Below are 57299 nucleotides of genomic sequence, written 5' to 3'. Positions count from 1 at the left end.
TACTGCTTGGACCTCCGGGTCCGCCAGCACAGCCTCATAGGAGTCACGGGCTTTGGCATCCGGATACGCCTTGGCGGCGCGCTGCAACACAGCAGGATCACGTTCACAGATCGTGTGCAGAGCCCCCAGGGCGGAGAAACTCCGGACGAGGTTCGTGCCCCAAGCGCCGGCCCCGATGCAAGCCACCCGGATCACCTCAATCCCCTCCCCGCCCAGGTCACATCGCGAAGCGGAGCTCCGCGACGCAAGGATCCGGCATTCCGGAAGATCCACTCCACCGCCTCGCCCAGGTTTCCCGCCACCGCATCCGGAGGCGTCCCGTCAGCCCGCAGGCTCACCAGCGCCTCCTCGCTGGTGGGGCCGGTGGTTACCAGCACCGTCCGCGCCCCAATGTTCCATCCCAACTCGATATCGCGGCGCTGGTCGCCCACGACATAGGCCGAAGACCGGTCCAGCCCCAGCTCGGCGATCGCCCGGTCCACCAGCCCCGTCCGTGGCTTCCTGCAGGGGCAGCCGTCGTCGGGATGGTGCGGGCAGACGTAGAGACCGTCGAGCGTCGTCCCGCCGGCCTCCAGGAGGCTCCGCAGCCGGGCGTGAATGGCCTCCAGCGCAGCGGGCGCAATCAATCCCCTGGCGACCCCGGACTGGTTCGTCACCAGCACGACGCGGGCGCCGGCCCGCTTGAGACACGCGACCGCCTCGACGACGCCGGGAAACAGCACCAACTCCTCCGGACCCTTCACATAGCCGGTGTCGTGATTCACCGTGCCGTCCCGGTCTAGAAAGACTGTCGTGCCGGCCAATGGGGCAGGCGGCAGGGGGCTAGGGGCTAGATGTTCAAACCTCGCCCCGAGCCTCTCGCCCCGAGCCTCTCGCCCACGTTGCAGGAGCTCGAAAGCTGCGTCGTAGACCTGACCGACCGTCACCCGGGTCATGCATCGGTGGTCGATCGGACATTCCCGGAGCAGGCAGGGGGCGCAGTCCACCGGCTGACGGACGACGCGATGGAGCCCGCCGAACGGAGACGTCGTCCGCCAATCCGTCGGACCGAACACGGCCACGACCGGAACGTCGAACGCCGCGGCGATGTGCATGGGGCCCGTATCGTTGGTCAGGAAGAGGGCGCACCGGTGCACGACCGCCATGAGCTCCCGGATCGAGGTCCGGCCGGAAAGGACCACGGGCTTCACGGACGGTCCGGTCTCCATGAGTCCGGCAATGGACTGGCCCAAAGCCTCCTCACCTCCGGCCCCCACGATCACGACGCGGATGGTCCGCCCTTTTCCCTCACTGTCCCGCACCAGCCGATCGGCGACCTCTGCGAACCGCTCTGGCAGCCACCGCTTGGCCCCTCCGTAGGTCGAGCCGGGGTTCAAGCCGATGACCAGATCGCCGTCGGCGATCCCCGCCTCAGCCAGGCGCCGAGCCATGGCCTCCTTCTCCTGATCCCCGAGAAACAACTGCGGTGTACCAGCTCGGCCAGTCGCTCCGAGGGGCTTCAGCAGATCCCAATAGTAATGGACCTGGTGGGCGACGGCCGTCCGATCCGGCACGGGAACGGGATCGGATAGGAGCAGACCTCTCCCGTCCGTCGCATAGCCGTAACGGCGGGGGATTCCAGCCAGAAACGAGAGCAGCGCCGCTTCAAACGCGTTTTGAAAGAGGATGGCCAGGTCGAACCCCTGGCGGCGCAACTGGCTCGACAGAGTCCACTTGCCGCCCAACCCCGCGTGGCGTTCCCGATCCTCATACACCAGGATCCGACTCACGGCCGGATGGTGCGCGAACAGCTCGGCCACGGGCGTCTTGACGAGCAACGTTACCTCTGCAGCCGGGAACAGGCGGCGCACCTCCGCCACCGCCGGCTCGCACATCACCGCATCCCCGATCCAGTTAGGTCCGCGGACCAGGATCCGCCGAACGGAATCGTGATGCGTGACGCGTGACGCGTGGCCGATACCTCCCAGTTGCTCAGTTCTGACTTCTCGCTCTTTACTTGTCACCTGTCACCCGTCACGGAGAAGAGCAGCCGCTCCAGCCGATCCTGTCCCCGCAGAATCTCGGCGCCCAATCTCACGGCCAGGAACCGGTCGTCCGGTTTGAGCAGAGGCGCTACCTTACCCGCATCCTTCTCGGTCGTGAGGACCAGCTCGGCCCCGCCACGGGCGGCCCGTTGCCTGATCTCCTCCAACTCGGCAGCCCGATACCAATGGTGGTCGGGAAAGACCAGGCTGTCCACCAACGTCACCCCCAAGCCGGCCAAGGTTTCGTGGAACGACCGGGGATTGGCAATCCCGCTGAACGCCAGCGCCTTGCGCCCCGCCACGACCTCCGCCTCTTGAGCGGATCCGCCCCCAACCGGCACGATCCCATCCGGCCTGAACCGGACGAAAATGGGCTGGCCCGAGACCCCGGCCGCCTCGATGGTCCGCGCCATGGTCTCGCAGGCCGCCCGGGACTCGGCGCGGGTGATCAGCACTGCGGTCGCACGTCGGGCCGCTGTCAGCGGCTCCCTCAACCGGCCAGCCGGGAGCAACCCGGCCAACCCGTCCGCATCCGTCGCATCCACGAGCAGGAGGTCTACGTCGCGACACAGGGCCAGATGCTGGAAGCCGTCGTCGAGGACGAAGCAATCAATGGTCCTCGGGCTCCGCTCCAGTAGCCACCGCCCCAGCCGATACCGATCCGCGCCGACCGCCACCACCGCGCCGGGACAGCGCTGGGCGATCAGATACGGCTCGTCTCCCGCATCGGCCGGTCCGGCCAGGACGGTGTCCCCGTCCGACACCAACAGGAACGATCCCCGAGTCCGACGGCGGTAGCCTCGGCTCAAAACCGCCACGGCCATCCCCTGGGCCGTCAACCGCTGGGCGATCCAGATGACGATCGGCGTCTTGCCGGTCCCTCCCACCGTCAGATTGCCTACACTCACCACCGGACGCGGGAGCCGCCGGCTCGGCAGCCATCCGACCCGGTACAGGAGCGCCCTCGCCCTCACCGCCAGCCCATAGGGCACGGCCAAGCCTGTCAGCAGAACCCGCATGCAGATCCGATCGGTCCCCCCGTCAACCAGAAGGTGAAACGGATCACCGGGGCAGTTTCCCGAGCGGAACCGGCTGCGGGGCCACTCCGCTCCGTTCCTGGCTGGCCTGACCGTGGGACCGTCCCCGCACGTATGCTCCGATGTATTCCAAGCTGCGCTGGACGGCGCCGCGGTTGTCGGCGATAACTTGTTGGGCCGCGGTTCCCGCGGTCCGCAGAGCGGAACGGTCCTTGAGCAGCCGCATCATCGCAACGCCCAGGCCCGCTCCGTCGCGAACTTGAATCCCCCCGCCAGCCTCCAGCAACAGCGCGGCCACCTCCGCACAGTGGTCCGTATGCGGACCGAAGAAGACGGGCTTACCCCAGACAGCCGGCTCCAGGAGATTGTGCCCGCCGACCGGGACGAGCGTGCCCCCGACGAACGAGAGCACGGCATACCGATAGACCTCGGCGAGTTCGCCCCTCGTGTCCAGAACGATCACGCGGGGGCCGCTCGGATTGTCTCCGGATCCGTCTGGGGCCAGCCTGCTTCGGCGCACGGCTTTGAAGCCGTTCTGCGTCACCATGGCCTCGACCGCACCGGACCGTTCGATGTGGCGTGGCGCCAGCATCAGCACCAGCCGAGGAAATTCTCTCAGCAACCGCTCGTAGCCGGCCAGGATCGCCTCCTCTTCCCCCTGATGCGTGCTGCCCGCCACGATCAATTCTTCGCCTTCCGCCAATCCGAGAGCCGCTCGATCCAGTCTCCTGGCCGGTTCCGGCTGGTCGAACTTGATGCTGCCGGTCCGGATGACGCGATCCGGGGGCGCTCCCAACGCGGCCAGACGCTCGGCATCCCGTCCCGATTGGGCCAGGCAGAGGGCCACATTCCCAAGGACCCTCGCCATGAAGGGCCGCACGAGCCGATACCGCTCGAACGAACGAGAGGACAGCCGGCCGTTGACCAGGATCGCCGGCACGCCGCGTTGCGCCAACATCCGGAGCAGGTTGGGCCACAGTTCGGTCTCGACGAACAGGAAGATGCGGGGCTTCAGCCGTGCCACGACCTTCGAGACCACCCAGGGAAAATCCAGCGGGGCGTAGCAATGAACCGCGATTCCCGCAAGCCGCTGCTCCACCGCTTCGCGCCCGGTCTCGGTCACCGTGGAGACGACGATTCGGTATTCGGGGTGACGGTGGTGCAACTCCCGAATCAACGGTGCGACCGCCACCGCCTCGCCGAGCGAGACGGCATGGACCCAGAGCACGGGCCGGTCCTGGCCAGGAAATCCCACCGGCAGAAACCCCAATCGCTGCGGCAAGCCCCGGCGGCAGCGTTTTTTCGCCAGGAGAACCAGCAGCATCAGGGGAGAAGCCAGGATGAGCAAAAGGTTGTACGCCAGGTACCACATCAGCAGGACCCGGGATGCGCCACACGCGACGCGTGACACGTAGGAACGGAGAACCGCCTTTGCTCACCTGCGTGACCTGTCACGCGTCACCCGTCACGCGTCACGGCCTCATCCGCTTCCGCCGTGATCCGGTTCAACGCTTCCTGCAACTCGATCCGCTTGGCTTCCAGATCCTCAGCCGTTGAGTCGGGCTTGACCCAGATCGGCTCGCCCCACAGGAACAGGCCTCGTCCGGACGGATAGGGAACCAGGAACCGGTCCCAGCTCGCGAAGAGTTTTTTTTTGAGCAGGCGAAGGTGAGCGGGACGATGGGCAGCCCCGTAGCCTTGGCCAGTTGGATCACCCCGATCTGCGCGACCTGTCTCGGGCCCTTGGGTCCGTCGGGGGTGACGACCAAGTCCGCACCGGACTGGCCGAGCCGGATGAGTTGCCGGAGCGCCGCCGCCCCGCCCCTGGTGGTGGACCCCCGGACCGCGGAAAAGCCGAAGCGTGCGACGATCCGCTGGATCAACTCGCCGTCCCGATGCTCGCTGATCAGGACGTGGGCCCCGGTCCCGCGATAGGCGAGCGGCATCATCAGTTGCCGACTGTGCCAGAAGGCAAAGATGCAGTTGGTTCCCTGCCGGTAGAGCCGGTCGACGACCTCGGTCCCCACGGTTTGGATCCGCAGGGTCTTCCCCAGCAGCCGGATCGCCAAGGCGCCGACCGGTGGAACCAGGTGCAGCTTGAGCCAACTCAGCGTACGCGAATACCCCACCGGATTACCCGTTCACGAAGGCGACGGCGTCATTTCCTCGGTCTGGAACTGGATCGCATAGAGCCGCTTGTAGGGCCCTCCCCGTGCAAGCAGTTCCTCGTGGGTGCCCATTTCCACAATGCGCCCCCCGTCCAGCACCACGATCCGATCCGCACGCTGGACGGTGGAGAGCCGGTGCGCGATGACGAGGGTCGTGCGGTTCTTCATCAGGTTCGACAGGGCGAGCTGCACGATGCGTTCGGACTCGGAATCCAGCGAGGAGGTCGCTTCATCCAGGATGAGCAGGGGCGGATCACGCAGGATCGCCCGGGCGATGGCCAACCGCTGCCGCTCACCACCCGAGAGCTTGACCCCGTTCTCCCCGATCAGCGTCCGATACCCGTCCGGGAGCCGCTCGATGAAATCGTGGGCGTAAGCCGCCTTGGCCGCCTGCACGATCTCCTCCTCGGTCGCCGCAACCCGCCCGTACGCGACGTTGTTCCTGACCGTATCGTCGAACAGGACCGTGTCCTGGGACACGATGCCGATTTGGGCGCGCAGGGAGCGGAGGGTGTACCCGCGGACGTCCTGCCCGTCGATCAGCACCGCCCCTTCCGTCGGCTCGTAAAACCTGGGCACCAGGCTGACCAGCGTGGTCTTTCCGCTCCCGCTGCTCCCGACCAGGGCGACGACCTCGCCGGCCCGAACCGTCAAATTGACGTGCTGGAGCGCAGGGCGGTCGCCTCCCTCGTACCTGAAGGTCACGTCCCGGAACTCCAGCGAAGAACGGATCGGCGCCAGGTCCTTGCGCCCCCGGTCCCGGCTCTGTTCGCCCGCGAGATCCAGCACGGCGAAGACCCGCTCGGCCGCCGACAGGGCCTGCTGGATCGTGTTGTTGGCCCCGGACAGGCGACGGATCGGCGTGTAGGCCATGAACATGGCCGCCAGGAACGAGAAGAACGACCCGGGCGTCATCGCTCCGTGAATCACCAGGTACCCGCCGTACCAGATGATGGCGGCGACGCCGACCACTCCGATGACTTCCATGTAGGAGGAGGCGAGCGCGGACACCTGGGTGGCCTTCATGCTCGTGCGCAGGTACGCCCTGTTGCTGTCACGGAAGCGCCCCCCTTCGGCTTCTTCCTGCCCGAACGCCTTGACGATCCTGATGCCGACCAGGGCCTCCTGCAGGACCGACGTCATGTCTCCGACCCGCTCCTGCCCGCTGGTGGCCAGCCGGCGCAGCCGCTGCCCCATGCGGAGCATCGTGTGCAGCGAGACCGGGATCACGACCGCGGACAGGGCGGCCAGCTTCCAGTTCTGGTAGAAGATGACGCCCACCATCGCGAGGAAGGTCAGCCCCTGCTGGAACAGGTCCTTCAGCACGTTGGCCACGGCGTTGGCCATGAGGCTGACGTCGTTGACGATGCGCGACATCAGGCGTCCGGTCGTGTTGGCGTCATGGTAGCCGACGGGAAGGCGCAGGATGTGGAGGAACAGCTCGTCGCGGATGTCGGCGACGGTCTGGTTGCCGACGTAGTTCATCAAGTAGCTCTGCCCGTAATTGGCCAGACCCTTCAGCACGGCCACGGCCAGGATCGCCACCGGCAGCACGATCAGGAGCCGCTCGTCCTTGTTGATGAAGATGCCGTCCAGCACCGGGCGCACGAGCCAGGCGTAGGCGCCAGAGAAGGCCGCGACCAGGCCGGAGCAGACGAACGCCACGACCAGCCGGAACCGGTAGTGCAGAAGATAGCGGGCGAGCCTGAGAAACACGGTCATGTCCGGCACTCCGACAAGACCGCCGCCGCCGCGCGCCGAGACGCCCCCGGCTCGCCGAGCTCCTCCCGCACGCGGCGCAGCGCCGCGCTCATCTCCCTGTTGGCCAGTTCGTCGTCGAGCAAACGGCTCGCCTCCTCGCAGAGCCGCTCGGGCGTCGCGTCCCGCTGAATGAGCTCGGGCACGAATTTGCGACCGGCCACCAGATTGACCAGCCCGATGCACTTGACCCGGACCAGGAGGCGGCCGAGCCAATAGGTCAGCCGGGAGACGCGGTAAAGAATGACCATGGGCGTCCCGACGAGCGCCGCCTGCAGGGTCGCGGTTCCCGACGCGACGAAGAGCAGGTCCGAGGCCGCCATGACCTCGTTCGGCTGGTCCCGCACGACCCGAACGCTCACGCCGGAGCCAGCCAGCAGATCCTCCAGCAGACGCGCCGAGAGCGACGCCGCCTGGGCCAGCACGAATTGCAGGCCCGGATGCGTCCGGGCCAGGGTCGCGGCGGCGCGCAGCATCACCGGCAGCAGATCGCGGACCTCCCGCTCCCGACTCCCCGGCAGGAACCCGATGACCCGCGAGGCCCCGTCCACCCCGAAGCGCTTGCGGAGCTCGGAGCGGTCGTAGGACGGCGCCACGACGTCCAGCAGCGGATGGCCGACGAAGTCGCAGCGCACCCCGGCCCGCTCGTAGATCTCGCGTTCGAACGGCAGGATGACGATCATGCGATCCACGACCCGCTTGATCACGTTGATCCGGCCGGCGTGCCAGGCCCAGATCTGGGGAGCGACGTAATAGGCGACCCGGTGCCCCGCGCGCTTCGCGACCCGGGCCAGGCGCAGGTTCAGCCCGGGATTGTCAACGAAGACCACGGCGCCGAGCGGCTGCCGACGCAGAAAGCGGGCCAGGGTCACGTAGGTCCGGACGCTCCGGCTGAGCACGGCCCACCCGATCATCCCGATCGCGGTCAGCCCCTCGATCCCGAGGATCAGCTTGACGCCCGCAGCCTGCATCTTCGGACCGCCGACGCCAAGAATCTCGGCCTCTGGACACAGCGCGCGGATGGCGGCGGCCAAGTTCGCCCCGTGCAGGTCTCCCGAGGCCTCACCGGTCACGATCAAAATACGTGGTGATGGGCGACAGGTGACAGGTGACAGGTGGCCAGCCACGGTATTCAGAGCCTCCTTACCGATCACTCATCACCGATCACCATTCGCACGCCTGTTCGTGGCGGCGCATGAACTGCCTGATGGCCTCGAGGACCTGGTGCGCCAGCTCCAGCGCGGCCGCTCCGTCCTCTCCGCTGACCACGGGCCGGGTTGCGCCAGCGACGGCCGTGACGAAGGACTCCATCTCCAGCTTGAGGGGCTCCTCGTCGCTCCCCTGGACCTGCTCGACCGTGATCTCCGGCCGCTTCCCCTCTTCGACCAGCCGGCGAAAAATGACCCCCTGGCGCGTCTGATAGTCCACCGAGACGTAGGCGTCCCGCTGGAAAAGCCGGAGCCGGCGCATGCGGGTCGTGGAGACGCGGCTGGCCGTCAGGTTGGCGACGCAGCCGCTGCCGAACGCGATCCGGGCGTTCGCGATGTCGATGTTCGGCGAGAGCACCGGCACGCCGGCCGCGCGCACTTCTTCGACCGGTCCCGGCTCGAAGGACAGGATCATGTCCAGGTCGTGAATCATCAGGTCCAGAACCACGTCCACGTCCGTCCCCCGTTCCCCGAACGGGCTGAGACGGTGGCACTCGATGAAGCCCGGCTTCCCGATGTGCGGGCGTACGGCCCGGATCACCGGGTTGAACCGTTCGATGTGGCCGACCTGCAACACCAGCCCGCGCCGCCCGGCCAGCTCGACGAGGTCTTGCGCCTCGGCGCTGGTCACCGCGATCGGCTTTTCGACGAGCACGTGCACCCCGGCTTCCAGGCAGACCTTCACGATCTCGTGGTGGGCCGAGGTCGGAACCGCTACGCTCACCGCCTGGACCTGCGGCAGCAAGTCGGCGAGTGTGGAGACCGGCGTGGCGCCGTACCGTTCCCCGATCATCTGCGCCCGCGCAGGGTCGGCGTCCATGACCCCGACCAGCTCGACCTCCGGCAGCGCGGCGTAGAGGCGGGCGTGGTGTTGACCCAGGTGGCCCACCCCGATGACGCCGGCCCGTACCTTCTTCACGTATCCCGTTGCTCGTGAAACGTTCCCCGTACAACGCAATGCGCAGCTCTACCGAAATAGAGATACGCTTCACGCTTCGCGCTTCACGCCCTCTTCAGCGAGGCCGACCACGGCGATGCCCGAGTGCTCCGCCCTGCGGATCGTCTCCTCCCGGTCGAGCAGCACGCTGCGCTCCGCCTCGACGACGAGGGCGGCGGCCTGCACCGACGCCATCGTCTGGATCGTCGTGGGACCGACGGCCGGCAGGTCGAAGCGGAGGTCCTGCTGGGGTTTGCACCGCTTGACCACGACGGCCCCTTCGCGGGCCAGCGCGCCCCCGCGACGGACGGCCTCATCGGTCCCCTCCACCGCCTCGACCGCGACCACGACCCGATCTTTGATCACCACGCACTGGCCGATGTCCAGCCGACCGATCTCCCGCGCGATCTCCCAGCCGTACCGGATGTCCTCCCACTCCCGATTGCTCGGCCGGCGCGTCGTGAGCACGCCTTCCTCGACCAGGACTCCGCTGAGCCCGAAGGTGGATTCCCGGACCGTGATGCCCTCGCCCTCCAGCTCCGCCGCGATCTCCCGCAAGATCGCGTCATCCTTCCACTGCTTGAGGCGGCTGGCGACCGCCAGGGCCCTGAGATCCGGCATGACGGTGGTGAACACGTGCGTCTTGCTGATCCCGCCGAGCATGACCGCCTGGCGGACTCCGTCGGCCTTGAGCGCCTGGATGAGCTTGTTGAACTGCCCGATCTTGACCCAGTGGATGTGGTCGACGTACTTCTCCAGCTCCGGCTCGGTCTCTCCGACGTGGGCGACCGCGGACACCGCATACCCCAGTCGCCGGACGTTCTCCGCGAAGATGATGGGGAACCGCCCGTTGCCGGCGATCAGGCCGATCCGCTCCCCTGGCGACGGCAGCTCCGGCTTCTGTCGCTCCGGTTGCCCCACTGATCTATTCCCCTCCCTCGTCCTCCCTTTCATCGAGGCCGGCGGACCGGACAATGCCCCGCTTGGTCGCCTCCATGAACGCCACCACGACCTGCACGTCCTGGTTGTCCCCGAACTCGTCCCGCGCCTGCTTCAAGGCGTCGGCCATGCGGAGTCCGGAACGGAACAGCAGTTCGTAGGCTCGCCTCAGTTCGGTCAGCCGGTCGTTGGAAAACCCGTGCCGCTTGAGGCCGACCGAGTTGGGCCCGTAGAGCCTGGCCCGATAGCCCCCGGCTGCCCGCATGAAGGGCGGGACGTCCTGTCCCAGGGCGGTGCACCCGCCGATCATCGCGTAGGCGCCGACGCGTACGAATTGGTGGATCCCCACGAGCCCCCCGATGATGGCGTGCTCGCCGATCGTGATGTGCCCTGCGAGGGACGCGGCGTTGGCCATGATCACATGATCGCCCAGGTCGCAGTCGTGGGCCACGTGGACGTAGGCCATCAGGAAATTGTGACTCCCGACCCTGGTCGTCCCGCCGCCCGCGACGGTGGCCCGGTTGACCGTCACGTATTCCCGCAGGATGGTGTCATGCCCGATGATCACGCGGGTCGGCTCGCCCCGGTACTGCAGGTGCTGAGGCGGAGCCCCGATCGATGCATAGGGGTAGAGCTGGCACCGTTCGCCGATCTCGGTCCAGCCCTCCACGTAGACGTGAGCGACCAACTTGGTACCCCGTCCGATCTTGACATGCTCGCCGACGATTGAATAGGGCCCGACCTCCACGTCCTGGCCCAGCTCGGCTTTCGGATGGACAATCGCTGTCGGGTGAATCTGCACTCGTACCTCCTCGGAAACGTCACCGTCATTCGTCGCTCGCCATGCGTGGAAGAATCTCCTGTCGCTTCCGTCGAATGACGGATGACCCATGCCGCATTACGTCTTTTCGCTCCGTTCTTCAGTGACCATCGCCGTCAACTCGGCCTCACACACCAGATCGGCCTCCACGTAGGCCTTGCCCTGCATCTTCCAGAACGGCGGACGCCGCCGGACGACCTCCAGTTCCATTCGCAGCTGATCGCCCGGCACGACAGGTTTGCGAAACTTGGCCTGATCCACTCCGGTCAAATAGACCACCGGCTGACCCGCCGCCGGGAAGGACTTGAACGCAAGCACCCCTCCGACCTGGGCCATCGCTTCCAGGATCAACACGCCGGGCATGATCGGGCGATCCGGAAAGTGCCCTTGAAAGAACGGCTCGTTGACCGTCACGTTTTTGATCCCGACGATGCGACGCTCCACCTCCAGCTCACGGATCCGATCTACGAGCAGAAAGGGATACCGATGGGGGAGCAGCGCCAGGATCTCCCCGATGTCGATGGTCATGCCCGCCTCCTCTCCTGCCGATTTCAAGTCCCGCTCACGGAAACCGCCGGTCAATCTCCTTGACCGCCTGGTCCGTGAGATCAATGGTGCTTCGGCTGTAGATGACGATCTTCATGGTGGCCTCACTCCCCCTGTCCAGCACAGCCACGTATCCTTCCTTCTTGGCCAGTTCCGTGACGACCGCGTTGATCTTCTTCATGTACTCGTCGCCCAGCTCTTTCTGTTTGCTCTGGATCTCGCGATTGAACTCCTGCACTCGGCGCTGGTAGCCTTCGAACTTGACGCGGAAGGCCTCCTGCTTGTCCCGCCGGGCCGCCTCGCTCATTCCGCCACCCTGCTCGCGAAGCTCCTTCTCAAGACCCTTCAACTCCTCGTCGTCAGCCGCCAGGATGCGCTGCCGGCTGGTCGCGAACTCCTTCATGGTCTCGACGATGCGCTTGCCGGACTTCGTCCGTTCCAGAATGGCCTGTTGATCGATCACCGCGACCTTGAAGGCCTCCGCCGCCAGGCCGGCAGCCTGGTCGAGCATCAACAGCACTACCGCACTGACTATGAGCAGGTCTCCTCGCCTCATACTCCCCTTCTCCTCGTGACGCCCGAGTCCGAATCCTGCCGCCGGGCTATGGATGCTCCTTGCTGAACTCTTCGATCACCTTGCCGGACACATCGACCGTTGGCTCGTTGTAGATGATCGGGCTGCCCCGGCCACGCCCCTTCTGGATCACCACCTGCAACTCCAATTGCTGGGCCACCTTGGCCGTGATCCGTTCGACCTTTTCCCGGAACCCGTCGAGCACCTCGCTCTGCTTCTCCTGGATTTCCCGGTTCAGCTCGCCCTCTTTCTGCTGAAACTCGGCCACGCGTCGGCGGAACTGGTCTTCCCGCTCCTTCCTCGCATTGGCGCTGAGCACGCTGGCCTGCTTGATCAGGTCCTCCTCCATCCGCTTCAACTCCTTGGCCTCCAGCTCGATCAGGGCCTGGCGGTTCCTGACAAAGGTGTTGAGCGACTCCTGGGCCCGCTTGCCGGCGGCCGTCTCGGCGAAGACCTTCTCGATTTCGAGCACGCCGACGCGCGCCCCCGGATTCGTCTGACTCGTCGTCTGCCCCGCTGCACAACCCCACACGGCGAGATGGACAATGGCGGCCGCCGCCAGCACTCCCCGACCAGCCACCTTTTTGATTCGAGCCACGACAGGGTGTCTCCTTCCTTGTTCGCTATTAGCTGCGGGCCTCTTCAGAACAGCGAGCCGACGGAAAATTCAAACACGGCCTCCCGCTCGATCGGCTCGCGCTTCAAGTTGAACCCGTAGGCCACACGGAGCGGTCCGAACGGCGAAATCCACCTGGCTTCCACACCGGCCGCCCGGCGCAGATTCAAGCTCAATCTCTCATTATCGTCGAATCCCTTGCCGTAGTCGAAGAAGATCACCCCGTTCAGCTTGGCTTCGGATGAAATCGGAAAAATGAAGTCATAGTTGAAGATGAGCTCGCGGGCGGCGCCCACGATAAATCCGTCCGACGTTTTCGGACCGGCCTGGCCGAAGACAAAGCCCCTCATGGTATTGATGCCGCCCACGTAATACCGCTCGGTGATCGGGATCGGTTTTCCTCCCACGCCCTCCACCGTACCGAACCTGGCCCGAAACGAATGGCGCAAGTCCCAAGGCAGGGGCCAATATTGGATCCCATCGAGGGCGAGCTTGACGAAATGGTTGGTCCCCCCCAGATAGGGCGTGCCGTAGTCGAAATTGATCGCATAACGCCCGCCGGTCCTGGGATCCAGATAGTAGTCCCTGCTGTCTCGTGCCAGCGAGCTGCGGAAGCCGGTCGTGGTCTGGGTCCCAAACTGCCGCCTGATGAACTCGGGAGCGACGCCAAACCCAAACCCGCCGGCCCCTCCCGACGTGCCGAACGGGTTAAAACTGTTAAAGTACTCTTCCGGGTCCTGATATTTGAGTTGTTCGGCCACCAAGCTGAAGCTCCCGGAGGCGTACTCTGAAAACCACCGCCCAAAGGTGGCGCTCACGCCAGCCTTGTCTTCAAAAAAGGCGCCGAAGAACGTCTGAGACCGGTACACGTCCACCTGCAGGGACGTCAACGAATCGTTGAGATAGGGGTCGCGGAACGTGACGAGCCCCACCGTGCGCAACTGGCCGAGCTGGCCGCGGATCCGACCCATCCAGCCACGCCCCCCCAGGTTGCCCTCCGTAATGTCCGCGACCGCCACAAACCGATCCAACGTGCTGAAGCCGCCGCCGATGCTGAACATGCCCGTGGGCTTTTCTTTCACCTTGACGTCCAAGTCCACCTTGTCGGGAGCCACCTGCCTGGGCAGGATCTCGACGGTCTCGAAGAAGTTGAGGTTGTTCAGCCGCTGGAAGCTCCGCTTGATGGCCACGGTGTCGATGACGTCCTGTTCGTCGAGCCGTAGTTCGCGCCGGATCACGTTGTCGCGGGTCTTGTCGTTGCCCGTGATCACGATCTCCCGCACCCGGATCAGCTCGCCCTCCTTGATGTGAAAGAGGATCTTGGCCGTCTTGGTCTGAGGATCGGGCGTCACCGCCGGGTTGACGTCCGTGAACGCATAGCCCTTGCCCCCGTAGAGCTCGGTCAGCCTGGTGATCTCGTCCCGAATCTTGGCCCGCTGGAACACGTCCCCCTGGATAACCTTGGCGCCGACTTTGAGCTCGGGCTCCTCGAAGACCGTGTTGCCCCGATAGCCCACTTCCCCGACGTTGTAAGGCTCCCCTTCGACGATGTTGAACGTGACGATGTACCACTTCTTGTCGTCGGTCAGCTCGACCGTCGGGAACCCGACCTGGATGTTGAGGTACCCCTTGTTCAGGTAGACTTCCTTGATCCGCTCGACGTCGTTGCCAAGCTCCTCCTTCTTGAGAATGCCGGCATCCGTGAAATTGGAAAGGAGCCAGACCCACTGGCGGGTGGCCATGACCTTGAACAGCTCCTTTTTCGTGACGTGCTTCATGCCGTCGAAGATGACGGTTTTGACCTTGGCTCGGTCTCCCTCCCGGATGAAAAACGTGAGCCGCTTACGGTCTTCGTCCAGGGTCTGGATGATGGGTACCACGCGGGCGTCCGCGTAACCGTCCTCCTGGTACGCCAGCCGGATCTTCTCGGCGCTCTCCTTGGCCTGCTGCTGATCGAGAAAGGATTGGCTGCGAATCGTGATTTTCTCCTGCAACTTGTCGTCGCTCAGGTTTTGGTTGCCGTCGAAGACGATCTCGGTAATGAAGGGCTTCTCGCGGACCACGAACGTGATCGCGACCCCGCCGATCACCCGCTCCGTCTCGATCTGGACGTCCTCGAAAAAACCCATCTCGTAGATGAGCCGGATCTGCGTCCGGACGGCCTCGCTCGTGTAGGGCTCCCCGACCTTGAGCGTGATCCGGCCACGGATGGCGGGCTCCTCGATACGCTTGTTCCCGCGTATCTCGATCGATTTGACCTTCTGCACGCTGTCCTGGGCATGAAGGCCACCCGACGGAGCGCCAAGAAGCGCGACCACCGCAACCGCCACGGCAACGAGTCCGATCAACCGACTCCTGCCACGACTGGTCACTGCGGCCTTTCCGGAAGGGATGGCCGACCAGGGCGTGCCGGAATCGTCTTTGCGGGCTGGACACTTGTGAGAGGACTTCGCCTGACAGCCTTCACGTCACCGAACAGTCCAAGCATGAAATGAATAGGGCAGGACCCCACCAATACTCTCACGAAAGTTTGTGAAAAACCTAGGAATTATAAGGGGATGACGGACGCAATGTAAAGCAAATTTCTCCTCGTCGAGCCCGCTTTAAGGTTGTCCCGCACCGGGCCGGGTTGCCTTGACATCGCGCCGAACGATCCCCTAGTATCCAAACTATCTATGGCGCCCATCGCGATCCGGAAAGCGGTCATCCCCGCGGCCGGTCTCGGCACCCGCTTCCTGCCGGCCACCAAAGCCTCCCCCAAGGAAATGCTGCCCCTGGTCGACAAGCCGCTGATCCAGTACGCCGTAGAGGAAGCGGTCGCCTCTGGCATCCAGGATATCATCGTCATCACGGGGCGGGGCAAGCGCGCCATCGAGGACCACTTCGACCGCTCTTTCGAACTGGAAGAAAACCTGAAAGGCAACGGCAAGGCCCAGTTGCTGCGCGACATCCGGCAGATCTCCGAGATCGCCAATTTTTGCTACGTCCGCCAGTCGGAGCCGCGTGGACTGGGCCACGCCATCCTGTGTGCGCGGCACCTGATCGGCGACGAGCCCTTCGCCGTTCTCCTGAGCGATGAGATCATCGCGCACCGGATCCCGGCCACGGCCCAGCTCATTCAGGTCTATGATCGGGGAAACGGCGCGGTGTTGGGCGTCCAGAAGGTCCCGCGAAGCCAGGTCCGGCACTACGGCATCGTGGAAGCCAGACGCGTGGCGGGAGGGCTCCATCGGGTGCTCGACTTGGTCGAGAAGCCGGCTCCGGCCGCTGCTCCGTCCCGTTACGCCGTCATCGGGCGCTACGTGCTCGCGCCGGAGATCTTCCCCTGCCTGGAAAAGACGGAGCCGGGCAAGAATCAGGAGATTCAGCTGACCGACGCCTTGCGGCTCCTGGCGCAAACCGCTCCGATCTACGCCCAGGAGATCCAGGGGCAACGGTACGACGCCGGGGACAAGCTGGGATTTCTCAAAGCCACCGTCGAGTTCGCGCTCAAGAATCCGACGCTGGGGCCGCCGTTCGCCAGGTACCTCAAGCAGTTGCGTTGACGCCGACCCTGCTTCCGTGAAATCGAGGAGACGTTCACAAAGGACCCAGTTCCATGCCCGCTGAGCCGGCCGAACGCGACATTCAAAACGTAGAGATCCCCGACCAGCTGCCGCTGCTCCCGGTCAGGGACATCGTGGTCTTCCCCTACATGGTGCTGCCCCTGTTCGTCGGGCGGGACATGTCGATCAAGGCCATCGAGGCCGCGCTCGCCGGCAACCGCATGATTTTCCTGGCCACCCAAAAGGCCCTGGACGTGGAAAATCCCAAACCCGAGGACATCCACACGGTCGGCACCATCGGGGTCATCATGCGGATGCTCAAGCTGCCGGACGAACGCATCAAGATCCTGGTGCAGGGCGTTTCGAAAGGGAAGGTCCTGGAGTACATCCAGACCGAGCCCTACTACTCGGTCCGGATCGCCAAGGTGGCTGACTCCCAGCCAGCGACCTCTCCGCTCGAGGCCGAGGCCGTGATGAGGACCGTCAAGGAGCAGCTCGAACGGATCGTAAGCCTCGGCAAGGTGCTCATGCCCGACGTGATGGTGGTCATCGAAAATCTCGAGGACCCGGGCCGACTGGCCGACATGGTCGTTTCCAACCTGGGGCTCAAGGTGGAAGCCACGCAGGATGTCCTGGAGATCGAGGATCCGGTGGCGCGCCTGCGGCGGGTCAGCGAGATCCTGGCCAAAGAGGTCGAGGTCCTGTCCATGCAGCAGAAGATCCAAGCCCAGGCCAAGGGCGAAATGGACAAGACCCAGCGGGAGTATTTCCTGCGCGAGCAGCTCAAGGCGATCCAGAAGGAACTCGGCGAGCTGGACGAACGAGCCGAGGAGATCGCCGAATTCCGCAAGCGTGTCAAAGACGCCAAGATGCCCGACAAGGTGCTGAAGGAGTGCGAGAAGCACCTCAAGCGCCTGGAGAAGATGCACCCGGACACGGCGGAATCAGCGACGGTCCGGACCTACCTGGAATGGATGGTCGAGCTGCCCTGGAGCAAGAAATCCAAAGACAACCTGGACATCAAAGCCGCCGCGAAGGTGCTGGACGACGACCACTACGACCTGGAAAAGGTCAAGGAGCGCATCCTCGAGTACCTGGCCGTCCGCAAGCTGAAGGACAGGATGAAAGGGCCGATCCTCTGCTTCGTCGGCCCCCCCGGCGTCGGGAAGACGTCCCTCGGCAAGTCGATCGCCCGGGCCCTCGGGCGGGAATTCGTCCGCATCAGCCTGGGCGGCGTCCGAGACGAGGCCGAGATTCGCGGCCACCGCCGGACCTACGTGGGCGCCCTCCCGGGCCGCATCATCCAGGGCATCAAGCAGGCCGGCACGGCCAACCCCGTCTTCATGCTGGACGAGGTGGACAAGGTCGGCATGGATTTCCGCGGGGACCCCTCGGCCGCCCTGTTGGAAGTGCTGGATCCGGAGCAGAACCACGCTTTCAGCGACCACTATCTGGGCGTGCCGTTCGACCTCTCCGAAGTGATGTTCATCACGACCGCCAATCTCATGGACCCCATCCTCTCCGCCCTGCGTGACCGGATGGAGATCATCGAGATCCCCGGGTACACCGAAGAGGAAAAGCTCGGGATCGCCCAGCGCTACCTGATCCCGCGGCAGCTCAAGGAGCACGGGATCACGGAGGAGCACATCCGGATCACCGATCCGGCCTTGCGGCAGATCGTGTCCCACTACACGAGGGAGGCCGGCGTCCGAAACCTCGAGCGCGAGATCGCGAACGTCATGCGGAAGGTGGCGAAGAAAGTCGCCGAGGGCAAGATCCAGTGCTATGCGATCGCGCCGGCCAACCTGCACAAGTATCTCGGCGTACCCAAGTTCCTGCCGGAGGCGGAGCAGGAAAAGGACGAGATCGGCGTGGGGACCGGTCTGGCCTGGACCGAGACCGGCGGCGACGTCCTCCACATCGAGGCGACGATGATGAAGGGCAAGGGGCAGCTGACGTTGACCGGTCACCTGGGGGACGTGATGAAGGAGTCGGCGCAGGCGGCTTTGAGTTACGTCCGCTCGCGCGAAAAGCTGCTCGGCATCAACCCCGACCTGTTCTCCAAAGTCGACATTCACATCCACGTTCCGGCCGGCGCCATCCCCAAGGACGGGCCCTCGGCCGGCATCACGATGGCGACGGCCCTGGCCTCCCTGCTCACGAATGTGCCGGTGCGCCACGACGTGGCCATGACCGGCGAGATCACGCTCCGAGGCCGGGTGCTTCCCATCGGCGGGCTCAAGGAAAAAATCCTCGCCGCCAAGCGGGCCAAGCTCTCCACGGTGATCCTGCCCAAACGCAACGAGAAGGACTTGGAGGAGATCCCCAAGCACCTGCTGCGCGGCATCCGCTTGGTGTTCGCCGAGACCATGGACGACGTCATCAAGGCCTCCCTGCGACGAAGGTCGGAGCCGAACGCCAAGGCCGGGAAGCCCCACAATCCGAACGGCCGACCCGCATCTCATCGCCCGAAGCCCCAACGACCCAAACTTGGCCGAGACGGCAAGGCGAGGATCGGACCCCGTCCACGACCGCTCGTCCCTGCCATGTGAGCATGGACCGACACGTCCCGCGTCGGTCTCGGCATCGCCTCCCCTCGCTCCGGCTCAGCGAGTTTCAACTCATCGCCGACCTGCACCGCCGATTCGGGCGAACCGGCCCCTCGGTCCTGCGGGGGATCGGCGACGACGCGGCGCTCATCAGGCTCCCGCCCGGCCGGCAGCTCCTCGTCACGACCGACCTGCTGGCCGAGGGCGTCCATTTCGTCCGTTCTACCGCCTCGATGGAGGAGATCGGCTACAAGGCGGCGATCGCCAACCTGAGCGACATCGCGGCGATGGGCGGCGTGCCGAGGTACCTGCTGGTCTCGCTCGCCATCCCGCCCTCCCACCGGACCTCGGAGGTCCGGGCTCTCTACAGCGGGCTCATGCGGGCTTGCCGGTCCCCGCGGGTGGAGCTGGTCGGAGGAGACACCTCCGAATCCCGTGGGGGGCTCTTCATCGGCGTCGCCTTGCTCGGTACGGTCAGGCCGAACCACGCGCTGAGGCGAGACGGGGCGAGGATCGGCGACCTGCTCTATGTCACCGGGACGTTGGGCGACGCGTTGGCCGGGCTGGAGCTCCTCGCCGCTCGCCGCAACAGGCGGAGCCGCGGCCTCGGGCCGGCACGGTTCCTGATCGGTCGGCACCTCCGTCCGGCAGCGCGGATCAGGGAGGGGCAACTGCTCGCCGAGCACCGTCTGGCTACGGCCGCGATCGACCTGTCTGACGGCCTGTCCGGCGACTTGGCTCACCTCTGCAGACAGAGCGGCGTCGGCGCGGAGATCGAGGCTGCGGCTCTGCCCCTGTCGCCCCAGTGCAGAGCCTATGCCAAGGCCCGAGGCCGCGATCCGGTCGCGCTCGCCCTGACCGGCGGGGAGGATTACGAGCTCCTGTTCACGGTGCCCCCTCGCCTGCGCGAGACAGTCGAGCGGCTGGTTCGCGCGGCAGGATGCCGATGCACACGCATCGGGGTGATCCGTCCCAAGGCCTTCGGGCTCCGCGTAAGGCAGCCAACAGGGAGTCTGGCAAGCTTATCCATCACCAGCTATCAGCATTTCCGCCCCGCACGCGCGGGCCGGCCGGAGCCGTGATGGTCTCGCTCCAGCAGATCCGATCGCACTTGAAGCAGCTCCTGCACCTCGACGAACCCCCGCGCAAGACCGCGCTGGCTTTTGCGATCGGCGTCTTCATCGCCTTTTCGCCCACCTACGGGCTGCACACGCTGAGCGCAGCCTTTTGCGCCTGGGCGTTCCGCCTGAACGCCATCGCCCTCTTCGCCGGAGCCTTCATCAACAACCCCTGGACGGCGGTCCCCATCCTGGCCGCCACCTTTTGGACCGGCTTCCAGCTCTTGGGCTTGCCGGAGACCGCCCCGTTCAACTGGTCGGACCTGAGCCCGGCGTCCCTGTATCAACAGGTCGCTCCCTACGCCCTTCCCTTCTTCATCGGCGGGCTGGCGCTCAGCCTTCTGGGCGCGCTGGTCTCCTATCCGGCCGCCTACCTGCTCATTACCCAATATCGCGCTCGGCTCCGGCAGGCCGCTCCACGGCCCGACCGATTGCCACCCCAGGGCAGCTAGGCTATCATGTGGCAGGAGTCTCGGCCATGAAGACCCAGCCGCCCCCCCCCGGCGCCCTCTCCCCAGCGACTCAATACGACGGAACGGCCCTGATCGCCGATCCGATCCACGAGTACATCTCCTTCACCGTCCCCTACACCGTCCCCGATCCAACCGAGCGGACCGAAAAGGACCTGATCGACTCGCCCTGGGTCCAGCGGCTGCGTTACATCTACCAGCTCCAGAGCGCCCGCTGGGTCTACCCATCGGCCGAGCACAGCCGGTTCCAGCATTCCCTCGGCGTCATGCACGTAGCCGGGCGTTTCGCCCGACACCTGTACCCATCGCTGGCTCGGATCGTACCGGACCTCCCCTCGCCCCCGTTCATCGAGGAGCTGCTCCGGGTCACCGCGCTCCTGCACGACATCGGCCACGGCCCATTCTGCCACTTTTTCGACGAGAACTTCTTGGAGGAGTTCGGCCTCACCCACGAGCGGATCGGCCAGGTGATCATCCGGGAGCACCTGGGGAAGATCATCCGCCGCATCCGACGCAGCCCGGGCGGGCCGTTCCCCCCAGGCGAGCAGCTCGATCCGGACCACATCGCCTTCCTGATCCTTAAAGATCCGGGCAAGGACAGCTCCGCCTACCCCAAGTGGCTGTGGTTCCTGCAGCCGGTGATCGGCGGCATCTACACGGCGGACAACCTGGACTACGTCCTGCGCGATTCCTACATGTGCGGCGTGGCGGTCGGCCCCGTGGATCTGACCCGGCTCATCCACTACACCCTCATCACGTCCAAGGGGCTCACGATCCACCGGACCGGCCTGCCAGCCCTGCAGATGTTCCTGAATACGCGACTCTACCTCTACTCAAACGTCTACTATCACCGGACGACGCGGGCCATCGACATCCACCTGCGGGAGATCTTTCACGACACGATGACCTACATCTTCCCTCACAACCCGCTGGACCGGATGGAGGCGTACCAGCACCTCACCGACTGGTCCCTCACGGAGACCGTCCGCGGTTGGCCGAGGGAGCGCAGCAAGAAGATGCGGACCCTCGGGCAGGAATGGGCCCGCATCCTGGGGCGGGACGTGAAGTGGAAGATGGCCTACAACGCGGTGCTGCCGACCCGCGGGGACGAGCGGGGCCGGACGTTCATGGACCGACGGACGGTCGAGGACCGAATCAGGCGGGCCCTGCCGCCCCGCCTCAGCAAGCTGGACTTCCGCGTGGACATGGCCAACCAGGACCCGCGGCCCATCAACCTGCTGAACATGGGGGAGTTCCAGATCTACGTGTACGATCCTGCGACCAGGACGGTGTCCAAGGAGGCGTTGAAGGAATTCTTCGACTACCTGCCGGCCAGGATCGTCCAGTTCCGGATCTTCGCGAAGGACCACGGAGCGGACAGGGAGTTGGCCCAGGCCGCCGAGCAGGTCCTGGCCTCCGACGGGCACAGTATCAAGACCAACGTGTAAACGGGAGCGGGCAGCTCGCCGGGCGAGAGCCAGAGGATCTACTGTCGGAATTCCTCCATCGGGTTGGACTGGAGATAGTTGGGGTCCACCCGTTCCTCCCAAATCCCGGCATCCTCGTTCCCATAGCCCCATCCGCGCAGGTACAGGGCGCCGAGCACCGGCTCTCCGCCTTTCGTGGACTCGTGCGGCAGGGGCTGAACGTCGGAGACCAAGCCGACGACGGTGACCCGGGCCCAGGACCGGTAGGCTTTGGGCAACCCTTTGAGATCAACCAGGACCCAATAGTAGCCGGATTCAGACGGGCGGAGCGTGACATCGCGGTGGGGGACGTAATCCTCGTCAAGCGGCCGGTTCTTGAGCAGGAGCCACATCCGGCCTGCCTGCTCTTTCCCGTCCACGATCACGCCCCCCAGGATCACCACCTTGCCCCTGTAGGTCTGCGGGCGGGTCGCCAGGTCCGTGAGCGTCACGCCCGGCTCCGCCCGCTTGACGAACTCTGGCGGAACCGTGGATGCGCAGGCGCAAAGCAGCCACGCAGCGGCGGTCAGGATCGCCGCGGGCAGGCTGCGCCGGCCGGTCTGGCGAACGGTCGTTGGGGTCATCGGCTCGGTCCTTTGGAACCCTCTACCGGCCAGCGAGCGCCAGCCCCTCGATCGGCAGCTCCAAGAGGGAATAGGGATTGACCCGCGCGCCGTTCAGGCGGACGCCCCAGTGGAGGTGCGGACCGCTGGCGCGACCGGAAGCCCCGACCCTGCCGATCACTTGGCCCCGCTCGATCCTCTGCCCGTCCTGCACCAGAATCTCGGAGAGGTGAAAGTACATGGAATAGAGCCCCAGCCCGTGGTCAACGAAGACTCCCTTACCGGAGAAAAAGTGATCGACGGTCAGACGCGCCACGCCGCGGTTCATGGCGACCACGTCGGTCCCCAGCGGAGCCGCGATGTCCTCCCCGTTGTGGGGACTCCTCGGTCGGCCGTTGATGACGCGCAGTCGGCCGAACGCGCCGGTGACCGGTCCGTGCACTGGCTCGACGAACTGCCCCTCCCAGAGCCGGTCCTGTGAGACCGCCTCCAAGAGCGCTTTCACCTGCTGCTGCTCGGTCTTGACCCTGGCCAGGCTCTCCTCGTCCAAGTCGACCTTGTCCTTGGGCAAGGTCAGGTGCTGGACAGGATACTTCTCCTTGATCACGAGCACGTTGTAGCTCAACCGCCGCACCCCGGTCGGCTCCGTTGCCTCGATCACCAATTCATGGGTCCCCGGCTGATCCTGGAGATCAATGCCGAGCAGCCCCGCGTGCCCTTCACCGTTCGGAAAGAACGGGACCGTACGGCCCAGGAACTTGCCGACCACCGCCGCCTGGTCGTTGATCGGCAGCTTGACCAGCAGGACCTGTCCCTGCTTCCCGCTGAGCTGCCCGTCCGCACCGCGCATCTCGTGAGACGTGCCGGGTAGAAGATGCACCGGGAATACACTCGCCAGCAAGACGACGGCAAAGATCGCCCGTAGGTCCCACCGGCTCTGCGCGGGAAGCCCGTTCATCGGTAAAATCGCAAGCCCGACACCTGGGACACCAACTCCTCGACCCGGCGGTTGATGGCGCTGAACGGATCCATGCAGAGGATCGTCTCCTCCCAGTAGCCGTTCAGCTTCAAATAGGTCCAGTCCACGGTGTAAGACCGGTTTTTGGCGCGGGCAAACCGGATGAAGTCGCCCCGAACTTTGGCCCGCGTCGTTTGAGGCGGCATCGACATGGCCCGCTGCACATCCTCCTCGTCCACGATCCGCTCCGCCAGATCACGAGCCTCCAGCAGATAATAGAGGCCTCGGGTCCGCTTCACGTCGTGATACTGGAGATCCATGAGAAAGACGCGCGGATCATCCCATCCGCAGCCTTTCTTGTCCACGTACGATTGGATGAGCAGCTTCTTGCAGACCCAATCGACCTCTCGGGACAACTGCATCGGATCATCTTCTAGCCGGTCCAGGACATCGCTCCACTTGGCCCACAGGTCCGCCATGACCGGATCATGGGATTGCGTGCTCAGATAGTCGTGCGCCCGCTCGAGGTAGACGCGCTGGATCTCGATCGCGCTCAGCTGGCGGCCGTCGTCCAGCTTGACCTTCTTCTTCAGCGTCGGGTCACGCGAGATCTCGCGGATGGCCTTGACCGGGTCCTCCAACTCCGTGCCGTGCACCGTAAAGCCGTCTTCGACCATCGAGAGGACGAGGGCCGCGACGCCGACTTTCAGGTACGTGGCGTATTCCGACATGTTGGAATCACCCACGATGATGTGGAGCCGGCGATACTTCTCCGCGTCGGCGTGAGGCTCGTCCCGCGTATTGATGATGCTGCGGGAGGAGGTCGTCGAGGAGGAGGTCTTCTCGTGGATGTGCTGGGCTCGCTGCGAGATGAAATACTGGGGCTTGCCGGAGACTTTCAGCACCTTGCCCGAGCCGGCGTAGACCTGGCGGGTCACGAAGAAGGGGATGAGCTGTTCCGTCACTTTCCAGAAGTCCACGTCCCGACGCATGAGGTAGTTTTCGTGGCAGCCGTACGTGTTACCCAGGGAATCCGTGTTGTTCTTGAAAATGTAGATCTCGCCCGAGAGGCCTTCTTCGCGCAGCCGCTCCTCGGCCGCCGGCAAACAGGCTTCCAGCAGTCGTTCCCCGGCCTTGTCGTGAACGACCAGGTCCAGGACGTTGTCACATTCCGGGGTGGAATATTCCGGATGGCAGCCGGTGTCCTGGTAGAAACGCGCCCCGTTGACGAGAAAGGCGTTGGACGGCCAGCTGTTGGGGATCAACCCCTCGAAGATGTACCCCAGCACCTTCTCCATCGGCAGGTAGATCCGGCCGTTGGGGGAGAAGATCAAGCCGTACTCGTTCTCCAGGCCGAAGATGCGTGGTCGCATGGCGCAAGGAGTACCGGGGTTTGTAAACTTTTAAAGCATACACCGCCCTCGCGGAGCACTTCAACTTCGAGACGCTGTTTGGAGCGACGGCCTGGAAACGGGAAGGAGGAAACCGGTCAGGCCAGGAGTTGGCGCGACTCGGCCGGGGAAATCCGGCGGAACTTGCGCCCAGGGCGCGTACGGTCCAGCACGGCGATCTCCAGCCCTTCGAGCGTCAACTTCTGGTTCGTGACGTTCTCGAGGCCGGCGATGCAGATCGAGAGCGCCGTCTTCAAGGGAAGCGGCCCGTTCTTGTACCGCTCCTTGAGAAAGACCTGCAGCGCCTCGGCGCGGCCGCCGATCGCCGTGAAACCCCGCTCGTCGAAGATGCTCCCGTCAAAGGAGATCCGGTACATCTCGTTCACGTGACCTGGCTCTCCGACTTGGACGACGAGGATCTCCACCTCCAAGGGCTTGAGCTCCTGGCTGAAGATGGTGCCGAGGGTCTGCGAATAGGCGTTGGCCAGGGAGCGGGCGGTGACATCCTCGCGGCTGTACGTGAAGCCCTTGAGGTCCGCATGGCGAATGCCGGCCTTCCGCAGATTCTCGAACTCGCTGTACTTGCCCGCCCCGGAAAATGCGATGCTGTCATAGACTTCGGAAACCTTGAAGAGAGACAGGCTGGGGTTGTCGGCCACCAGCAACACGCCGTCGTCGTACTCCATCGCGATGATGGACCGGCCCTTGGCGATGCCCTTTTTGGCATACTCTGCCTTGTCCTGCATCATCTGCTCGGGGGACACGTAGTACGGGAGCGGCATGGCTAGGCTTCCCTCTTGCGCTGATCGATCAGCGACGCGTAGACGGTCTCGATCCGCCCGTCCTCCACGTCCGTGATGCCCTGGGCCCCCACGAGCTTGGCGGTCGGATAGATGCCGCGCACCGGATCCGGTCCGCCGGTGCCCACGTCCTCTTCCGCAGCATTGTAGAGCGCGAGCATCGCGATCCGGAGGGCCTCCTCCTCGGCAAGCTGTTTCTTGAAATGCTCGCGCATGGTATTGCGGGCGTCCTTCCCGCCAGATCCGATCGCGTGGTAATCGGACTCTTCGTACCGGCCGCCCGTGATGTCGTACTTGAAGATCCGCCCCTCCCCGCGCTTCTGGTCGTAGCCGACATAGATCGGGAGCACGACGAGCCCCTGGAAGACCATCGGGAGATTGGCTTTGACCATCTGGCCGAGCTTGTTGGCCTTGCCTTCGCAGGAGAGCTGCACCCCCTCCAGCTTCTCGTAGTGCTCGAGCTCGGTCTGGAAGAGCTTCGCCATCTCCATGCAGGGCCCGGCGGCCCCGGCGATCGCCATGGCGGAATGCTCGTCAATCCTGAAGACCTTCTCGACCCGGCGCCCGGCGATCTGGAAGCCCTCCGTCGCCCGTCTGTCTCCGGCGATCAGAACGCCGCCCTGGTACTTGATCGCCAAGACCGTCGTCCCATGGGGCACCGATGGAACCGCCCCGCCTCTGATCTCATCGAGTGCCGGGGCGGAGGAGCCCGGCGGGCACCAGCGGCTGGCCGGGATCAGATCCGGGCGGTGCTGGACCAAATAGTCGAAAAAGCTCGACCCGTGGTTGTCCGGAATCAGCGGCACGCTCCGTCTGCCTTCAAAGCCTGTCATCGCCTGTACGCAATCGTGGTTGATCCGGAGGCCCGACGGCCCGAGCCCCCGTGCTGGCCGGCTCAACGGATGGCCCTCAGCCGGTCAGTTTGGCAAGCAGCGACTCCGCCGAGTCGGACCCGTCGAGCAGCTCTCGCGTGAGCGACTCCGTCCCACGCAACGGCTCCATCAGCGGGATCTTCTTGATCGTGGTGTTCCCGACGTCGAAGAGCACCGAAGTCCAGCTCGCGGCATAGACCTGCCGAGGAAACTTCCTGAGGCAGCACCCGCGGAAATAGGCCCGGGTCCCGGTCGGCGGAGACTGTTCGGCCTTGACGATCTCGCTGTCCTGGACCAAGCGGTCGATCAGGTTGCCTCGCTCCAGCGTGTAATAGAGGCCCTTCTCCGGCCGAACGTCGTGATACTGGAGATCCAACAGCAGGACCCGCGGATCGGTCCACCCGCATCCCTTTCGGTCCATGTAGGACTGGATCATCTGCCGTTTGGCGACCCAGTCGAGCTCGCGCCCGAGCTGCATGGGGTCCCGCTCGAGCTTGTCCAGCACCTCCTCCCAACGAACGAGCACGTCCTTGGTGACCTGAGACAGCTCGTGGCAAGCGAAGTAGTCGAGCGCCGCCTTCAGGTAAGCGCGCTGGATGCCGATCGCCGAGGTCGTCCGCCCATCCGCCAGCTTGAGGCTCCCCTTCATGTCCAGGTCGCGGGAGACCTCCTTGATGGCCCGGACGGGGTCGTCCAATTCCAGTCGGGGGAACTCGACGCCCCCCTCGAGCATCTCGAGCACGATGGCCAGTGTCCCGACCTTCAAATAGGTGGAAAGCTCCGCCATGTTGGCATCGCCCACGATCACGTGCAGCCGGCGGTACTTGGCCGGATCGGCATGCGGCTCGTCGCGCGTGTTGATGATCGGCCGCTTGACCATCGTGTTCAGGTCCACCAGACACTCGAAGAAGTCCGCCCGCTGGGAAATCTGATAGTCCGTCGTTCTCGTCTGGTTCTCCGCCCCGACCTTCCCCGCCCCCGCATAAATCTGCCGGGTGACCAGGAAGGGCACCAGCGCCTGCACGATCCGATCGAAGGGCACGGACCGGGCGATCAGGTAGTTCTCGTGGTACCCGTAGCTGTTCCCCTTGCCGTCTGAGTTGTTCTTGTACACGAGGAACTTTTCCCCGCCACGGGCTTTCGCCAGAGCCCGCAGGCAGTCGGCCAGGATCCGCTCGCCGGCCCGCTCGTACGCCACCAGCTCCCGAGCGTTCGTACACTCCGGCGTGGAATATTCGGGATGGGCTCCGTCCACGTAGAGACGGGCGCCGTTGGCGAGGAGCTTGTTCAGGAGGCGGTTGTAATCGGGCCCCGGCCGCTCGCGCTCGCCCTCGACTTCGAACCCCCGGACGTCCAGCAGGGGGTTCTCGTTTTCATAGTCCCAGATGGCTTGGGGAGCCGGCAACGCGGGGTAATGCCCGATGAGCTGGAGCGAGTTCGAGACCGGATCGAGCGCGTCGGCGTCGCGGGCGGCGATGCCAAACTCGGTTTCCGTGCCCAACACGCGCGGCAAAAGCATGTGCCCTCGATTCCGAGTGGAAATCAGAAGTAGTGGCCGGTACTGATCGTCTCGATCCGCCTCGACTCGGCCGAGCCCGCCGTAATGGTTCGAACGTGGACGATCTTCTCGCCCTTCTTCCCGGCAATCTTGGCCCAGTCATCCGGGTTGGTGGTGTTCGGCAGGTCCTCGTGCTCCTTGAACTCCTCACGGATGGCCCGGAGCAGGTCATCTGTCTTGACGCCCTTTTCGCCCGTCGCCAGCACGCGCTTGATCGCGTACTTCTTGGCCCGGGCCACGATGCCTTCGATCAGGGCGCCGCTGGCGAAATCCTTGAAGTAGAGGATTTCCTTTTCCCCGCTCGCGTAGGTCACTTCGAGAAACTTATTCTCCTCGGACGTCGCGTACATGGCCTCGACGGTCGCGGCGATCAGCCGCTCCACGAGCGCCGCCCGATCGCCGGTGAATCGCTCCAGCTCGTCGGCGGCAAACGGCAGGTCGGGGGTCACGTACTTGGCGAAGATTTCCTTCGCGGCGGGCGCGTCGGGCCTTGAGATCTTGATCTTCACATCGAGCCGGCCGGCCCTGAGCACGGCCGGGTCGATCAGGTCCTGCCGGTTGCTGGCCCCGATCACGATCACGTTGCGCAGCCGCTCGACCCCGTCGATCTCGGAGAGGAACTGCGGGACGATCGTGGACTCGATGTCGGAGGAGATGCCGGTGCCTCGGGTGCGGAAGAGCGCGTCCATCTCGTCGAAAAACACGATGACCGGGTTGCCGTCGGCCGCCCGCTCCTTCGCCTTCTTGAACACCTCCCGCACCTGCCGCTCGGACTCTCCGACGTACTTATTGAGCAATTCCGGTCCCTTGACGTGGAGGAAGAAGCTGCGAACCTCCTTGCCGGTCAGATGACCGAGCTTCTTGGCGATGGAGTTCGCCACGGCCTTGGCGATCAGGGTCTTCCCGCAGCCGGGTGGGCCGTACAGGAGCACGCCCTTGGGAGCGCTCAGCTTGTGCTCCCGGAAGAGCTCCGGATGCAGGAACGGCAGTTCCACCGCGTCCCGTACCTGCTCGATCTCTTTCGAGAGCCCACCGATGTCGTCGTAGCTGATATCCGGCACCTCTTCGAGGACCAACTCCTCCGCCTCGGACTTCGGCAGTTTCTCGATGACGTAGCCGGAGCGCGGGTCGTAGAGCAGATGGTCCCCGACGCTCAGCCGTTCGGTCAGCAGCGGCTCGCCGAGATCGGCGACCTTCTCTTCGTCGAAGTGCAAGGTCACGAGGGCGCGTCTCCCATCCAGCAGGTCCCTGAGCCGTACGACCTCGCCCTGGCCGTCGAAGCCCCGGGCCTCGATCACGTTGAAGGCCTCGTTCAGGATGACCTCTTGCCCTTTGCGCAGATCCTTGGCCTTGATCGCCGGGTGGACGTTCACTTTCATCTTGCGTCCGGAGACGTACACGTTCGCAGTCGAGTCGGTGTTCAGGCTGGAGAAGATGGCGTAGGTGGACGGGGGCGCCGTCAGCTTGTCAACTTCCGCGCGCAGAGCCTCGATCTGCGCCTTGGCTTCCTGAAGCGTTGCGGTCAGCCGTTCGTTTTGCTTGTGGGCCTGCTCGAGCTGGTACCGCGAATGATGGAGCTGACGCAGCTCCTCCTCCATCGACTGGACCTGGATCCGCAGCTTCTCCAGTTCACGCATGTGATCGTCGCTCTTTCTCGCGGGGTTCGGCTCTCCGTCCGACAGCCGTTCGGTCAGCTTCTTGACGGAATCCCGAAAGGTGCTGAGGCGGCCAGGGCCTCGCTTGGGATCAGGCATCGAGTCACGCTCCTCATCGTCCTGTCGTCGCACTGACACCGGAAGCCCAAACTTGCTCGGATTCTATCATCGCCCCTCCATACGGTCAACTATCGCGGCTCGATGCAACGCGCGTGTGCGCAGCGTCTGCGGCGTCACGTCGGGACCGCCAGCGCCTCGAGCAGGCCGCATACGGCGGCCTCGACCCGCTCGGCGGAGAGGATGGACGAGATGACCGCGACGCCGAAGGCGCCGGCCCGTCGCACCTCACCGACCCGTGCTGCCGTGATGCCGCCGATCGCGAACACCGGGATCCGGCACCGGCGCGCGGCCTCCTCGATCGGACCGAGGCCGATCGGCGGCCCGTACGCCCGCTTCGACGGCGTCTCGTAAATCGGGCCCAGCACCGTGAAGTCGGCTCCGTCGCATTCAGCCCGCAGAACATCGTCCACCGAGTGGGCCGACACGCCGATCAGCCGATCCTGGCCCAGGAGCCGGCGCGCCACCGATACCGGTAGGCTGTCCGCACGCAGGTGGACGCCGTCCGCGTCGAGCGCCATGGCAAGGTCCACACGGTCGTTGATGAGCATCCGGGCCCGTCGGTTCCGTGCGAGGGGCAGGATCTGTTCCGCCAGGTCGAGCAGCGGGCGGGTGGCCAGGTCCCTCTCCCTGACCTGGACGGCCCGCACGCCGGCGTCCAGTGCGTCACGGAGGAGCGGCACCAGTGGCCGCCCGCCGGTCTGATGGCGATCGGTAATCAGGTAGAGGGGAAAATCAACGCAGGGCATTCTTCGTGAAGCGTGGCTCGTGAAGCGTGGCTCGCCAGACCGATGGTGCGCTTCACGCTTCACGCGCGACGTTTCACGCGGCTCAGAGCATGCCCTCGATCGGGCTGCTGGCAGTCGCGTAGAGCTTCCTGGGGATACGGCCGGCCTTGTAGGCCAGGCGCCCGGCTTCGACCGCATATTTCATGGCCTCCGCCATGGCGATCGGATCCTTCGCGCCGGCGATCGCGGTGTTCATGAGAACCGCGTCAGCCCCGTATTCCATCGCCAGCGCCGCGTCGGACGCGGTGCCGACGCCGGCGTCCACGATGACCGGCACCCGCACGGTCTCGAGGATGATCTTCAGGTTGTACGGATTGCGGATGCCGAGCCCGGAGCCGATCGGGGCCGCCAGGGGCATGACGGCCGGGCAGCCGATGTCGACCAGCTTCTTGGCGACCACCGGGTCGTCGTTCGTGTAGGGCAGCACGATGAATCCTTCCTTGAGCAGGATCTTGGCCGCCTCGATCAGACCGGCCGTGTCGGGGAACAGCGTTCGCTCGTCGCCGATCACTTCGAGCTTGACGAGATCGGACACGCCGGCTGCGCGGGCCAGCCTCGCATAGCGCACCGCGTCCTCGACCGTGTAGCAGCCGGCCGTGTTCGGCAGGATCGTGTACTTCTTGGGGTCCAGATAATCGAGCAAATTCTCCTTGGAGCGGTCGGTCACGTTCACCCGCCGCACCGCGACCGTGACGACATCGGCGCCGGACGCGTCGATGGCTTGCTTGGTCTCGACGAAGTCCTTGTACTTGCCGGTTCCGACCCACAGGCGCGACCGGAACTCGCGCCCCGCGATGACCAGCCGATCGTGGTTCATAATGCGCTCCGTGAAGAAGCTGTCAGCAATCAGCTTGCCGCAAGCTCGTGTTCATCTCCCGGCTGAAGGCTGACCGCCGATCGCTGAAAGCTTGCCCGCTTCCTCCGCCGATGAAACTGATGATTTCGACACGATCTCCCTCGCCAAGCCCCCGTCGTTCGAACTCCCGCCGGTCCACAATCTCCAAGTTCACCTCGACTGCCACCCGGTCCGGCTTGATGTCCAGGTCCCGGAGGAGATCCGCGATCGTAACGCCAGCACGGGCCACGCGCTGCTCACCGTTCACCTGAATCTGTACGGTCCCCGCTGCTGGTTGGCCCATCATATCGCACCCGTCCGAGGGCAAGGACCAGGCACGTCCGCATCCTACGGGACGGTCGAACACCTTGTCAATAAAGGCTGACTGGGGTATATGCCGTGTATGACCGGGACCAACCGCGCGATCGCTCAGATCTTCCTGGCCATGGCCGACATGCTCGCAGCCCGGCGGGCAAACCCTCACCGCGTCCGGGCCTACCGACGCGCCGCCGAGTCACTGGCCGGTCTGGAAGAGGATGTGAGGGCAGTCGCGCAACGCGGCGCCCTCCAGGAGATTCCCGGGATCGGCCGCGATTTTTCCGGAAAGATCGAGGAGTTCCTCAAGACTGGGCGGATCCAGTCCTACGAGGAGTTGAAGCGGCCCCTGCCGCCGGACGTGGCCGCTTGGACCGACCTGCCCGGTCTGTCCGAGGCCGTCGTGCAGCACCTCTACTTCAAATTGGGCATCCGGACGCTCGACGACCTGGAGGCTCTGGTGCGCTCGCATCTCTTGCGCACGCTTCCGGGAGCGACCGCGTCGGAGGAGGAACTCCTGGCCGCCATCCGGCGATCGCGTCAATCCTGAGCAAGCCTCGCCTGGAAGGGCGGGGCAACCGAGCCTTCGACCCTGCTCAGGTTCGACCCAGAGCAGGTTGGGGGTCGAAGGATTGACTTGCCCGGACCGCTCTGTTAGCGTGCCCGCTCGCGGACGGGAGCCCCAGGAAGGAAGAAAGACCAGACAGGTATGGGTGTCTCAGCCTTCGTGCTCGTGGATGTGGCAGGAAACCACACCAAGAGTGTCTACAAGACGCTGAGCCGGATCGAGGGAGTCAAGGCCGTGTACAACATCTCGGGGCCCCACGACCTGATCGTTCAGGCGGAAGCCGAGAGCCTCGACTCCCTCTACGAGCACACGATCTCATCCATCCGCGCGGTGGACGGCGTGACCAAGACCCTCACTTGCTTCGTCCTGCACCAGGAGAAGCCGCGCTAAAGCGGGCGCAGCTCTTTGAAGATCTTCCAGGTCTTCAGGAGCTCCACCGCCTTCTGTAACTGGACATCCTCCTCCGGCGAAACCTCCCCTGTCTCGGCGGGGGGTCCTCCGCCCTTGGCCTCCTCGCCCGGCCGCGGCTGGGCCGTCGCGGACGGCGCGGTTTCTTTCGGCTTCGGCGCCGCTTCCTTGTCCCCAGCCTTGGCCACCGTCACCGGAGGCTGGGGCTTGACCGTGATGTCCGGCGTGATACCGGTGGACTGGATGGACCGGCCCTTCGGCGTGTAGTACTTGGCCGTCGTCAGCCTGAGCCCGGACCCGTCCGCCAGCGGCAGGATCGTCTGGACCGACCCCTTCCCGAAAGTCGTCGTCCCGATGACGACGGCGCGTCCCCAGTCCTGCAAGGCGCCGGCCACGATCTCCGAGGCGCTCGCCGATCCCTCGTTCACGAGCACGATCATCGGATAGTCCTCAGCTTGCTCCTTGGACCGGGAGAGGTATTCATCTTTCCGTCCATCCCGGCCCTTGATATAGACGATCAGCTTGCCCGGCCCCACGAACTGCTCCGACACCTCCACGGCTGCGGTCAGCAGGCCTCCGGGGTTGTTCCGGAGGTCCAGGACCAACGATTGGTGTTTCTGCTCACGGAGCTGCTTCAGCACGCGAGCCAGGTCCTTCCCCGTGGATTCCTGAAACTGGGTCAGCCGGACGTAGCCGATGTTGTTCTCCAGCACCTTGCTGCGCACGCTCTCGATCTTGATGATATCCCGCACAAGCGTGAACACGAGCGGGTCGGGCACCCCCTGGCGCTCGACAGTCAGGCTGACCTTCGTGCCCTTCGGCCCCCGCATCTTCTGGACCGCATCCATGAGGGTCAGGTCCTTGGTCGTCTCCTCGTTGACCTTGGTGATGAAGTCCCCGGCCTTGATGCCGGCCTTCTGGGCGGGGGTCCCTTCGATCGGGGCGATCACGGCGAGCCGGTTGTCCTTGATCCCGATTTGGATGCCGACCCCGCCGAACTCCCCCTTGGTCTCGACCTGGATCTCCTTGTACATCTCCGGGGTCATGTAGGCCGAATGGGGATCCAGCGTGGCCAGCATCCCGCGGATCGCCCCCAGCACGAGGTCCTTGCTCTTGACCTCCTCGACGTAATGCCGCTGGATCTGCGTCAGGACCTCCGAGAAGGTCTTCAGCTCCTCGTAGGTCTCGGTCGCGTGCCCGGTGCGCTCCCACCCCTTGCCGATGAGGACGCCCACGAGCAGCGCGATCAGGATGATCGGCCCCAGATACCACGATCGGTGTCGCCGTTCCCGTTCCATAGTCACCCGTTCCTTTCCTGCTGTCACCGCCGTTTGCCCAGCCACGCCAGGGGATCAACCGGTTCTGCCCCCTCGCGCAATTCGAAGTAGAGTGTGTCTTCGCCCGTCATGCCTGTGTCCCCCGTCTCTCCGATCGTCTGGCCGGCCTGCACCGGCTCCCCGACCTTCGCCAGCAGCTTCGACGCATGGGCGTAAAGCGAAAAGAATCCGTTGGCATGGTCCAGGATGAGCACCAGTCCGTAGCCCTTCAGCCAGTCCGCGTAGACCACGGTCCCCGCCATCACGGCCTTGATCGGGCTTCCCTCTTGGGTCCGTATCTCGATGCCCTTCTTCTGCACGTAGGTCTCGAACGTCGGGTGCTTCTGCCTCCCGAAGAAAGAGACGACCTCCCCGTCGGCCGGCCAGGGCAGCACCCCTTTAAACGGTCGGGCATGGGCCGGGCCGGGCTTGGGGCGGACCGCGGCCGCCCTCCGCCGCTGCTCCAGGTCTTTCAACAGGACATCCACCCGCGACGCGGAACGCTCCAGCTCCGCTACCGCCCGGTCGTAGGCCTCCTTCTGTTGCGTGATCTTGGTGAGGAACTGGCTCTTCTGGCGCTTGAGCCCCTGGATTTCCTCCAGCTTGTGCTCCGTACTCTGCTTGAAGGCCAGCAACTCGGCCCTCGCCCCGGCCCGCTGACGTTCGACCTCCTCCAGCCGTTCCGCGTCCGCACGGTGGGCCTCGATCAAATCATACTCCCGTTTTGAGAGCGCCGAAAGGTAATGGAACCGGCGCTGGAGATCGTCGTAACTGTGCGCCGACAGCAGGGCCTTCAGGTAGCCGAACCGTCCTTCCATGTACTGCACCCGCAGGCGCGACAGGATCGAGCTGCGGCGCTCGCTGATCCGCATCCGGAGCGATGCAATCCGGCCGTTGATCTCCTCGATCTCCCGGTCCTTCTGCTTGAGCTTCCGGCCGATCTCGCCCCTCTCCTGTCGGCTGGCCATGAGCCGATCGTCCAGATCCTGGATGGCCTGGAGGGTTGACTCCCGTTTCTTCTCCACCTCGTCGGCCTGCCTCTTGGTCGTCTCGATCTCTCCCTTGAGCTTTTCGAGGGTCTGTCGCTCCCGCTCGATCCGCTGGGAGATCGGATCTCGGTGATCCTTCCCCGCGAGAGCCGGGGAGGCGGCCCAGGGCCACCAGGAGGTCCACGCCCAGGCTCCGGCGAGGAGCAGCATCCTGCAAACCGGCGTCACGCCCTGTTCCTCCCGAACCCCGCCATGGAGACGATGCTCCCGACGCAGCCCAGCAGAAATCCCGCCGCGACCATCAAGAGCGAGACATGGAGCGGGAAGAATCCGAACCCGGACTCGACGCCGAGGAACCGACCCGGCATCCCAAGGTGGAGCCTGAAGTATTCGAAGCCGCTCCGCAGCAGCGCCAGGGCCAGAACGGCGCCGAGCGCGCCCAGGGCAGCGCCTTCCAGCAGATAGGGGATCTTGATGAAGGTCCCGGTGGCCCCGATCAATCGCATGATCTCGATCTCCTCGCGCCGGGCGTAGAGCGTCAGCCGGATCGTGTTCGCGATGATCGTGACGGAGGCCGCCGACAGGATCGCGCCCACCGCGAACGCCGCCAGCTCCAAGTACCCGATGACCGTCGCGAGGTTCTCGATCCAGTCCCGGCTGTATTGGACTTGGGCGACCCCGGGCACGGCTTTCAGCCGCTCGGCCCAGCGCTTGACCGCGTCGGTGGAGCGAAAGCGGGGCCCCAGGGTCACGACGAACGACGCAGGCAGCGGGTTCTCCCCCAATCCCTGCAGCAGGTGGGATTCCGACGGAAACTGCTCGCGAAACTCCGCCAGCGCCTGTTCCTTGGAAACGTAAGCCAGGGAGGCCGCCTCCGGTTCGGCTTTCAGCCGCTGCTGGAGCTCCGCGATTCCCTGGGCCGTGAGGTTGTCGTGCAGGTAGATGACGACCTTGATGTCCTCCTGCAGCGCATGGGCGACTCCCCGGAGGTTCAGATACAGCAGCAGAAACACCCCGAAGCAGGCCAGCGTGAACGCCGTAGTCGCCACCGCGATCATCGTCGTGGTCCGGTTCAGCCGGATGTTGGTGATCGCCTCCCGGATCAGGTAGCCCAAACGCCTCACGACTCGGCCCTCTCATCCGCCGCGATCTTGCCCTGATCGAGCACGACGACCCGGCGGTTGACCTGCTCGACCACCTGGGGATTGTGGGTGGCGACCATGACGGTCGTGCCGCGAGCGTTGATCGCCTTGAACAGCTCGATAATCTCCCCGGCCAGACCGGGGTCCAGGTTGCCGGTCGGCTCGTCGGCCAGCAGCACGATCGGCCCGTTCACGACCGCCCGCGCGATGCAGACCCGCTGCTGCTCGCCCGCGGAGAGCATGGTCGGGCGGCTCTCCTTCTTGTGCTCCATCCCGACCGCCTTCAGCGCCTCCGTCACCTTGCGCCGGATGTCGAAGGAGGAGGCGCCTTGCACGAGCAGCGGCAGCGCCACGTTGTCGAAGACGTTCTTTTTGGGCAGGAGCCGAAAGTCCTGGGACACGAAGCCCATCGTGCGCCGCAGGTAGGGAATGGCTTGGGGCCGGAGCCGCGCCACGTTCCGGTTCTGGACCAGGATCTGCCCCTCGTCTGGCGGCTCCGCGCAAAAGATCAGCTTCAGCAACGTGCTCTTACCGGCCCCGCTGGGCCCCATGAGCAAGACGAACTCGCCCTTCTCGATCTGGAGGTTGACGTCGGAAAGGGCCGGGCGCCGGTCATAGTACTTGGAGACGTGGAAGAGATGGATCATGTTCGGCGTTCAGCCCTCAGCGGCCTTTCCCCAGCGAGTGACGCGGGGACGCGGCGACACGGCGATCCCCGCAGTCCCCCCATCTCCCCTTCTCCGCGCCGAGTCAAAGAGCACTGAAAATTGACGGCTGAGCGACGATTGCTCACCATCTGAGATCCTCGCCCGGAACCTCGAAGGCGTGCTCGATGTGCTGGATGGCCTCCGGCCTGTCCGTACCGCCCGTGCACAGGATCACGTCGAATCGGCAAGACTGGTTCCGGAGCCGGCGACGGGCCAGGTACTGGGACGCGAGCCGGATCAGGCGGGCCCGCTTGCGCCCGTCAACCGCGTACGGGGCCCCGCCGTAAGCGTCGGTCCGGCGCGCCTTCACCTCCACGAAGACCAGCACGTCCCCGAGCCGGGCGACCAGGTCCAGCTCGCCGGCCCGAGATCGGACATTCCGCTCCAGAATCCGGTACCCCTTCCTCCGCAGGTACCGTTCGGCCTCCGACTCGCCGGCCTCGCCGAATGTCCGGCGCGCGTCGCTCACTCGAAGACCGTCTCCCGAAGAGCGGTGTTCCCACGCTCCAGGACCGGCCGGAAGCTCAGCCGGTGAATCGCGCAAGGGCCGTGCTCGGCCAGCAGGCGCAGGTGCTCCGGGGTCGGATACCCCTTGTGCGCCAGGAAATTATACTGGGGGTAGCGCCGATGATAATCCGCCATCAGGCGATCCCGGCTGACCTTGGCCACGATGGAGGCGGCCGCGATGGAGACCGACAGGCCGTCACCCTTGATGATCGCCCGCTGGGGCAAGGGCACCGAGGGAAGAACCACCGCGTCTATGAGCAGAAAGTCCGGCGGAGAGGGGAGCGCCAGGATGGCGCGGCTCATGGCGAGCCGCGACGCCTCCAGGATGTTCAAGTCGTCGATCTCGCGCGCGGCCGCGAGCCCGACCCCCACGGCGACGGCTCGACGGCGGATTTCTCTATCGAGCCGCTCGCGTTCCGCTTCGACCACCTGCTTGGAGTCGTTCAATCCAGGCAGCCGGAAGCGGCGCGGCAGGATCACGGCGGCGGCGACGACCGGGCCGGCCAGCGGGCCGCGACCGGCCTCGTCGAGCCCGGCGACCCGACCGTACCCGCACAGCCTGGCTTCCCTCTCGAAGAAGTCGGTCGGCTCCACCTCGGCTCGCACGCCCCGTGGTCCGCGTTATCCACCGACCGTCACCCGCTCTTCGCAGCCGCGCGAACGAGGGACGACCACGACGAGTGACGGCGCTCCGTCAACCGGCCGGAACAGCCTCTGCCTGCGGAACCTCGGCTTCGGTCGGCTTGCCGGCGGCCTTCGCGCCGCCGACCTGGGCCTTGGCCTCCTGTGGCGCGAACTCCCGGTCCCCGACCTTGGCGAACTTTCCTTTTTTCGCCCTCAGATAATAGAGCTTCGCACGCCGGACCCGTCCCTGACGGACGACGTCAATGCGGGTCACGATCGGCGAGTGGATAGGAAAAATCCGCTCGACCCCCACGCCGTAGGAGATTTTACGAACCGTGAAGGTCTCGCTGTTGCGACCGCCCTTGCGGGCGATCACCGCCCCCTCGAACACCTGAATCCGCTCCTTCTCGCCCTCCACGACCTTGGCGTGCACGCGAACCGTATCCCCGATCTCGAACGGCGGGATGCTCTTTTTGGTCAACGATCGTTGGATGCGCTCCAACCGATTCATGGTCGTACCCCTCCTCCCCAGATGCGCGTCTCGTATCTCGTCTCTCGTGAATCGCCTGTAGATTTCATGAGATACGCTTCACGAACAACGCTTCACGCGTCTCTTCCTGCACAATCGCTTCCAACAGCCGCCGATCCTCCTCGCCGAGCACGCGATCCCGTAGCAGGTCGGGCCGCTTCCGCCAGGTGTTGCGCAGCGCTTCCTTGCGGCGCCAGCACCGGACGGCCTCGTGGTTGCCAGACAGCAGCACCTCGGGCACGGTCAGGCCCCGCACTTCGGCGGGACGGGTGTAGTGCGGACAGTCCAGCAGAGAGTCCGAGAAGGACTCCGCGACCGCCGACTCCGGATCGCCCAGCACGCCGGGGATCAGCCGGACCGCCGCGTCGATCATGACCAGCGCCGGCAGCTCCCCGCCGGTCAGCACGTAGTCGCCGATCGAGATCTCCTCCGGCTCGAGCCCGGTCCGCACCCGCTCGTCAATGCCCTCGTAGTGGCCGCAAAGAAGCACCACCCGGCGCCGCTCGTCCCGCAGGCCCTCGGCCAGCCGCTGGGTGAACGGCCGCCCCTGGGGGGATGGCAGGATCAGGCGCAGGGTTCCGTGCTCCAGCCGGAGCGCGTCCATGGCCCGGAAGACCGGCTCCGCCTTCAGGACCATGCCGGCCCCGCCGCCGTAAGGGGCGTCGTCGGCCACCTGGTGGCGATCCTGCGTGTAGTCCCGCAGGTTCCGGACGCGGACTTCCAGCAGGCCTTTCTCCTGAGCCCGCTTGAGCATGCTCTGGCCCAGGACCGGCAGGACCATGTCGGGAAACAGAGTGAGCACGTCACAGCGCAGCATGGATCCCCATCCGATCGTCCCACAGTTCTTCGAACCGCCGAACCTTCATCGTGTTGCCCGCCACGTCCACCGAAGCCACGATCTCGCGCGTGGCCGGGAGCAGGAGCTCACGGCCATTGCCCCGGACCACGAGCACGTGGTTGCTTCCCGTTTCCAGGATCTCTTCGAGCGTCCCGAGCACCCGCCCCTGTTCGTCCGCGACGGTCATGCCCAGCAGCTCGAACTCGTAGTATTGACCATCGGGGCGGGGTGGAGCCGCTTCGCGCGGAATCTTGACGAGCCCGCCGCGGAAGGCCGCCGCCTCCTCCGGCGTCGAGAATGCCTCAAACCCCACGACAAACGACCCGTGCTCCTCCCTCACGCGCGTGACCGCCGTCTCGACCGTCCGACCGGATTTGGCCACCAGGGTCACCCGCTGCAGCTCCTGGAACCGGCCGGGCACGTGGCTGAGCGAGCGGACCCGCACGTCGCCCTTCACCCCGAAGGGCTTGACGATCTGTCCGATCGCGATGAGCTCCGCCGTGTCAGCCATAAAAGCAGCCAACAGCCGTCAGCTATTGGCCTCCCGCTTTCCGCTCGTCCTCTAACTGCTTGAGCAGCCCGGAACGCTTCAGCACGGTCCGCACCGTCACGCTGGGCTGCGCGCCTTTCCTCAGCCAGTCCAGTACCCGCTCCGATTTCAACTGGGCCACCGGCGGATTCTTGACCGCGTCGTAGGTCCCCAACACTTCCAGATACCGTCCGTCCCTGGGCTTGCGGGAATCCGCCGCCACCAACCGGTAGAAGGGCAGCTTGTGCCGGCCCGCCCGCGCCAATCGCAAATGAACTGCCACGTCTCTTCCTCCTTAAGCTCGCAGCGAGCAACGAATAGCTATTCGCTGTTCGCTATTTTCTAGAACGACCGCAACGCCTGGGCCAGTTGCCGCCGCCCACCGGTCGCGGTCAACGCCTTCATCATCTTCTTGGCGGTCAGGAACTGCTTGATCAGCCGGTTGACGTCCTGCACGTTCGTCCCGCTGCCCCGGGCGATGCGCTTCTTGCGGCTCCCGTTGATGATCGTGTGATCGCGCCGCTCGCGCTGGGTCATCGAATTGATGATGGCCACAACGCGCTTGATCTCCCGCTCCGGCACGCCCCCGCCAGCCAATTCCCTGAGCTTCTGCCCGCCCGGCAGCATGCCGACGAGCTCCTCCAACGAGCCCATCTTGTTCACCTGGGCGATCTGCTCCCGGAAGTCTTCCAGCGTCAGGCTGCTGGCCGCGAGCTTCTTCTGGAACGTCGCCGCCCGCTCCTGCGAATAGGCCTCCTGGGCCTTCTCGATGAGCGACAGGACGTCGCCCATGCCGAGGATGCGCGAGGCCAGGCGGTCCGGATGGAACGGCTCCAGCGCGTCCAGCTTCTCCCCCATCCCCAGGAACTTGATCGGCTTGCCCGTCACCGCCCGGATGGAGAGGACCGCGCCGCCCCTCGCGTCCCCTTCCACCTTGGTGAGGATCACGCCGGTCAGGCCGACGCGCCGGTCGAACCGCTCGGCCATCGTCACGGCGTCCTGGCCGGTCATGGCGTCGGCGACCAGAAGGACTTCCTGGGGGTGCACGGTCCGCTTGACCGCCGCCAATTCCTCCATCAACTCATCGTCAACGTGGAGCCGCCCGCCCGTGTCCAGGATCACCACGTCGTAGCCTTGATCCCGCCCGCGCTCGGCTCCCTCGGCGCAAGTCCGCACGACATCCGCCTGGGTCGCGTCAGTCCGATCGGCGCGACACACCGGCACGTCGAGCGCGGCCCCCAGGCTGGCCAGCTGATCGCCGGCCGCCGGTCGGCGCGGATCAGCCGCAACCAGCAGGACCCGCCTTCCCTGTTGCTTGAAGAGCCGCGCAAGCTTGCCGCAGGTGGTCGTCTTGCCCGCTCCCTGCAGCCCCACCATCATGACCACGGTGGGCGGAACGGATGACAGGTGCAGCCCGGAAGACTCACGGCCCATCAGTTCGCGGAGCTCCTCCCAGACGACTTTGACGACCTGATGGCCGGGGGTCAGGCTCTTGAGCACCTCCTGGCCGACCGCCTTCTCGCGCACCCGGTCGATGAAGCTCTTGACGATCTTGAAGTTGACATCCGCCTCCAGCAGGGCCAGACGGACCTCCTTCAGCGCCTCCGCGATGTTCTGCTCGGTCAGGACCCCGTGACCGCGGAGGCTCTTGAGGATCTTGTCGAACTTCTGGCTGAGCGCCTCAAGCATACGTAACCGCTCGGAAAACTGGGCTAATTGTCACAGGAATCCGGCGAGAAGAGCACCGCGCAGTTTAACGGAGGGGGGCCGAAAAGTCAACCGCGCCAAGGCCGAGGCAAGCGGATGCACGGGACCCGGTTTTTCATTGCCGGAAAGGAGAATCTATGCCACAGTACCCGCGCAATCACGGCGACGGGACCGGCTATGGAACTCGACCCCGCACAGGATCAGCCCCCCGAGAAGCGAGAGCACTTCCGCATCAGCGTGGTGCTCCCCCTGCACTACCGATTGACGGGAGAGCCGGCTGGTGAGCCGAGTCCCGCCGAGGTGAACATCAGCGGCGGGGGCATCGGTTTCGTGACCACGCGGCAATTCAACCCCGACGACTCGCTGGATCTCAGGCTTGTCCTGCCCGACACCCAGTCCATTCACGCGACCGCGAAGGTCGTCCGCATCGCGCCGATTACGCGCGACAAGTCCTCCCATCTGGTCGGGGCCAGGTTCACCGCCATCGGCGATGAAGATCGGGAACGGCTCATCAGCTTCATCTTCCGCCTCCAAGCCGAGCGCCGTCGCAGCCATTTCGACGTCTAACCGCCATCGCCCCGACGCGGCGGGAGCGACACCGTCGCACGGCTTTTCTTGACTTGGCAGGAGGCTTTCGATAAGGTACCTCGCAATTTACCCTACGGTCTCTCAGCCGGGAGTTGCGCTGATGAAAAAATCCCCCTGGGTCCTGCTCCTCTTCATCGTGCTGGGCGGGCTGCTCGGCGGGGTCCTGGGAGAAACCCTCCGGGTGATGGCCCCGTCTGGCGCCATCCAGAACCTGTTCTCGACGGCCATCACGCCGGGTATCAATCCGCCGCTGACCATCGACCTCGTCCTGCTCAAACTCACCGTCGGATTCACGGTGAAAATGAACATCCTCACCTTTCTCGGCATCTTCCTGGGCATCTACCTCTATAAACAGGCCTGACGCAGTCTCGTCGTTCGTCGCTCGTGAAGCGTCGTTCGTAAGACCCCGTCTTTCTTCACGCTTCATCGGGATGCTTCCAGTTCCTTGAGCCGGAGCGAGCGGATCCGATCCCGCAGCTCGGCCGCCCGTTCGAACTCCAGGTTCCTTGCCGCGAGCTTCATCTCCTCCTCGAGCGTCTGGATCACCTTGTCCGTCGCCCCGCTCTCGTAGGCGGCTTCCGGCTCGGCCGCCCGCTCCAGGTTCAGATAATCCATCTCGGCCATCTTGTACTCCAGCTCTGGAATCCCCTTCTTCACGCTGGCCGGCGTGATGCCGTGGGCCCTGTTGTAATCGGCCTGAATGCGCCGCCGCCGCGCCGTCTCGTCAATGGCCAGCCGCATGGAGTCGGTGACCGTGTCGCCGTAGAGGATCACCCGGCCCCGGCTGTTGCGCGCCGCGCGCCCCGCCGTCTGGATCAGCGACCGGTGGGAGCGCAGGTAGCCTTCCTTGTCCGCGTCCAGGATCGCCACGAGGCAGACCTCCGGAAGATCCAGCCCTTCTCGCAGGAGGTTGATCCCCACCAGCACGTCGAAGACGCCGCGCCGCAGGTCCCGCACGATCTCGGCCCGCTCCAGCGTCTTGATGTCGGAATGGAGGTAACGGACCTTCACACCCAGGTCGTGGAAGTACTCGGTCAGGTCCTCCGCCATCCGCTTGGTCAAGGTCGTCACGAGCACCCGGCTCCCTCGCGCCGCCTCCGCCCGGGCCTCCGCGAGCAGGTCGTCCACCTGCCCCCTTGCCGGCCGGACCTCGATCTCCGGGTCCATCAGCCCGGTGGGCCGGATGATCTGCTCGACGACCGCCGAGCCGGCGTGCTCCAGCTCATAGGAGCCCGGCGTCGCCGAGACGTAGACCACCTGGTTGATCGTGCGCTCGAACTCCGCGAAGGTCAGCGGCCGGTTGTCGAAGGCCGACGGCAGGCGGAACCCGTACTCCACCAGGCTCTTCTTGCGCGAATGGTCGCCCTCGTACATCCCCTGCACCTGGGGGATCGTCGCGTGGGACTCGTCCACAATCAGCAGAAAATCCTTGGGGAAATAGTCGAGCAGCGTGGGCGGCGGTTCGCCCGGCGCCCGGCCGCTGAGGTGGCGGGAGTAGTTCTCGATCCCGTGGCAATAGCCCATCGCCCGGATCATTTCGAGGTCGAACTTGGTCCGCTGCTCGATCCGCTGCGCCTCCAGGAGCTTGCCCTGCTGCTTGAAGAAGGCGATGCGCTCGTCCAGCTCTCCTTCGATCCCGTTCAGCGCCCGTTCGTACCGGTCCGGGGCGATCAGGTAGTGGGTGTTCGGATAGATCGGCACCTTGGGAAGCCGGGCCAGGGACTTGCCTGTGAGCGGATCAATCTCGTGGATCGCGTCCACCACGTCCCCGAACAGCTCGATCCGCACCGAGTTGGCGTCGGAGGAGGCCGGAAAGATCTCGACCACGTCCCCGCGGGCCCGGAACGTGCCCCGGTGGAAGTCCGTGTCGTTCCGAGCGTACTGGATCTCCACCAGCTTGGCCAGGATCTGCTCGCGCCGGATTTCCATCCCTTCTTCCAGATAGAGCAGCATGTCGTGGTAGACCTCCGGGGAGCCCAGGCCGTAGATGCAGGAAACCGAGGACACGATCACGACGTCGTTCCGCTCCAGCAGCGACCGGGTGGCGGAGTGGCGCATCTGGTCGATCGCGTCGTTGATCGAAGCGTCCTTGGCGATGTAGGTGTCGGTCTGGGGGATGTAGGCTTCCGGCTGGTAGTAGTCGTAGTAGCTGACGAAGTATTCGACCGCGTTGTGCGGGAAGAAGGCCCTGAACTCCTGGTAGAGCTGGCCCGCCAGGGTCTTGTTGTGGACCAGCACGAGCGTCGGCTTCTGCGCCCGCTCGATCAGGTTGGCCATCGTGAAGGTCTTGCCGGAGCCGGTGACGCCCAGCAGGACCTGGTGCTGTTTGCCGGCCTGCACCCCGGACGTCAGCTTCTCGATGGCCTGGCCCTGATCCCCGCAGGGCGCAAACGGAGCTTCCAGCTTGAACCGATTCGTCGCCGGCATGGCGTCTCTCAGGCGGCATCTTACCACACCGGTTCTCCCGGCACCGCCGCGCCGCCCCCTCTCCGGGCTTGATTCCGGGACGGTCATGGAAACCGCCCGGATGCCAGCCTCCTATAGGTCCCAACCGCGAGAGCCGCCAAGCCGACCGGAATCCAGATCCACATCAGCTCGCTGGCCAGCACTTGCGCGCCGTGGGGCGTGAAGAACCCGGCCAACCCGATCGGCGAGACCTCCACCGGCCGCCAGGGCAGAAAGTACCGGCTGTTGTCGAAGGGCGAGAAGAAGGCCACCCCGAGCCCGCCGTTGGTCATGGCGTCCAGGAAGCCGTGCGACGCCGTGACGAGAAAGAAGTGCGCGATCAGCCTCCACCAGGATTGCGAGCCCAAGGCCGCCTCCGGGAATTGCATCCGGACGACGGCCAGGCTCACAACCAGGGCGAAGCAGAGGGAATGGGTCAAGCCGCGATGGCCCAGCAGATCCCCATATTCGATGCCGAGGGCGAAACCGAGGACGTCCACGTCCGGCAATACCGAGCAGATGACCGACAGCCACCAGAAGCGGGCCGGCACGGCCCTCCACCCAATGGACTTGCCAATGGCCTTGCCGATCGCCAGCGCGACGACCGCATGGGAAATTTCCGACGCCATCGTGATTCGTTCCCGTCTAAGCTAGAATAGCGTCGAACCCGGCCCAAGGCCGGGAAAGCCGGGCCGGAAGGAGGGAGGAGTGACGGACGAAGATTATATGAGGCTCGCGATCCGGACCGCCCTGGAGGGGATCACAAAGGGGCAGACGCCCTTTGGCGCCTGCCTCGTCAAGGACGGCCGGGTCGTCTGCCTCGCCCACAACGGCGTGTGGGAACGGACCGACATCACGGCCCACGCGGAAGTGCTGGCGATCCGGGAGGCCTGCGCGAAGCTCAAGACCGTGGACCTGACCGGCTGCGCGATCTACTCGACCTGCGAGCCCTGTCCCATGTGTTTCAGCGCCTGCCACTGGGCCCGCATCGCGAGGATCGTGTACGGCGCCGGGATCGAGGACGCCCGGCGGAGCGGGTTCAACGAGCTGGCCATCGCGAGCGAGCAGATGCGGCAACTGGGTGCGAGTCAGATCGAGATCAGAGGGGGCCTGCTCCGGGAGGAGAGCCTGGCGCTCTTCACCGCCTGGGCCGAGCGGGCCGACCGGCGGGCCTATTGAGGCTTCTTCCCGTGGGCTTCGTCCAGACCCTCCCGCAGCAGCCTCGCCCACTGGTCGAAGGCCCGCTTGGCATGGCCCCATTTCGTAAACCCCTGGACGAAATCACCCGGATGGAGGGGGAACCCGATCCGGCGATCCACCAGGGCCGCCAGCCGCTCCCCTGATCGGGAGTCCACGAATTCCACCTCGATCGCGGCTCCCCCCATGTCCAATGGCACGAAGAGGGCCGCCGTCGTGGCCAGGTTCACCAGCGGGCTGGCCGGGATCACGTCGGTCAGGGCAGCCCGCACCAGCAGCACGTCGGGGCCCGGCTCCTGCACCACCGGGTAAGCATCCTGCACCGCCTCTCTTGCGGCGTTCACGGCATAGTCGGTCAGCTTCTTCAGCTCGGCCGGATCAATCTGGCGGTTCCTGGCATCGGGCGCATAGGAGACCGTGACCGGATCGAACTGGAGCTTCTTGTACACCTTCCAGTCTACGTTCGGCTTTTCCGCGTAGAGAATGGAGGGGTCTTCGGGCAGCGGCTCCATGCCCGAGTAGTCCCCGAGGAAGCCGGATGGAGTCACCCTGTCGGACCGGCACCCGCCGGCGAGCAGCCCGACCACGGTCACGATGACCACGGTCGCGCCTGCCCGTCGCAGGCAGAGCCGATCGGCGTCGAGAAGCACGACGTTCGCCCTCTCAATAGGCCGCCGGAGGCGAGAGGGGCTTTTGCGAGTAGAGCCGGATCACGTGGAAGTTGTCGAACCCGATCGCCGCGTCTCCCCTCGTAGCCAGTCCGATCCGCCCCCCGTACCGTTCTTGATCCCAAGTGGAAAAGACGATCTTCCCGTCAAAGGAGATTTCCATCAGGTCCTTGCTCAGGATCGTCTCGTGGAGCACCCGCAACGGATGCCAGGCGCCGGGCCGAAGCTTGACCGGCTCGTGCGCGAGCACCGTGGCCTGTCCGTCCACCACCCGGATGACCTCCAGGCTTTGGGCCGCCAAGTCCACCAGAGCGGCGTGGAAGTTGCGCTCGTCCTTCACCCGGAAGACCGCCCCGCCGGTCGCCCCGGTCGTTGCCGGCGTGCCGGAAACGACACGGAGGCGGACGGTCAGATCAACGTAGTCGTAGGTCACCCCCTCAGCCAGGAGGAGTTGGTAGCAGCCGCCCGGACAGAGGACCGTCTGGCTGAGCCGGTTCGGCGCCGAGGGAGCCAGGGGATCGGCCTCCACGGTCCAACCTCCCGCTTGGCCGGCCCCGACCGTCAAGGCTATGAATCCGGCCGGCGGGCCGCCAGGCTTGTCCTTGTCGAAATTCCACAGGTGCCGCAGGTCCAACTCGGCCTGGGCCTTCTCGTTATAAGCCCGCGCCCCCTTCTCCTCTCCGGCGAGCGCGTGGCGGCTCCCCACGATCAACCCGATCGCCGCCAGCAGGAACACGGCCGGAGTGGAAAAACGCGGCAAACGAACCCGGTTACGCACCGAACATTCCTTCACGATCCCTCTCCCCTTTCGCAGCTTCCCTGGCGGTCTCTCCCAGGCCGGGCCCGAATCTTACCACAAGCCCTACGGACACAGCGGGGCGGTTCTAGCAGGATGTTGAAAAAGTCCGCCAGCTTTGTTCTCGCGGCGCTCAGAGGCTCAACGTACCGAAAAGAGTACGCCTCGCCTCCTCGCTGGCTGCGGCCTCGCTGGACGGCCTTTTTGAACATCCTGTGGTTTCCTCTGATTGCGTCTGCGACCTCGCGCCGCGCTGTGTGCCGAGGTAGCAAAACGGTTTTTCAACAGCCTGCTAGAGGCCAGCCGGCGCATGGACTGCCCCTCCGCCTGCGGCGCGGCCGCCGCGGTCCGCAACCGGGCAACCTGGTCCGCGCCGCCGAGCACGACCGGCGTCATCCCCGGCACGAGCACCGTGTCCGCCTGGGGCCCATAATAAACTGCTTCACCCCGGCGCCTGGGCCGCCATGACCAGCACGTCCGAATGGCCTTGCGGGGATGCCGAGCGGGGGCAGAAGGACGCGAACGATCGGACGGTCATCGGCGGATCGGCGAGGCATCTTCCCCTCAGTCCGACGAACCCCGCGAGTGTAGCGCGGAGAAAGGGGGAAAATCCACTCGTCCGAGTTACCGAGGACCTTGTCGTCATTGGCCGATTATCCTTGTCAAATGGCTTCGATTGGAATAAAAGAGACTACGCATGCTGACGCGCCTACATTCCCTGTTGACGACGCGGTGCCCGATTTGTCAATGTCGTGACGGGGTACGAGTCGAGCGGCGCTCCGGCGACCGCTTCTACTCGATGTTTTTCATCTACCCCTTCGAGTGCCGCTCCTGCAACTACCGCTTCCGGGCCTTCTGGTTTCACCGGAGCTAACACGTTGCTCGCGATCTTCGATACACGGCCTCTGGCCAGACATCCATCCGCTTTCCGTCTAGGGTCGCCTCCTGCGTCTCGCGGAGGACTTGCATGGTGATCCGGCTGGCCCTGACTCTCGCGCTGCTCTGCACCATCTGGTTGAGTCCCGCCCATACGAGGACGCTGGTTCTTGATGGAGCGCTGTCGTCCAATTTTCACGTGAAGGACACGGCGGTCATAGGGATGCCGAGCGGGCAGGGCGGGATTGACCAGTTCTCCTACAACCTGGTCCCGCCGCCCAACGTGACGACGAAGACGTCCAAACAGGTGGTCTCGAATTACCGGTACCAGGCCAGGCCCAAGCCGTCCTCCGTGCAGGAACAGACCGATCCCTACGGCAACCGCATCCTCAAGCTGACCTGGCAGGCACCGGCCGGCGAGGTCCAAGTCGTCAGCGAATACGACATCAAGGCCTCGGTGGAGTTCGCGCCGGTGTTCATGGCGGCCCCCTATCCCCTCGCACCTTCCTCGATTCCCTCCGACGTCGCCCCGTATCTCAAACCTTCGGCCCAGGTCCAGTCGGACGATCAGGAGATCAAAACCCTGGCGGCCGATTTGGCGAAGGGAGCGGCGACGGAGCATGAGGCGGTCGCCAAGATTCTCCATTGGGTGGTGGACCACCTCCACTACCAACTGGACCCGTCCGGCTATGACGCGATCTACACGAAACGGGAGGGCAAGGGAAACTGCCAGAACTACACCCACCTGGCCGCCGCCCTCCTGCGCGCTGCGGGCATCCCCGCCAGGATGGTAAGGGGCCGGACGTTGGAGAAGCCCTGGGAGGTGGACGAGGACAATGGCCGCCGTCGCTGGACCAGCCGCTGGGCGGCCGGCCGTCATGCCTGGCTGGAGATATATTATCCGGACCAAGGCTGGCTGATGTACGACAGCCAGGCCTATCACCTGTTCGTCTCCACCCGGTTTATCCGGATGGAAGTCGGTCCGGACAACAAGGCGGTCCACACGGATGGGCTCATGTCCTGGCGCAGCCGTGGCAACGTCGAGCCCAAGATTCTGGACATGCGCGTAGAGGCGGACTTCTCCCAAGACCAGGACGTGGTCAAGGCCCAGCGGGTGGAAAACGTGCCCCAGAAGCTGCTCTACGCGGCCGCCTTGCAGTCGGCCGCTCGGCCGGTGCCCGCGCCTCCCGTGCCGGCGCCGCCGGCCGTGGCACCGCCTCCGCTCCCCCCGGTTCCGAAGGCCCCGCTCAAACTGGAAGACTTCGACTTCCCGGTGGTCTTCGGGAATCTGGAGTTCCCGCACGAACTCCGGCTGTTCGAGCCGGTGAAGGCGGAAGGCGGAGGCCAGTTTTCCCTCGAAGGGAACTACATGGTGGAAACGGCGGAGTACATCACCGGCGACATGGTCTATGCCCAGGCCCTGGAGCCGGACCGGCCGGTGCTGCTGAAGGATTTCTCGCTCGCCCTGCACCGGTTCGGCGGCGAGACCGGCGAGTTGTGGGTCGAGGTCTATGAGGACGGCGGCGACGGGCCCAGCAAGCTGGTGGCGAAGAGCCGGCCGGTCAGGACCGCCCAGATTCGCACCCCGCCCAACCGCTATGAATGGGTCGCCTTTTCCTTCGAAGGGATGAAGACCGTCCTGCAGGACCGCCGCTACTGGATCGTGCCGAAGTATTCGGGCGACCCGATCGTGAACTGGTTCTTCCTCTATGGCAAGGTGGTCACGCCGGAGGACAGCACGAGGGCCAGACTCGCCTCTCTCACCGGCCCGGTGTGGAACCAGATCCTGAACATCGAGTTCAACTTCAGGCTCAGGGGGCTGATCTCGCTGAAGGATTGAAGACCGGCCTACTTGTTGTGTGGTGAGCGCTGAGACAGTTGAATGATCTCCATCTGACACCGATCCCGCTCTGCCCGGATTTTTTTCATCCGCTTCCAGCGATCCCAGGTCCACCAGCGCAGCTTCTCGCCGAAGGTGACGACGGGCGGCTCCGCGCTACCCTGGGGGGCATGCTGGAAGTCGTAGCCCTTGGCCTGGTCACGGCGCTCGAAGAATCTCTTATAGACACCGGGATAGAGGCCGTCGTCACTCATCGTAACTCAGATAGCAGATCACGAGCCGTCGCGCAAGTATGGCCGGCACCCATCCACCTTGGCACCTGATCGGCGGCATGATACCCTGCCGCCTCGACGAAGTACGACAAACAGAAGGACCATGAGACGAGCCCTGCTCATTTTCTGTGGAACCGCCCTCGTCCTTTTTTCGGCCCTCGGATCGGGCAGCCAGGCGGGAGAGCCGGACGGCCTGGCTCGCGCGCTGGACGAGGTGTCCGGCGCACGGATGCTGGCGGACGTGCAGCGGCTGAGCAGCCCCGAATTCAACGGACGCCAGACCGGGACGACCGACGACCTTCGGTCGGGGATCTTCGTGGCGGAGCGGTTCCAGGCGCTGGGACTGCAGCTTGCCCAGCTCATGTCCGCCCGGCCCGCCGCCCAGGGATGGGCCATGGCCGAGCCGGTCACGGTGATGCAGATCGCCGAGCCCCCTCTCCTCCAGCTCTTCGTGGGACCCGAGCGCGTCACGGCCAGACCGGTGGCGGACTACCTCCCGATCTTCGACTCCCCATCGGTCAGCGTCACGGCCCCCGTCGTATTCCTCGGGTACGGCATTTCCGACCCGGCCAGGGGGTTCGACGAGTACGAGGGGCAGGACGTGCGCAACCGGATCGTGCTGTTCCTCCGGGGAAAGCCGGACTGGTATCCCGCCCCGGTCTCCAACGCGGACAAGGAGCGCACAGCCAGGGAGAAAGGCGCCGTCGCCTTCCTGCTGGTCACCGGGCCGATCATGAACGCGTACGAAGCCCGACGCGGCATGAGCACCGCGCCGATGGGCTCCTACACCGGCCTGGACGGCGAGCGCCCACTGCCCGGAGCGTGGCTGACTCCCGCCCTGGCCGAGCGGTTCTTCTCCGGACGGACCAGTCCGTTGCGCAACCGACAGGAGCAATTGAACCGCTCGCGCGTGCCCCAATCTGGGCCGACCGGCGTCCTGGCCCGTCTGGCGTGGGACGCCTCCCCGGTCCAGGGCATCCTCTACAACTTCCTGGCCCTCAAGCCCGGCCAGGACCCCGTGTGCTCGCAAGACACCATCATCGTCGGCGCGCACCGGGATCATTTTGGCCGGCAGGGAGGCGTGCTGTTCCCCGGAGCGGACGACAACGCCTCGGGAACTTCCGTGTTGCTCGAGGTGGCACGGGCCTTTCGCGATCTGAAGCCGAAACGTTCGGTCCTGTTCGTGTCGTTCAGCGGGGAGGAGCAGGGGCTGCTCGGATCACGACTCTACGTCGCCCGGCCGGCCCGGCCCCTCGCCGGCACCATCGCCATGATCAACGTGGACCATGCGGGCATCGGCAACGGCCGGCTGACGGTGGGAGTGACGGGCCTGGCCAAGGAGACGGCGACACAGGCCGGCCAGATGGCCGGCCTTTCGGACCGGCTGGACCTCTTCGGATTCTTTCCTGGAGGCGACCACGTCCCGTTCAAGGAGGCAGGCGTTCCGACCGTGACCGTCGTGAGCGGCGGTCCGCACCCTCACTTTCATCAGCCGAGCGACACGGCTGAGACGGTCAAGCCGGAGATTCTGCAGACGGCGGCGCGCTACGTCCTGGCCCTCGCCTGGCTCTTGGCAAACGCCGACTGACGAACCTCGAAGGCTGGGCTCCTCCCTTCATCCTTCAGCGTTCATACTTCCGCGTTGGAATCGTTACGGGATGTCTTCCAAGATTCCGGATTGGATCGGGGAGAGCGGGGGAAGTTCCCTGGGAGGGGGAGGGAAGACGGTCGCAAACCTGGACAGGGACGTCGTTCCCGTCGTCGAGGAAAAGAATCCCTGGTTGGCTCCACTAATCAAGCCGACGGACAACTGCGGACCCATGGTCATCATCGCCCCGCTCCAAGCCGGCCCGTTGGGGATCCGGAAATTGAACGTTTCGACGCTGGGCCCGGGGGTGTACATGTAACCCTGGGTCCCTTGACTGTCTGTATAGAGACTGCCTGGCCCGGGGAGGTCGAACATCTGCGCCACTCCCCCGTTCAGGCCACGCACGCCTGAGACAGACTGGGCCCAAGCCGGCATCGCAGCAGCCATGAGCAGGAGAGCCGCAACGGCGAACAGGACCGGTTTCTTCATGGCTTTTTGCTCCCGATCAGAAACCCCCGACGCCTGTACCGACGTCCTATTTCCCTTGTGCCGGAAAACGTTTATAGTATGCTCCCATTCCTGGATCATAGCAAGGGGGATTCCCATGCCAGCCTTCACCCAGCACGTCCACAGAATGCTGTTGACCTCGGCTGCCGCGCTGCTCTGGCTCACCCTCCCGTCCGCCGGTGCGTGGAGCGCCACGCCATCGGAGCCGGCAGTGACCCGCGAGGCCATCTCCATCAACGACGCGGTGCTGCGGGCGCTGCAATACAACCTGGACATCACGATCAGCCGACAGACCAAGGAGAGCCGGCTCACCGACATCATCTTCGAGCAGGCCAAGTTCGATCCGACCTTGAGCCTCAACGGCCAGTATAACCGGCAGGTGGCCCCCTTGAACCGCCCGGTTTTCGGCTTGACCGGCGCGGACCTGACGAAGCTGCAGAGCTTCGACCAGAACCAGGCCAGCATGACCGTGGACCTCACACAGAACCTGCTGACCGGCGCCAACTACGACCTGAACTTCAATCCCTCGCGTACGTTCGTGGCCGGGCCGACCCAGTTCCTGTTCAACCCCGGCTACCAGTCCGGCCTGGCCTTCACGCTGACGCAGCCGCTGCTGCGCAACTTCGGCACGGACATCAACAAGACCTTCATCCACATCGCGCAAAACAACGCCAAGGTCGAAGAGAACGTCTTCCTGGACCGGGTGCTGACGGTGATCTCCACGGTCGAGCAGAACTTCTGGGAGCTGGTCTTCGTGAACGAGAACCTCAAGGTGGCCCAAGCCGCCCTGAAGGCCGCCGAGGAGCTGCTGGCCAGCAACCGGGCCAAGGCCAAGGCCGGCGTCATGGCGATCGTGGACGTGTTGCAGGCCGAGGCCGCCGTCGCCTCGCGCATCGAGCAGGTTCTGATCGCCGAGAAAGCCATCCACGACCAGGAGGACCAACTGCGGCGGCTGCTGAACCCGTCCGACGAGGAACTGCGCAAGGACCTGCACCTGGTGCCCATTGACCAGCCGGTCAGGACGCTGGAGCCGATCAGCCTGGAAGAGGCCCTCGACATCGCACTCGAGCGGCGGCCCGAAGTCCTGCAGGCCAGCAAGAACATCGAGACCAGCGACCTCAACGTGAAGTTCGCCAAGAACCAGCTTTTGCCCAACCTCTCCTTCCAGGGGACCAGCGGCCTGGCCGGGCTCGGAAAAGAAACGGCCGACATGCTGGGGCGGAACTTCGGCGGCGACTTCTACAACTACGGGGCGGGGCTGGTCTTCAGCTACCCGCTGGGGAATCGTTCCGCCTGGAGCCAGTACAACAAGCGCCAGCTCGAAGCGCGCAACGCCAAGGCTTCCCTGACCAGCGTCCGGCAGCAGGTGGTCGTGAGCGTCCGGGAGGCCGTGCGCCGCGTCCAGACCGACTTCAAACGGATCGAGACGACGAGGTCCGCCCGGATCATGGCGGAGAAACAACTCCAGGCCGAGCAGGAGCGGTTGAACGTCGGGCTCAGCACGACCCGGTTCGTGCTGGACTTCCAGCGCGACCTTGCCACCGCCAGGGGGAACGAACTGCGGGCCGTCGTGGACTATAACAAGTCCCTGTCTAATCTCGCGCGCACGAAAGCGACCACTCTCGACCGCTACAGCATCGTGCTGCAATAGGGCTGAGGCGCGAGGCGATGGCCGGTCCGTCTTCCCTGCCGGTCGAGTCGGAGCGGGAGCGATGGGCCGGCCTCGCGTTGTTTCCGATCCTGGCTACCCTCCTCTACTACCTCCTGCCCGGCCACCTGCAACAGCGGCCGGCCGCCCAGTTCATACCCCAGATCCTGGCCTACGCCGGACTGGCCGCCTGGGCCATCAGGAACACCGACGTCGTCGCTCGCCTCGGGCTGGCCCCTTCCCGATTCCCCGAAGGGATGCGCTGGGGGCTGGCCACCGGACTGGTGCTGGGCCCGATCAACGTGTCGGTCATCCTCTGGCTCGTTCCTGCACTCGGGGGCGACATCCAGTTCCTCCGCGAGACCCCGCACGCCCGCATGCCGACGGCGGTCATGCTGCCCTGGCTCATCGTCGCGATCGCGGCCTTGGTCGAAGTGAACTTCCGCGGCTTCCTGCTGGGACGGCTCACGGCCCTCTTCCGGTCGGCATTCCCGGGGAGGGTCGGGCCGGTCCTGGCGGTCGCCGGCTCCGCCCTGGCCTTCTCCTTCGATCCCTTCATGGTCGCCACCTTCACGCATCTGCACTGGATCGCCGTCTGGGACGGGCTGGTCTGGGGGGTGATCCGGCTGCGCCTTGGCAACCTGTGGGCCACGATCGCGGCCCACGCGGTGGAGGTCACCGTCATGTATGCGACCCTCAAAGTGGTCCTCTCGTAGGAATTGGCGATTGATCCTTGACGATTGAACCGTTGCCCCGCCCGATGGAACCATGCTTCAATGAGTCAATGGACAACTCGCCAATTCCGCCATGACCCCGTCCTTTTCCAGCTACCTGGTCAACGATCCCTTCGGCGACCCAGGCCTGTACGTGGAGATCAAGTGGGCCAGGCGCGCCCTGTTGTTCGACCTGGGCGACAACGGCCCCCTGGGCCCCACTAGACTGCTGCGGGCGGGAGATGTTTTCGTCTCCCACATGCACATGGACCACTTCATCGGGTTCGACCGGATCCTGCGAGTCGCCCTGGGCCGGGGCAAGACGTTGAGACTCTATGGTCCGCCCGGCCTGATCGCCAACGTCACCGGCAAGCTGGGGGGCTACACCTGGAACCTGGTGGACGGCTATCCGCTCACCCTGGAGGTCCGGGAATTCCATCCCGGCGAGACGCGCCTGACCGTCTTCCGGGCCAGCGACGGGTTCAAGCCCAGCGATCCCGTTGTCGAATCCCGACAGCAGGCCGGCGCCGACATCCCCTTCGCCGTGCTCGAAGACCCGATGTTCACCGTCCGGGCCGCCCCGCTGAACCACCGAATCCATTCCTTCGGCTACGCCTTGCAGGAGCAGTTCCACATCAACGTCAACAAGGAGCGGCTCCACGCAGCCGGCCTGCCGGTCGGCTCCTGGCTGAAGGAGGTGAAGCAGCACCTGTGGCAGGGCAAGCCGGACCGCTTTCGCTTCACGGCGACCCTCTATTTCGAGCACCGGCGGGAGGAGCGGGAGTTCGTCCTGGGCGAGATTCGCGAGCAGTTTGTGACGATCACCAGGGGGCAGAAGCTGGCCTATGTGGTTGACGTGCGCTATGACGAACAGAACGAGGCCAAGATCGTAGAGCTGGCTCGGGACGCGGACGTCTTCTATTGCGAAGCCCCCTACCTGGAGCGGGACGCGGACAAGGCCAGGGAGCGGTACCATTTGACTGCGCGGCAGGCCGGCTTGTTGGCGAGAAAGGCGGGGGCCCGCCACCTGGTCGTCTTCCACTTCTCACCCCGCTACACGGGGCAGGGTAAAGCGATCGTCCGGGAGGCCATGGAGGCCTTCGCGGGAACCGATGGTTGAGGGCGACCTTCGAAGCGGAGAGTGTATGAGCGAACTGATGAAATCCGGAGACCCCCTGCCGGGCCTCGCGCAATGGGCGATGTACTTCGTGATCGGCGGAGCCCTGGTGAGCGTCTCCACATACCTGGGAGCCCAGGGCAAGGGATTCCTCGCGGCCTTCGTGAGCACCTTCCCGGCCATCACCGGCGTCACGTTCGTGCTGATCTATCTGAACGGCGGCACCGCCCACACCCTCACCTACGCCAAGCACCTCCTCTGGCTGGCGCCAGCCTGGATCGTTTACGTCGGCTTCATCATCTTCATGTTGAACCGGCTGGGCTTTTGGTTAACCATGGCCTGCGCCCTGACCCTCTACATCGGGCTCGTGGCCGCTATCAGGTTGGCCATGCGCTAGGCTTCGCTCGCGCACGGGCCGATTCCGGTCGAAGTCCAGATTTGGTTGCCCGCTCCGGGCCGTGGGGGTCCATCCACTGAAAAGGTTAATCCAAGCGATCGCCAGCCCCCCGAGAATCAGGACCAAACTGGCCAGTCTGACGACGGATGCAGCCTGATCGCGTAACTCCTTGCCCACCTCGGCCACCGTGTCCAGGAGACGTTCTACCGCCAGGGTCACTTGCACCAACTTGGCCCCTGCGTCGGCCGCCGCATGTGCCTCCGCCCTGGCCCTTGCCTCCGCCGCCTTTTCGGGCGTCGGAGCGGTCCAGATACTGTTCATCAACGCGATGGTGACGTCAGCCGACGTGAAGTACTCCTCAAGCCGATCCCGCACGAGCCGCACATCCTCGGCTTCGCTGCGGCCGCTTTTCGACACGTGCGTGCCGGCCTGGGCAAACCGATCCACCGATCGGCGAATCCTGGCCCTCAATTCAGGCAACGCGGCCGTGATTCGATAGTAGTCAGACTTGGTGGGTGCCTCGATGGCCCGCAGGATCGTGTTCCGGTAGCGGATCACCTCGGTCAGCGCGTGCGTCAGGTCCGCGGCGGCCAGCGTATATTCCGTGTAGAGAATCCGGAGGTCCTGGTCCATCTGCCTCAGGACTTGGGCCCCAAAGAAGCCCAAACCGACGATCAAAACACTGACCACGATCTGTCTCGCGCTCGGCCGTCTGCGGCGATCCCGAAGATCCATGCGCGCCTCTGTATCCCGTTTCCAGTTCAGGAAAAGCCTTCGCCAAAACAAAGGGCAGGGAAAACCCTTTCAGGTCCCCTGCCCCCTGCGTCTCACGCGAAGCGGTATCAGGCAGCGCGATTACCGCCCCTCCTTTCGCGTGGATCGTGGCTTTACCGCCAGTTCACGAGCCCGACGCGCCAAAATGACGTGTGCACTGGTAGAGATACGCCAGTGGGTTGGGGGGAGGGGCGGAGCCCCTCCCCCCTTCTCCCCTCGGCTCAGAGCCAATTGACCCGCTCCGCAGGGCGGATATAGATCGGCTCCTCCACCTGCTGCCGCACGACCTCCTTGCCCGACTTGTTGAACCCCAGCACGGTGTCGTTGTACATCTCGAACCGCTTCCCGTGGATCTGGGTCTCGAACACCTTCGGGCCCGGAA

General features: G+C 65.1%; 58 protein-coding genes and 1 pseudogene (1 of these 59 running past the window's edge). 18 read left to right on the top strand and 41 right to left on the bottom strand.

Going from position 1 to position 57299, the window contains the following annotated elements; all coding sequences use genetic code 11:
- From AB1411_10580 to bamA, 14 genes are all read right to left on the bottom strand, one after another.
- Positions 1–186, bottom strand: partial view of a Gfo/Idh/MocA family oxidoreductase gene (locus AB1411_10580; protein MEW6544042.1) — the start only. Its footprint begins 1452 nt before the window's first position; the window shows 186 of its 1638 coding nt (coding positions 1–186); the start codon lies at positions 184–186; the stop codon falls past the left edge of the window.
- 5 nt (positions 187–191) lie between these two features.
- Entirely contained in the window at positions 192–2003 is a 1812-nt protein-coding gene (gene waaF / locus AB1411_10575; protein MEW6544041.1) for a lipopolysaccharide heptosyltransferase II, read from the bottom strand.
- Positions 2000–3043, bottom strand: a complete 1044-nt coding sequence (gene lpxK, locus AB1411_10570) for a tetraacyldisaccharide 4'-kinase (GenBank protein ID MEW6544040.1) — start codon at positions 3041–3043, stop codon at positions 2000–2002. The genes waaF and lpxK overlap by 4 nt, the downstream gene beginning before the upstream one ends.
- A 43-nt stretch (positions 3044–3086) precedes the next feature.
- A complete protein-coding gene (locus AB1411_10565; protein ID MEW6544039.1) occupies positions 3087–4433 on the bottom strand; it encodes a 3-deoxy-D-manno-octulosonic acid transferase in 1347 nt (448 codons plus the stop codon).
- A gap of 133 nt (positions 4434–4566) precedes the next feature.
- Positions 4567–5190 carry a lysophospholipid acyltransferase family protein gene (locus AB1411_10560; GenBank protein MEW6544038.1) on the bottom strand — a complete coding sequence of 208 codons (624 nt, stop codon included), beginning with the start codon at positions 5188–5190 and terminating at the stop codon, positions 4567–4569.
- A 12-nt stretch (positions 5191–5202) separates the two neighbouring features.
- Positions 5203–6951 (bottom strand): lipid A export permease/ATP-binding protein MsbA, encoded by a 1749-nt coding sequence (gene msbA, locus AB1411_10555; protein ID MEW6544037.1) that lies wholly within the window; start codon positions 6949–6951, stop codon positions 5203–5205.
- Positions 6948–8060, bottom strand: a complete 1113-nt coding sequence (lpxB, locus tag AB1411_10550; GenBank protein ID MEW6544036.1) for a lipid-A-disaccharide synthase — start codon at positions 8058–8060, stop codon at positions 6948–6950. Before lpxB ends, msbA begins: the two co-directional genes overlap by 4 nt.
- A gap of 91 nt (positions 8061–8151) precedes the next feature.
- Complete coding sequence (locus AB1411_10545; GenBank protein MEW6544035.1) at positions 8152–9114, bottom strand: Gfo/Idh/MocA family oxidoreductase; 963 nt, start codon at positions 9112–9114, stop codon at positions 8152–8154.
- A 69-nt stretch (positions 9115–9183) separates the two neighbouring features.
- The gene (gene lpxI, locus AB1411_10540; GenBank protein ID MEW6544034.1) at positions 9184–10053 is read right to left on the bottom strand and encodes a UDP-2,3-diacylglucosamine diphosphatase LpxI; all 870 of its coding nucleotides are present in this window, start codon (positions 10051–10053) and stop codon (positions 9184–9186) included.
- Between the two features lie 4 nt (positions 10054–10057).
- Positions 10058–10873: an acyl-ACP--UDP-N-acetylglucosamine O-acyltransferase gene (lpxA, locus tag AB1411_10535; protein MEW6544033.1), complete on the bottom strand. Its 816-nt coding sequence runs from the start codon at positions 10871–10873 to the stop codon at positions 10058–10060.
- A 96-nt stretch (positions 10874–10969) separates the two neighbouring features.
- Positions 10970–11419, bottom strand: a complete 450-nt coding sequence (gene fabZ / locus AB1411_10530; GenBank protein ID MEW6544032.1) for a 3-hydroxyacyl-ACP dehydratase FabZ — start codon at positions 11417–11419, stop codon at positions 10970–10972.
- Positions 11420–11453: 34 nt separating this feature from the next.
- Positions 11454–11993, bottom strand: a complete 540-nt coding sequence (locus AB1411_10525; protein ID MEW6544031.1) for an OmpH family outer membrane protein — start codon at positions 11991–11993, stop codon at positions 11454–11456.
- Between the two features lie 46 nt (positions 11994–12039).
- Entirely contained in the window at positions 12040–12609 is a 570-nt protein-coding gene (locus AB1411_10520) for an OmpH family outer membrane protein (GenBank protein ID MEW6544030.1), read from the bottom strand.
- Between the two features lie 44 nt (positions 12610–12653).
- Positions 12654–14894, bottom strand: a complete 2241-nt coding sequence (gene bamA, locus AB1411_10515; GenBank protein ID MEW6544029.1) for an outer membrane protein assembly factor BamA — start codon at positions 14892–14894, stop codon at positions 12654–12656.
- Positions 14895–15302: 408 nt separating this feature from the next.
- On the opposite strand from bamA, the gene galU reads away from it, so the two are divergent.
- From galU to AB1411_10490, 5 genes are read left to right on the top strand one after another with little or no spacing between them, the layout of a single operon-like run.
- Positions 15303–16172: a UTP--glucose-1-phosphate uridylyltransferase GalU gene (gene galU / locus AB1411_10510; GenBank protein MEW6544028.1), complete on the top strand. Its 870-nt coding sequence runs from the start codon at positions 15303–15305 to the stop codon at positions 16170–16172.
- A gap of 53 nt (positions 16173–16225) precedes the next feature.
- Positions 16226–18724 (top strand): endopeptidase La, encoded by a 2499-nt coding sequence (gene lon / locus AB1411_10505; GenBank protein ID MEW6544027.1) that lies wholly within the window; start codon positions 16226–16228, stop codon positions 18722–18724.
- Between the two features lie 2 nt (positions 18725–18726).
- The gene (gene thiL, locus AB1411_10500; protein ID MEW6544026.1) at positions 18727–19803 is read left to right on the top strand and encodes a thiamine-phosphate kinase; all 1077 of its coding nucleotides are present in this window, start codon (positions 18727–18729) and stop codon (positions 19801–19803) included.
- On the top strand, positions 19803–20291 hold the full coding sequence (locus AB1411_10495) for a DUF2062 domain-containing protein (GenBank protein MEW6544025.1): 489 nt from the start codon (positions 19803–19805) through the stop codon (positions 20289–20291). The genes thiL and AB1411_10495 overlap by 1 nt, the downstream gene beginning before the upstream one ends.
- Positions 20292–20317: 26 nt before the next feature.
- Positions 20318–21757, top strand: a complete 1440-nt coding sequence (locus tag AB1411_10490) for an HD domain-containing protein (GenBank protein ID MEW6544024.1) — start codon at positions 20318–20320, stop codon at positions 21755–21757.
- A gap of 38 nt (positions 21758–21795) precedes the next feature.
- On the opposite strand, the gene AB1411_10485 is transcribed toward AB1411_10490, so the two are convergent.
- The 10 genes and pseudogenes from AB1411_10485 to thiS form a co-directional block, all read right to left on the bottom strand.
- On the bottom strand, positions 21796–22359 hold the full coding sequence (locus AB1411_10485; protein MEW6544023.1) for a Slp family lipoprotein: 564 nt from the start codon (positions 22357–22359) through the stop codon (positions 21796–21798).
- 22 nt (positions 22360–22381) lie between these two features.
- On the bottom strand, positions 22382–23188 hold the full coding sequence (locus AB1411_10480; GenBank protein MEW6544022.1) for a M23 family metallopeptidase: 807 nt from the start codon (positions 23186–23188) through the stop codon (positions 22382–22384).
- Between the two features lie 104 nt (positions 23189–23292).
- Positions 23293–24669: a Pup--protein ligase gene (gene pafA, locus AB1411_10475; GenBank protein MEW6544021.1), complete on the bottom strand. Its 1377-nt coding sequence runs from the start codon at positions 24667–24669 to the stop codon at positions 23293–23295.
- Between the two features lie 116 nt (positions 24670–24785).
- Positions 24786–25469, bottom strand: a complete 684-nt coding sequence (prcA, locus tag AB1411_10470; protein MEW6544020.1) for a proteasome subunit alpha — start codon at positions 25467–25469, stop codon at positions 24786–24788.
- A gap of 2 nt (positions 25470–25471) precedes the next feature.
- Complete coding sequence (prcB, locus tag AB1411_10465) at positions 25472–26293, bottom strand: proteasome subunit beta (GenBank protein ID MEW6544019.1); 822 nt, start codon at positions 26291–26293, stop codon at positions 25472–25474.
- Positions 26294–26396: 103 nt separating this feature from the next.
- Positions 26397–27878, bottom strand: coding sequence for a depupylase/deamidase Dop (dop, locus tag AB1411_10460; protein MEW6544018.1), 1482 nt, complete (start codon positions 27876–27878; stop codon positions 26397–26399).
- Between the two features lie 23 nt (positions 27879–27901).
- Positions 27902–29527 (bottom strand): annotated as a pseudogene (gene arc / locus AB1411_10455) (proteasome ATPase).
- A 278-nt stretch (positions 29528–29805) separates the two neighbouring features.
- Positions 29806–30438 carry a thiamine phosphate synthase gene (gene thiE / locus AB1411_10450; GenBank protein MEW6544017.1) on the bottom strand — a complete coding sequence of 211 codons (633 nt, stop codon included), beginning with the start codon at positions 30436–30438 and terminating at the stop codon, positions 29806–29808.
- Between the two features lie 82 nt (positions 30439–30520).
- Positions 30521–31294 carry a thiazole synthase gene (locus AB1411_10445; GenBank protein ID MEW6544016.1) on the bottom strand — a complete coding sequence of 258 codons (774 nt, stop codon included), beginning with the start codon at positions 31292–31294 and terminating at the stop codon, positions 30521–30523.
- Positions 31295–31316: 22 nt separating this feature from the next.
- Positions 31317–31616 (bottom strand): sulfur carrier protein ThiS, encoded by a 300-nt coding sequence (gene thiS / locus AB1411_10440; GenBank protein ID MEW6544015.1) that lies wholly within the window; start codon positions 31614–31616, stop codon positions 31317–31319.
- Positions 31617–31715: 99 nt separating this feature from the next.
- On the opposite strand from thiS, the gene AB1411_10435 reads away from it, so the two are divergent.
- Both AB1411_10435 and AB1411_10430 read left to right on the top strand, forming a co-directional pair.
- Positions 31716–32177, top strand: a complete 462-nt coding sequence (locus tag AB1411_10435; protein MEW6544014.1) for a histidinol-phosphatase — start codon at positions 31716–31718, stop codon at positions 32175–32177.
- Between the two features lie 159 nt (positions 32178–32336).
- Complete coding sequence (locus tag AB1411_10430; GenBank protein MEW6544013.1) at positions 32337–32585, top strand: Lrp/AsnC ligand binding domain-containing protein; 249 nt, start codon at positions 32337–32339, stop codon at positions 32583–32585.
- Here the strand turns inward: AB1411_10430 and AB1411_10425 are convergent.
- The 11 genes from AB1411_10425 to ffh all read right to left on the bottom strand — a co-directional run bounded on the left by AB1411_10425 (position 32582) and on the right by ffh (position 41473).
- Complete coding sequence (locus AB1411_10425; protein MEW6544012.1) at positions 32582–33901, bottom strand: S41 family peptidase; 1320 nt, start codon at positions 33899–33901, stop codon at positions 32582–32584. The two genes, AB1411_10430 and AB1411_10425, sit on opposite strands and share 4 nt — an antisense overlap.
- 23 nt (positions 33902–33924) lie before the next feature.
- Complete coding sequence (locus AB1411_10420) at positions 33925–35136, bottom strand: peptidoglycan DD-metalloendopeptidase family protein (GenBank protein ID MEW6544011.1); 1212 nt, start codon at positions 35134–35136, stop codon at positions 33925–33927.
- On the bottom strand, positions 35133–36032 hold the full coding sequence (locus AB1411_10415) for a permease-like cell division protein FtsX (protein ID MEW6544010.1): 900 nt from the start codon (positions 36030–36032) through the stop codon (positions 35133–35135). Before AB1411_10415 ends, AB1411_10420 begins: the two co-directional genes overlap by 4 nt.
- Complete coding sequence (gene ftsE / locus AB1411_10410) at positions 36029–36697, bottom strand: cell division ATP-binding protein FtsE (GenBank protein MEW6544009.1); 669 nt, start codon at positions 36695–36697, stop codon at positions 36029–36031. Before ftsE ends, AB1411_10415 begins: the two co-directional genes overlap by 4 nt.
- Before the next feature lie 142 nt (positions 36698–36839).
- Positions 36840–37226 carry a YraN family protein gene (locus tag AB1411_10405; GenBank protein MEW6544008.1) on the bottom strand — a complete coding sequence of 129 codons (387 nt, stop codon included), beginning with the start codon at positions 37224–37226 and terminating at the stop codon, positions 36840–36842.
- The gene (locus tag AB1411_10400; GenBank protein ID MEW6544007.1) at positions 37223–37858 is read right to left on the bottom strand and encodes a ribonuclease HII; all 636 of its coding nucleotides are present in this window, start codon (positions 37856–37858) and stop codon (positions 37223–37225) included. Before AB1411_10400 ends, AB1411_10405 begins: the two co-directional genes overlap by 4 nt.
- Before the next feature lie 100 nt (positions 37859–37958).
- Positions 37959–38399 carry a 50S ribosomal protein L19 gene (rplS, locus tag AB1411_10395; GenBank protein MEW6544006.1) on the bottom strand — a complete coding sequence of 147 codons (441 nt, stop codon included), beginning with the start codon at positions 38397–38399 and terminating at the stop codon, positions 37959–37961.
- Between the two features lie 64 nt (positions 38400–38463).
- The gene (gene trmD / locus AB1411_10390; protein MEW6544005.1) at positions 38464–39234 is read right to left on the bottom strand and encodes a tRNA (guanosine(37)-N1)-methyltransferase TrmD; all 771 of its coding nucleotides are present in this window, start codon (positions 39232–39234) and stop codon (positions 38464–38466) included.
- Positions 39221–39766 carry a ribosome maturation factor RimM gene (gene rimM / locus AB1411_10385; GenBank protein ID MEW6544004.1) on the bottom strand — a complete coding sequence of 182 codons (546 nt, stop codon included), beginning with the start codon at positions 39764–39766 and terminating at the stop codon, positions 39221–39223. Before rimM ends, trmD begins: the two co-directional genes overlap by 14 nt.
- Positions 39767–39788: 22 nt before the next feature.
- Positions 39789–40067, bottom strand: a complete 279-nt coding sequence (gene rpsP / locus AB1411_10380; GenBank protein ID MEW6544003.1) for a 30S ribosomal protein S16 — start codon at positions 40065–40067, stop codon at positions 39789–39791.
- Between the two features lie 59 nt (positions 40068–40126).
- Entirely contained in the window at positions 40127–41473 is a 1347-nt protein-coding gene (gene ffh, locus AB1411_10375; protein MEW6544002.1) for a signal recognition particle protein, read from the bottom strand.
- Between the two features lie 195 nt (positions 41474–41668).
- On the opposite strand from ffh, the gene AB1411_10370 reads away from it, so the two are divergent.
- Positions 41669–42058: a PilZ domain-containing protein gene (locus AB1411_10370; GenBank protein MEW6544001.1), complete on the top strand. Its 390-nt coding sequence runs from the start codon at positions 41669–41671 to the stop codon at positions 42056–42058.
- Positions 42059–42179: 121 nt separating this feature from the next.
- Positions 42180–42440: a DUF4321 domain-containing protein gene (locus AB1411_10365; GenBank protein MEW6544000.1), complete on the top strand. Its 261-nt coding sequence runs from the start codon at positions 42180–42182 to the stop codon at positions 42438–42440.
- A gap of 62 nt (positions 42441–42502) precedes the next feature.
- Here the strand turns inward: AB1411_10365 and uvrB are convergent, their stop codons facing one another.
- On the bottom strand, positions 42503–44506 hold the full coding sequence (uvrB, locus tag AB1411_10360) for an excinuclease ABC subunit UvrB (GenBank protein MEW6543999.1): 2004 nt from the start codon (positions 44504–44506) through the stop codon (positions 42503–42505).
- Between the two features lie 83 nt (positions 44507–44589).
- On the bottom strand, positions 44590–45153 hold the full coding sequence (locus AB1411_10355; protein MEW6543998.1) for a metal-dependent hydrolase: 564 nt from the start codon (positions 45151–45153) through the stop codon (positions 44590–44592).
- A 79-nt stretch (positions 45154–45232) separates the two neighbouring features.
- On the opposite strand from AB1411_10355, the gene AB1411_10350 reads away from it, so the two are divergent.
- Positions 45233–45703, top strand: a complete 471-nt coding sequence (locus AB1411_10350) for a nucleoside deaminase (GenBank protein MEW6543997.1) — start codon at positions 45233–45235, stop codon at positions 45701–45703.
- Here the strand turns inward: AB1411_10350 and AB1411_10345 are convergent.
- Together AB1411_10345 and AB1411_10340 are read right to left on the bottom strand one after the other, a co-directional pair.
- The gene (locus AB1411_10345) at positions 45697–46371 is read right to left on the bottom strand and encodes a DUF3313 domain-containing protein (protein MEW6543996.1); all 675 of its coding nucleotides are present in this window, start codon (positions 46369–46371) and stop codon (positions 45697–45699) included. The two genes, AB1411_10350 and AB1411_10345, sit on opposite strands and share 7 nt — an antisense overlap.
- A gap of 13 nt (positions 46372–46384) precedes the next feature.
- Positions 46385–47167, bottom strand: a complete 783-nt coding sequence (locus AB1411_10340; GenBank protein MEW6543995.1) for a hypothetical protein — start codon at positions 47165–47167, stop codon at positions 46385–46387.
- A 715-nt stretch (positions 47168–47882) separates the two neighbouring features.
- Here AB1411_10340 and AB1411_10335 point away from each other — a divergent pair.
- Together AB1411_10335 and AB1411_10330 are read left to right on the top strand one after the other, a co-directional pair.
- Positions 47883–48059, top strand: a complete 177-nt coding sequence (locus tag AB1411_10335) for a hypothetical protein (GenBank protein ID MEW6543994.1) — start codon at positions 47883–47885, stop codon at positions 48057–48059.
- 93 nt (positions 48060–48152) lie between these two features.
- A complete protein-coding gene (locus AB1411_10330; protein ID MEW6543993.1) occupies positions 48153–49901 on the top strand; it encodes a transglutaminase family protein in 1749 nt (582 codons plus the stop codon).
- An 8-nt stretch (positions 49902–49909) separates the two neighbouring features.
- Here AB1411_10330 and AB1411_10325 read toward each other — a convergent pair whose 3' ends face one another.
- Positions 49910–50155, bottom strand: coding sequence for a hypothetical protein (locus AB1411_10325; GenBank protein ID MEW6543992.1), 246 nt, complete (start codon positions 50153–50155; stop codon positions 49910–49912).
- A 121-nt stretch (positions 50156–50276) separates the two neighbouring features.
- Between AB1411_10325 and AB1411_10320 the strand changes: the two genes are divergently transcribed.
- From AB1411_10320 to AB1411_10295, 6 genes are all read left to right on the top strand, one after another.
- Positions 50277–51761 (top strand): M28 family peptidase, encoded by a 1485-nt coding sequence (locus AB1411_10320; protein MEW6543991.1) that lies wholly within the window; start codon positions 50277–50279, stop codon positions 51759–51761.
- A gap of 70 nt (positions 51762–51831) precedes the next feature.
- A complete protein-coding gene (locus AB1411_10315; protein MEW6543990.1) occupies positions 51832–52080 on the top strand; it encodes a hypothetical protein in 249 nt (82 codons plus the stop codon).
- A gap of 315 nt (positions 52081–52395) precedes the next feature.
- Entirely contained in the window at positions 52396–53919 is a 1524-nt protein-coding gene (locus tag AB1411_10310) for a TolC family protein (GenBank protein ID MEW6543989.1), read from the top strand.
- Between the two features lie 17 nt (positions 53920–53936).
- Positions 53937–54632 (top strand): CPBP family intramembrane glutamic endopeptidase, encoded by a 696-nt coding sequence (locus AB1411_10305; protein ID MEW6543988.1) that lies wholly within the window; start codon positions 53937–53939, stop codon positions 54630–54632.
- Between the two features lie 91 nt (positions 54633–54723).
- Positions 54724–55749, top strand: a complete 1026-nt coding sequence (locus AB1411_10300) for a ribonuclease Z (GenBank protein ID MEW6543987.1) — start codon at positions 54724–54726, stop codon at positions 55747–55749.
- A 25-nt stretch (positions 55750–55774) separates the two neighbouring features.
- Positions 55775–56143 carry a DUF3147 domain-containing protein gene (locus AB1411_10295; protein MEW6543986.1) on the top strand — a complete coding sequence of 123 codons (369 nt, stop codon included), beginning with the start codon at positions 55775–55777 and terminating at the stop codon, positions 56141–56143.
- On the opposite strand, the gene AB1411_10290 is transcribed toward AB1411_10295, so the two are convergent.
- Positions 56075–56833, bottom strand: coding sequence for a hypothetical protein (locus AB1411_10290; GenBank protein MEW6543985.1), 759 nt, complete (start codon positions 56831–56833; stop codon positions 56075–56077). The two genes, AB1411_10295 and AB1411_10290, sit on opposite strands and share 69 nt — an antisense overlap.
- Positions 56834–57299: the final 466 nt, after the last annotated feature.

This window comes from Nitrospirota bacterium, assembly GCA_040757595.1.
Lineage (GTDB): Bacteria > Nitrospirota > Nitrospiria > Nitrospirales > Nitrospiraceae > JBFLWP01.
The sequence above is the reverse complement of the archived record's forward strand: the minus strand, read 5'-3'. Positions and strand labels throughout refer to the sequence as shown.

Coding starts and splice junctions, on each gene's coding strand:
- lpxK (MEW6544040.1), bottom strand. CDS start 3,043: ATGCGGGTTCTGCTGACAGGCTTGGCCGTGCCCTATGGGCTGGCGGTG.
- AB1411_10565 (MEW6544039.1), bottom strand. CDS start 4,433: ATGTGGTACCTGGCGTACAACCTTTTGCTCATCCTGGCTTCTCCCCTG.
- msbA (MEW6544037.1), bottom strand. CDS start 6,951: ATGACCGTGTTTCTCAGGCTCGCCCGCTATCTTCTGCACTACCGGTTC.
- fabZ (MEW6544032.1), bottom strand. CDS start 11,419: ATGACCATCGACATCGGGGAGATCCTGGCGCTGCTCCCCCATCGGTAT.
- AB1411_10525 (MEW6544031.1), bottom strand. CDS start 11,993: ATGAGGCGAGGAGACCTGCTCATAGTCAGTGCGGTAGTGCTGTTGATG.
- galU (MEW6544028.1), top strand. CDS start 15,303: ATGGCGCCCATCGCGATCCGGAAAGCGGTCATCCCCGCGGCCGGTCTC.
- lon (MEW6544027.1), top strand. CDS start 16,226: ATGCCCGCTGAGCCGGCCGAACGCGACATTCAAAACGTAGAGATCCCC.
- thiL (MEW6544026.1), top strand. CDS start 18,727: ATGGACCGACACGTCCCGCGTCGGTCTCGGCATCGCCTCCCCTCGCTC.
- AB1411_10495 (MEW6544025.1), top strand. CDS start 19,803: ATGGTCTCGCTCCAGCAGATCCGATCGCACTTGAAGCAGCTCCTGCAC.
- AB1411_10490 (MEW6544024.1), top strand. CDS start 20,318: ATGAAGACCCAGCCGCCCCCCCCCGGCGCCCTCTCCCCAGCGACTCAA.
- AB1411_10485 (MEW6544023.1), bottom strand. CDS start 22,359: ATGACCCCAACGACCGTTCGCCAGACCGGCCGGCGCAGCCTGCCCGCG.
- AB1411_10480 (MEW6544022.1), bottom strand. CDS start 23,188: ATGCGCGGTGCGGACGGGCAGCTCAGCGGGAAGCAGGGACAGGTCCTG.
- pafA (MEW6544021.1), bottom strand. CDS start 24,669: ATGCGACCACGCATCTTCGGCCTGGAGAACGAGTACGGCTTGATCTTC.
- prcA (MEW6544020.1), bottom strand. CDS start 25,469: ATGCCGCTCCCGTACTACGTGTCCCCCGAGCAGATGATGCAGGACAAG.
- dop (MEW6544018.1), bottom strand. CDS start 27,878: ATGCTTTTGCCGCGCGTGTTGGGCACGGAAACCGAGTTTGGCATCGCC.
- thiE (MEW6544017.1), bottom strand. CDS start 30,438: ATGCCCTGCGTTGATTTTCCCCTCTACCTGATTACCGATCGCCATCAG.
- AB1411_10445 (MEW6544016.1), bottom strand. CDS start 31,294: ATGAACCACGATCGGCTGGTCATCGCGGGGCGCGAGTTCCGGTCGCGC.
- thiS (MEW6544015.1), bottom strand. CDS start 31,616: ATGGGCCAACCAGCAGCGGGGACCGTACAGATTCAGGTGAACGGTGAG.
- AB1411_10435 (MEW6544014.1), top strand. CDS start 31,716: ATGACCGGGACCAACCGCGCGATCGCTCAGATCTTCCTGGCCATGGCC.
- AB1411_10430 (MEW6544013.1), top strand. CDS start 32,337: ATGGGTGTCTCAGCCTTCGTGCTCGTGGATGTGGCAGGAAACCACACC.
- AB1411_10425 (MEW6544012.1), bottom strand. CDS start 33,901: ATGGAACGGGAACGGCGACACCGATCGTGGTATCTGGGGCCGATCATC.
- ftsE (MEW6544009.1), bottom strand. CDS start 36,697: ATGATCCATCTCTTCCACGTCTCCAAGTACTATGACCGGCGCCCGGCC.
- rplS (MEW6544006.1), bottom strand. CDS start 38,399: ATGAATCGGTTGGAGCGCATCCAACGATCGTTGACCAAAAAGAGCATC.
- trmD (MEW6544005.1), bottom strand. CDS start 39,234: ATGCTGCGCTGTGACGTGCTCACTCTGTTTCCCGACATGGTCCTGCCG.
- rimM (MEW6544004.1), bottom strand. CDS start 39,766: ATGGCTGACACGGCGGAGCTCATCGCGATCGGACAGATCGTCAAGCCC.
- ffh (MEW6544002.1), bottom strand. CDS start 41,473: ATGCTTGAGGCGCTCAGCCAGAAGTTCGACAAGATCCTCAAGAGCCTC.
- AB1411_10370 (MEW6544001.1), top strand. CDS start 41,669: ATGGAACTCGACCCCGCACAGGATCAGCCCCCCGAGAAGCGAGAGCAC.
- AB1411_10365 (MEW6544000.1), top strand. CDS start 42,180: ATGAAAAAATCCCCCTGGGTCCTGCTCCTCTTCATCGTGCTGGGCGGG.
- uvrB (MEW6543999.1), bottom strand. CDS start 44,506: ATGCCGGCGACGAATCGGTTCAAGCTGGAAGCTCCGTTTGCGCCCTGC.
- AB1411_10355 (MEW6543998.1), bottom strand. CDS start 45,153: ATGGCGTCGGAAATTTCCCATGCGGTCGTCGCGCTGGCGATCGGCAAG.
- AB1411_10335 (MEW6543994.1), top strand. CDS start 47,883: ATGCTGACGCGCCTACATTCCCTGTTGACGACGCGGTGCCCGATTTGT.
- AB1411_10330 (MEW6543993.1), top strand. CDS start 48,153: ATGGTGATCCGGCTGGCCCTGACTCTCGCGCTGCTCTGCACCATCTGG.
- AB1411_10325 (MEW6543992.1), bottom strand. CDS start 50,155: ATGAGTGACGACGGCCTCTATCCCGGTGTCTATAAGAGATTCTTCGAG.
- AB1411_10320 (MEW6543991.1), top strand. CDS start 50,277: ATGAGACGAGCCCTGCTCATTTTCTGTGGAACCGCCCTCGTCCTTTTT.
- AB1411_10315 (MEW6543990.1), top strand. CDS start 51,832: ATGTCTTCCAAGATTCCGGATTGGATCGGGGAGAGCGGGGGAAGTTCC.
- AB1411_10310 (MEW6543989.1), top strand. CDS start 52,396: ATGCTGTTGACCTCGGCTGCCGCGCTGCTCTGGCTCACCCTCCCGTCC.
- AB1411_10305 (MEW6543988.1), top strand. CDS start 53,937: ATGGCCGGTCCGTCTTCCCTGCCGGTCGAGTCGGAGCGGGAGCGATGG.
- AB1411_10300 (MEW6543987.1), top strand. CDS start 54,724: ATGACCCCGTCCTTTTCCAGCTACCTGGTCAACGATCCCTTCGGCGAC.
- AB1411_10295 (MEW6543986.1), top strand. CDS start 55,775: ATGAGCGAACTGATGAAATCCGGAGACCCCCTGCCGGGCCTCGCGCAA.